Source organism: Mucisphaera sp., from assembly GCF_965279675.1.
In the GTDB taxonomy this organism is placed as follows: Bacteria; Planctomycetota; Phycisphaerae; order Phycisphaerales; family Phycisphaeraceae; genus Mucisphaera.
In genome coordinates, this window is sequence record NZ_CBDIIJ010000002.1 from 514,309 (window position 1) to 571,979 (window position 57,671).

45 protein-coding genes (2 of these 45 only partly in view) are annotated in these 57,671 nt (G+C 63.7%); 27 read left to right on the forward strand and 18 right to left on the reverse strand.

What is annotated here, in order from left to right; genetic code table 11:
• From ACQZAB_RS02300 to ACQZAB_RS02315, 4 genes are all read right to left on the reverse strand, one after another.
• On the reverse strand, positions 1–1,430 hold the 5' portion of the coding sequence (locus tag ACQZAB_RS02300) for a calcineurin-like phosphoesterase C-terminal domain-containing protein (protein WP_428386728.1). It extends 316 nt beyond the left edge of the window; the window shows 1,430 of its 1,746 coding nt (coding positions 1–1,430); the start codon lies at positions 1,428–1,430; its stop codon lies beyond the left edge, outside the window.
• A gap of 85 nt (positions 1,431–1,515) precedes the next feature.
• Positions 1,516–2,127 carry an inorganic diphosphatase gene (locus ACQZAB_RS02305; RefSeq protein WP_428386729.1) on the reverse strand — a complete coding sequence of 204 codons (612 nt, stop codon included), beginning with the start codon at positions 2,125–2,127 and terminating at the stop codon, positions 1,516–1,518.
• A 195-nt stretch (positions 2,128–2,322) separates the two neighbouring features.
• Positions 2,323–6,402 (reverse strand): chromosome segregation protein SMC, encoded by a 4,080-nt coding sequence (gene smc / locus ACQZAB_RS02310; protein WP_428386731.1) that lies wholly within the window; start codon positions 6,400–6,402, stop codon positions 2,323–2,325.
• A 94-nt stretch (positions 6,403–6,496) separates the two neighbouring features.
• The gene (locus tag ACQZAB_RS02315) at positions 6,497–8,293 is read right to left on the reverse strand and encodes a flagellar basal body P-ring protein FlgI (RefSeq protein ID WP_428386733.1); all 1,797 of its coding nucleotides are present in this window, start codon (positions 8,291–8,293) and stop codon (positions 6,497–6,499) included.
• 65 nt (positions 8,294–8,358) lie between these two features.
• Here ACQZAB_RS02315 and ACQZAB_RS02320 point away from each other — a divergent pair, with 65 nt between their 5' ends.
• From ACQZAB_RS02320 to hisD, 4 genes are all read left to right on the forward strand, one after another.
• Positions 8,359–8,949 (forward strand): phosphoribosyltransferase, encoded by a 591-nt coding sequence (locus tag ACQZAB_RS02320; protein ID WP_428386735.1) that lies wholly within the window; start codon positions 8,359–8,361, stop codon positions 8,947–8,949.
• Between the two features lie 27 nt (positions 8,950–8,976).
• Positions 8,977–9,573, forward strand: a complete 597-nt coding sequence (locus tag ACQZAB_RS02325) for a PH domain-containing protein (protein WP_428386737.1) — start codon at positions 8,977–8,979, stop codon at positions 9,571–9,573.
• A 226-nt stretch (positions 9,574–9,799) separates the two neighbouring features.
• Positions 9,800–11,116, forward strand: coding sequence for a DNA-processing protein DprA (gene dprA / locus ACQZAB_RS02330; protein ID WP_428386739.1), 1,317 nt, complete (start codon positions 9,800–9,802; stop codon positions 11,114–11,116).
• 330 nt (positions 11,117–11,446) lie between these two features.
• Entirely contained in the window at positions 11,447–12,772 is a 1,326-nt protein-coding gene (hisD, locus tag ACQZAB_RS02335; RefSeq protein WP_428386741.1) for a histidinol dehydrogenase, read from the forward strand.
• A 78-nt stretch (positions 12,773–12,850) separates the two neighbouring features.
• On the opposite strand, the gene ACQZAB_RS02340 is transcribed toward hisD, so the two are convergent.
• Complete coding sequence (locus ACQZAB_RS02340) at positions 12,851–13,318, reverse strand: hypothetical protein (protein ID WP_428386743.1); 468 nt, start codon at positions 13,316–13,318, stop codon at positions 12,851–12,853.
• 200 nt (positions 13,319–13,518) lie between these two features.
• Here ACQZAB_RS02340 and ACQZAB_RS02345 point away from each other — a divergent pair, with 200 nt between their 5' ends.
• From ACQZAB_RS02345 to ACQZAB_RS02410, 14 genes are all read left to right on the forward strand, one after another.
• The gene (locus ACQZAB_RS02345; RefSeq protein ID WP_428386745.1) at positions 13,519–14,808 is read left to right on the forward strand and encodes a DUF2064 domain-containing protein; all 1,290 of its coding nucleotides are present in this window, start codon (positions 13,519–13,521) and stop codon (positions 14,806–14,808) included.
• A gap of 631 nt (positions 14,809–15,439) precedes the next feature.
• Positions 15,440–16,948 carry a flagellin gene (locus ACQZAB_RS02350; RefSeq protein ID WP_428386747.1) on the forward strand — a complete coding sequence of 503 codons (1,509 nt, stop codon included), beginning with the start codon at positions 15,440–15,442 and terminating at the stop codon, positions 16,946–16,948.
• 625 nt (positions 16,949–17,573) lie between these two features.
• Positions 17,574–19,079: a flagellin gene (locus ACQZAB_RS02355; RefSeq protein ID WP_428386749.1), complete on the forward strand. Its 1,506-nt coding sequence runs from the start codon at positions 17,574–17,576 to the stop codon at positions 19,077–19,079.
• 217 nt (positions 19,080–19,296) lie between these two features.
• Positions 19,297–20,112, forward strand: a complete 816-nt coding sequence (locus ACQZAB_RS02360) for a peptidoglycan recognition protein family protein (protein ID WP_428386750.1) — start codon at positions 19,297–19,299, stop codon at positions 20,110–20,112.
• 38 nt (positions 20,113–20,150) lie between these two features.
• The gene (gene scpB / locus ACQZAB_RS02365; RefSeq protein ID WP_428386752.1) at positions 20,151–20,855 is read left to right on the forward strand and encodes an SMC-Scp complex subunit ScpB; all 705 of its coding nucleotides are present in this window, start codon (positions 20,151–20,153) and stop codon (positions 20,853–20,855) included.
• Positions 20,855–21,319, forward strand: a complete 465-nt coding sequence (locus ACQZAB_RS02370) for a hypothetical protein (protein ID WP_428386754.1) — start codon at positions 20,855–20,857, stop codon at positions 21,317–21,319. Before scpB ends, ACQZAB_RS02370 begins: the two co-directional genes overlap by 1 nt.
• Before the next feature lie 45 nt (positions 21,320–21,364).
• Positions 21,365–22,492: a DUF58 domain-containing protein gene (locus tag ACQZAB_RS02375; protein ID WP_428386755.1), complete on the forward strand. Its 1,128-nt coding sequence runs from the start codon at positions 21,365–21,367 to the stop codon at positions 22,490–22,492.
• Positions 22,482–24,755: a transglutaminase TgpA family protein gene (locus ACQZAB_RS02380; protein ID WP_428386756.1), complete on the forward strand. Its 2,274-nt coding sequence runs from the start codon at positions 22,482–22,484 to the stop codon at positions 24,753–24,755. Before ACQZAB_RS02375 ends, ACQZAB_RS02380 begins: the two co-directional genes overlap by 11 nt.
• 34 nt (positions 24,756–24,789) lie before the next feature.
• Entirely contained in the window at positions 24,790–25,566 is a 777-nt protein-coding gene (locus tag ACQZAB_RS02385) for a glycosyltransferase family 2 protein (protein WP_428386758.1), read from the forward strand.
• The gene (locus ACQZAB_RS02390) at positions 25,563–26,168 is read left to right on the forward strand and encodes a lipid-A-disaccharide synthase N-terminal domain-containing protein (protein ID WP_428386759.1); all 606 of its coding nucleotides are present in this window, start codon (positions 25,563–25,565) and stop codon (positions 26,166–26,168) included. The genes ACQZAB_RS02385 and ACQZAB_RS02390 overlap by 4 nt, the downstream gene beginning before the upstream one ends.
• Entirely contained in the window at positions 26,168–27,214 is a 1,047-nt protein-coding gene (gene thiE / locus ACQZAB_RS02395; protein WP_428386761.1) for a thiamine phosphate synthase, read from the forward strand. Before ACQZAB_RS02390 ends, thiE begins: the two co-directional genes overlap by 1 nt.
• A gap of 48 nt (positions 27,215–27,262) precedes the next feature.
• Complete coding sequence (locus ACQZAB_RS02400; RefSeq protein WP_428386763.1) at positions 27,263–28,195, forward strand: metal ABC transporter solute-binding protein, Zn/Mn family; 933 nt, start codon at positions 27,263–27,265, stop codon at positions 28,193–28,195.
• Between the two features lie 2 nt (positions 28,196–28,197).
• A complete protein-coding gene (locus tag ACQZAB_RS02405) occupies positions 28,198–29,016 on the forward strand; it encodes a metal ABC transporter ATP-binding protein (protein ID WP_428386764.1) in 819 nt (272 codons plus the stop codon).
• Positions 29,013–29,870 (forward strand): metal ABC transporter permease, encoded by an 858-nt coding sequence (locus tag ACQZAB_RS02410; protein ID WP_428386765.1) that lies wholly within the window; start codon positions 29,013–29,015, stop codon positions 29,868–29,870. The genes ACQZAB_RS02405 and ACQZAB_RS02410 overlap by 4 nt, the downstream gene beginning before the upstream one ends.
• 222 nt (positions 29,871–30,092) lie before the next feature.
• Here the strand turns inward: ACQZAB_RS02410 and ACQZAB_RS02415 are convergent, their stop codons facing one another.
• The 3 genes from ACQZAB_RS02415 to ACQZAB_RS02425 all read right to left on the reverse strand — a co-directional run bounded on the left by ACQZAB_RS02415 (position 30,093) and on the right by ACQZAB_RS02425 (position 36,084).
• Complete coding sequence (locus ACQZAB_RS02415; protein ID WP_428386766.1) at positions 30,093–32,183, reverse strand: hypothetical protein; 2,091 nt, start codon at positions 32,181–32,183, stop codon at positions 30,093–30,095.
• Between the two features lie 110 nt (positions 32,184–32,293).
• Positions 32,294–35,299: a hypothetical protein gene (locus ACQZAB_RS02420; protein WP_428386767.1), complete on the reverse strand. Its 3,006-nt coding sequence runs from the start codon at positions 35,297–35,299 to the stop codon at positions 32,294–32,296.
• A gap of 176 nt (positions 35,300–35,475) precedes the next feature.
• The gene (locus ACQZAB_RS02425) at positions 35,476–36,084 is read right to left on the reverse strand and encodes a TlpA family protein disulfide reductase (protein ID WP_428386768.1); all 609 of its coding nucleotides are present in this window, start codon (positions 36,082–36,084) and stop codon (positions 35,476–35,478) included.
• A gap of 83 nt (positions 36,085–36,167) precedes the next feature.
• On the opposite strand from ACQZAB_RS02425, the gene thiS reads away from it, so the two are divergent.
• From thiS to ACQZAB_RS02445, 4 genes are all read left to right on the forward strand, one after another.
• A complete protein-coding gene (thiS, locus tag ACQZAB_RS02430; protein WP_428386769.1) occupies positions 36,168–36,365 on the forward strand; it encodes a sulfur carrier protein ThiS in 198 nt (65 codons plus the stop codon).
• A 62-nt stretch (positions 36,366–36,427) separates the two neighbouring features.
• Entirely contained in the window at positions 36,428–37,285 is an 858-nt protein-coding gene (locus ACQZAB_RS02435; RefSeq protein ID WP_428386770.1) for a thiazole synthase, read from the forward strand.
• A 38-nt stretch (positions 37,286–37,323) separates the two neighbouring features.
• Entirely contained in the window at positions 37,324–38,007 is a 684-nt protein-coding gene (locus ACQZAB_RS02440; protein WP_428386772.1) for a peptidylprolyl isomerase, read from the forward strand.
• Positions 38,008–38,164: 157 nt separating this feature from the next.
• Positions 38,165–39,046: a peptidylprolyl isomerase gene (locus ACQZAB_RS02445; RefSeq protein WP_428386774.1), complete on the forward strand. Its 882-nt coding sequence runs from the start codon at positions 38,165–38,167 to the stop codon at positions 39,044–39,046.
• Here the strand turns inward: ACQZAB_RS02445 and ACQZAB_RS02450 are convergent.
• Positions 39,043–40,197 (reverse strand): hypothetical protein, encoded by a 1,155-nt coding sequence (locus ACQZAB_RS02450; RefSeq protein ID WP_428386776.1) that lies wholly within the window; start codon positions 40,195–40,197, stop codon positions 39,043–39,045. The two genes, ACQZAB_RS02445 and ACQZAB_RS02450, sit on opposite strands and share 4 nt — an antisense overlap.
• A gap of 176 nt (positions 40,198–40,373) precedes the next feature.
• Between ACQZAB_RS02450 and ACQZAB_RS02455 the strand changes: the two genes are divergently transcribed.
• Entirely contained in the window at positions 40,374–41,186 is an 813-nt protein-coding gene (locus ACQZAB_RS02455) for a class I SAM-dependent methyltransferase (protein ID WP_428386778.1), read from the forward strand.
• A gap of 45 nt (positions 41,187–41,231) precedes the next feature.
• On the forward strand, positions 41,232–43,295 hold the full coding sequence (locus ACQZAB_RS02460; RefSeq protein ID WP_428386780.1) for a sialate O-acetylesterase: 2,064 nt from the start codon (positions 41,232–41,234) through the stop codon (positions 43,293–43,295).
• 7 nt (positions 43,296–43,302) lie between these two features.
• Here the strand turns inward: ACQZAB_RS02460 and tmk are convergent, their stop codons facing one another.
• Positions 43,303–43,992 (reverse strand): dTMP kinase, encoded by a 690-nt coding sequence (tmk, locus tag ACQZAB_RS02465; protein WP_428386782.1) that lies wholly within the window; start codon positions 43,990–43,992, stop codon positions 43,303–43,305.
• A 104-nt stretch (positions 43,993–44,096) separates the two neighbouring features.
• Between tmk and ACQZAB_RS02470 the strand changes: the two genes are divergently transcribed.
• Positions 44,097–44,726, forward strand: coding sequence for a class I SAM-dependent methyltransferase (locus tag ACQZAB_RS02470; RefSeq protein WP_428386784.1), 630 nt, complete (start codon positions 44,097–44,099; stop codon positions 44,724–44,726).
• A 24-nt stretch (positions 44,727–44,750) separates the two neighbouring features.
• Here the strand turns inward: ACQZAB_RS02470 and ACQZAB_RS02475 are convergent, their stop codons facing one another.
• The 5 genes from ACQZAB_RS02475 to ACQZAB_RS02495 form a co-directional block, all read right to left on the reverse strand.
• On the reverse strand, positions 44,751–45,701 hold the full coding sequence (locus ACQZAB_RS02475; protein ID WP_428386786.1) for a family 43 glycosylhydrolase: 951 nt from the start codon (positions 45,699–45,701) through the stop codon (positions 44,751–44,753).
• Positions 45,698–48,880 carry a glycoside hydrolase family 2 TIM barrel-domain containing protein gene (locus tag ACQZAB_RS02480; protein WP_428386788.1) on the reverse strand — a complete coding sequence of 1,061 codons (3,183 nt, stop codon included), beginning with the start codon at positions 48,878–48,880 and terminating at the stop codon, positions 45,698–45,700. The genes ACQZAB_RS02475 and ACQZAB_RS02480 overlap by 4 nt, the downstream gene beginning before the upstream one ends.
• Before the next feature lie 133 nt (positions 48,881–49,013).
• Positions 49,014–49,856 (reverse strand): hypothetical protein, encoded by an 843-nt coding sequence (locus ACQZAB_RS02485; RefSeq protein ID WP_428386789.1) that lies wholly within the window; start codon positions 49,854–49,856, stop codon positions 49,014–49,016.
• A 72-nt stretch (positions 49,857–49,928) separates the two neighbouring features.
• Positions 49,929–50,804, reverse strand: a complete 876-nt coding sequence (locus tag ACQZAB_RS02490) for a type II secretion system protein (RefSeq protein ID WP_428386790.1) — start codon at positions 50,802–50,804, stop codon at positions 49,929–49,931.
• A 124-nt stretch (positions 50,805–50,928) separates the two neighbouring features.
• Positions 50,929–52,203 carry a PEP-CTERM sorting domain-containing protein gene (locus tag ACQZAB_RS02495; RefSeq protein ID WP_428386791.1) on the reverse strand — a complete coding sequence of 425 codons (1,275 nt, stop codon included), beginning with the start codon at positions 52,201–52,203 and terminating at the stop codon, positions 50,929–50,931.
• A gap of 382 nt (positions 52,204–52,585) precedes the next feature.
• Between ACQZAB_RS02495 and ACQZAB_RS02500 the strand changes: the two genes are divergently transcribed.
• Both ACQZAB_RS02500 and ACQZAB_RS02505 read left to right on the forward strand, forming a co-directional pair.
• The gene (locus ACQZAB_RS02500; protein ID WP_428386793.1) at positions 52,586–53,341 is read left to right on the forward strand and encodes a helix-turn-helix transcriptional regulator; all 756 of its coding nucleotides are present in this window, start codon (positions 52,586–52,588) and stop codon (positions 53,339–53,341) included.
• Positions 53,338–54,744: a sulfatase-like hydrolase/transferase gene (locus ACQZAB_RS02505; protein ID WP_428386795.1), complete on the forward strand. Its 1,407-nt coding sequence runs from the start codon at positions 53,338–53,340 to the stop codon at positions 54,742–54,744. The genes ACQZAB_RS02500 and ACQZAB_RS02505 overlap by 4 nt, the downstream gene beginning before the upstream one ends.
• Before the next feature lie 147 nt (positions 54,745–54,891).
• Here ACQZAB_RS02505 and ACQZAB_RS02510 read toward each other — a convergent pair whose 3' ends face one another.
• The 3 genes in view from ACQZAB_RS02510 to ACQZAB_RS02520 are tightly spaced (at most 11 nt apart) and all read right to left on the reverse strand, a layout consistent with a single transcriptional unit that may run on beyond the window.
• The gene (locus tag ACQZAB_RS02510) at positions 54,892–56,187 is read right to left on the reverse strand and encodes a glycosyltransferase (protein ID WP_428386797.1); all 1,296 of its coding nucleotides are present in this window, start codon (positions 56,185–56,187) and stop codon (positions 54,892–54,894) included.
• An 11-nt stretch (positions 56,188–56,198) separates the two neighbouring features.
• Complete coding sequence (locus tag ACQZAB_RS02515) at positions 56,199–56,966, reverse strand: HAD family hydrolase (protein ID WP_428386798.1); 768 nt, start codon at positions 56,964–56,966, stop codon at positions 56,199–56,201.
• On the reverse strand, positions 56,938–57,671 hold the 3' portion of the coding sequence (locus tag ACQZAB_RS02520; protein ID WP_428386800.1) for a carbohydrate kinase family protein. The gene runs 187 nt beyond the window's last position; the window shows 734 of its 921 coding nt (coding positions 188–921); its start codon lies beyond the right edge, outside the window — the gene reads right to left on this strand; it ends in the stop codon at positions 56,938–56,940. The genes ACQZAB_RS02515 and ACQZAB_RS02520 overlap by 29 nt, the downstream gene beginning before the upstream one ends.

Consider the following 57,671-nt stretch of genomic DNA (forward strand, 5'->3'; position numbering starts at 1 on the left):
AACACATTCGCAGTCAGCACACGCTCACCACCCTCGCCCGCTCCCACCGCCAGCGTCATCTGATGATGAGCCGCCCGCCGAGCCGCCCGAAACTCCGTCCGATACCGGTTCCCGTCAAAGTGCAGAAGCGTATACCCATTCGGAGCTCCATCCCGCATCGTCGCATGCGGAACCCCCTCCTCATCCGGCTCACCCCGATACCACGACCCCGACACCGTCACCAGATTCCCATGATGGTGAGGCGCCCGCGCAAACCGCTCCGGGTCATGCAGCACATGCTGATTCAGCGCCGACACCTCCTCGCTCGGCCGATACCCCTCCTCCTCACCCATCAGCCAATGCCGCTGAAAATGCGTATGACCCGAGATGCTGAGCGTGTTCGGATGACCCGACAAAATCCGAAGCAACCTTGGCGTCTCCGCAATCCCAGGCTCGCCATCCCGGAAACCAATCGGAATATGAAACGCCAGCACCACCAGATCCTCCCGCGGCACAAACCCCAGATAATTCTCAATAAACCGCAGCTGATCCGACCGGAAATGCCCCTCGTAATTCCCGGTCTTAGGCGTCCGCAACCCCGGCAGCCAGTCCGGGTTCTCACCCTCCTGATACCCCGAAAAACCCTTGTATTTCACGTTATCCAGAATAATGAAATGCACCCGACCCACCTGAAACGCATAGGTCAACGGCCCATACACCCGCTCATACGTCTCATCCGAATACCTGTCCGGATCGCCCGCCGTCGCCTCCGTCCCACCCGACATGAAATTCATGTCGTGATTCCCGAGCACGTTGTACCAGGGCACCCCGAACAAAGCCTGCGCCTCGTTTAGCGGCTCAAACAGATGCAGATTGTCACCCACCAGATCACCCAGACTGATACCCAGTGATGCCCCCACCGTGTTCCCGTGCTCATCCGTCAATGGGTCCACCACCTCCCGGCGAAACAACGCAATCTCCTCCAGGTTGTAGGGCTGAGGATCACCAAAAGCGATCGCCGTAAACGTCTCCGACTCCTCAATCCGAGTCAGCGGAAAATCAATCGACGCCGGCAACAGACCCGTCGGATCCACACCCTCAAACTGAAAACCCTCGTCAGGCGAACCAGCCGGCTTGTGAATGTAATACCCACGCTGCAGATTCAGGTGATCCATCGCTACCTGATACCCCGCCGGCTTCACCACAAAAACAATCGCATCCTCCGCATCAATCCGCAGTTCATACCGACCCGCCGCATCCGTCTGCACCACCCGGTCCCCGTCCGACACCGCCACGCCCCCCACCCCCGGCTCATTGGCCTGACGAACCCCATCCCCATTCACATCCTCAAACACCACCCCCCGAGCCACCGCCGTCTGCGCCATCACCACCGCCGACCACGCCCCCACCACAACCACTGACAACAGCACCAACGGCAGCAACCGCTTCATCACAAGCCTCCAATCAAAACGCAAACCTCGCGACATCCGCCACAAGGTACGCCCCGATCAACAGACTCGCACACCCACCCCTCGATTAGGAATCCGTGAGACCCTCAGCCGCCATCGTCTCCACGTCGTCTTCAGCCTCGTAACTCACTCGCTTCTCAGCAGGCACCGCCTGCTTGTAACGCTCGATGCACGACAGAATCTCCTCCCGTGCCTTGTCCTCACCCTCCCAGCCCAGCGTCTTCACCTCGCCACCCTCAAGCTGCTTGTACGTCGCAAAAAAGTGCTCCACCTCACGCAGATAGTGAGGCGGGACCCGCCACAACCCGTTGTACTCCGCAAAAATCGGGTCCGTGTCCGGAACCGCCAGCACCTTGTAGTCGTTGTCACCCTTGTCCGTCATCTTGAACAACCCCAACGGCCGCGCCTCAATCAGACACCCCGCGAACGTCGGCTCGTTCACCATCACCAGAATATCCAACGGGTCGCCATCCTCAGCCAACGTCTGCGGGATGATCCCATAGTCGCCCGGGTAGTGTGCCGACGAATACAAGTACCGATCCAGCTTGATGATCCCCGTCGTCTTATCGATCTCGAACTTCGAACGACGCCCCTTCGGAATCTCGACGATCGCGTTGATCTTGTCAGGCGGGTTCACCCCCGCCGGCACCTGCATGTAACGATTCGGAAGAGGCTGCATCAATCAACTCCTGAAAAAACATCCATCCCCGACCACCATCAAGCAGCCCGAGACCACCCATCATCCCACAACCAGCCCCACACGCCACCCCACCCTCAACATCGACCACCCCAAGCCACCCCATAACCCGGTCATCAAACCCCATAACCCTGTCGCGACGCGGCCGGGCTCTCAAACACACGCAACCCAGCCCCCCTACTTCTCTGCCCCCTCCTCCTTCAACGCCGCCGCCAGCCGCTCCCGCAACCGCGACCCGCCGGGCATCACCGGACGCACACGCTCCACCGGAGCCGCTTCGCGCTCCACAGGAACCTCCACCACCACCTCATCCGTCTCAACCGCCGCTACCTCAGCCGCCGCGCGCTCCGCGACCTCCGCCTCGGCCACAGCCTTCGACGAAATCTCACCATCCGAACCCACCTGATCAAACGTCACCGCCACCCGCTTACTCACCCCGCGTTCCTGCATCGTGATGCCGTACAACGCATCACACGCACGCATCGTCCGCTTGTGGTGCGTGATCACTATGAAGTGCGACCGATCCAAAAAGCCCTTCACCACATTCGTGAATCGCTCCACGTTCGCCTCGTCGAGCGCCGCATCCACTTCGTCCAGAATCGCGTAAGGCGACGGCCGCGTCTTGAAAATCGCCATCAACAGCGCCACCGCCGTCATTGTCTTCTCACCACCCGAAAGCTGCGTGAGCGCCCTTGGCTCCTTTCCGGGGGGCTTGGCCATAATCTCGATGCCCGAATCCAGCACATCGATCTCACCGTTCTCATCAGGCACCAGGAACAGGTCCGCCTTACCACCGCCAAACAGCTTCCGGAACATCCCATCCTGGCCCGCAAAATGCGCCCGGATCGTGTCGAACGTCTTCTCAAACCGAACCCGCGAATCCACGTTGATCCGCTCAATCAGCGATTCCAGCTGCTGACGAGCCGACTCGATGTCCTTCACCTGATCCGCCAGCTCATCGTGACGGCCTTCAAGCTGCTCCAGCTCGTGAATCGCCTCGAGATTCACATTCCCCAGCCGCATGATCCGCTCTTTCAGCTCATGGATCCGACCCTCCACCACCGGACGGTCCAGCGAGAACGCAGCCTCCACCGTCAACGGCGCCTCGGCCTCAACAGACCCCTCGGAAGCCTCCGCTGCCTCCGCATCCTCCTCCGCTGGCCAGGGCGACGCGCCCGCCATCACCCGACGAACCGCATCCGCGTGCGCCAGCTCCACATCAAGCTCAAGCTGCTCACGCCCCCGCGTCACCAGCGCCTCCAGCTTCACCTCGGCCTCACGCTGCGAAACCTCCTCCGCATGAAGACCCTTGTCCGCCGCCTCCACCGCCGACCGCAGCTCCGCCACGCCCGCCTTCACCTCAGTCACCCGCTGCTCCGCCGCAACAGCCGCCTCCCGCGCCTCAGCCACCGCCGTCTCCATCGACGACGCCGCCTCCGCCTGCTCCTTCGACAACGCCAGCGAACGCTCCGCCTCACGACGCGCCTCCGCCAAACGACCCTCATGACCCCGCAAACGATCACCCGTCAGCGACGCCTCACGCTCAAGCTCCGCCGCCCGCTGCTCCGCACCCCGAAGCGATCGCTCCGTCGACTTGATCCGCTCCTTCACACGCTCCGCTTCCACATGAAGCGACCGCGCCGCCACCTGAGCCTCCTCCACCGCCTTCTCCAACGGCGCCAACGCCGCCGACGCCGTATCCAACGCCCCCTCCGCCGCACGCACCTTCTCCCGAAGCTGCGCCAGATCCTCACGAGCCGCCGCCACCTCCTGCTCAACCCCCGCCACCTGCGACTCCAAACCCTCCCGCTCCGAAACCAGTCGCGGCAGCTCCTGATCCAGCTCCGCCAGACGACGCTCCTCCGCCTCGATCTGACCACCCAGCTTCTCGATCCGAGCATCCAGGCCGTACACCCGCTCCCGCGCCTCACCCGAAGAACGCGCCAGCGCACTCGCCTGCTCCGAAGCCTCCTTCAAAGCCGCCGTGTCCGCCTCGATCTCAGCCTCCAGCGCCTCCGTCTGCTCCACCAACTCCGCCAGCTCCGTCTTCCGCTCAAGCAGACCCAGCCCCGCCTCCCGACCCGCCGGACCCAGCTTCAACGAACCATCCGCCTCAAGCAGCAAACCGTCAGGCGTCACGATACGAACGCCCTCGCCCGCCACCACACGCACCAACTCGCCCCGCTCGAGATCCTCCACCAGCACCGTCCGACCCAGCAGCCGACGAATCGCCGGACGCACCGCCTCCGGCGCCTCCACCAGATCAGCCAGACACAAGCCAGGCGAACCCTCCCCATAACTCGCCCCATCCACCGCACCACTAACCAGCGTCACCGACCCCTCCAGCGCTCCCAGCCACGCCCAATCCGCATGCGTTGACGCCGTCGCCGGCGCACGATCCAGCACCACCGCCTCACCCAACTCACCCAACGCCGCATCCACCGCCTTCGCATACCGGCGATCCGTCGAGATCAGATCAGCCAGAATCCCCACCACCCCCGCATCCAGAACCGTCGCCCCCTCCTTCGCACGACCCAGCACCCCCTGCACCGCCTGACCAATCCCCTCCCGACGATCACGCATCTCCTCCAACACCCCGCGACGCGAAGCCAGCGACGACCGCCGCTCACGCTTCTCCGCCACCGCCTCGGTCAACCCCGCAATATCCCGACCAAACCGCTCCGCGTCCGCCTCCAGACCGGCCAGCAGCTGCCGAACCGACGCCCGCTCACCCTCCGCCTCCGACAGATCCTTCCGCTGACCGCCCAGCCGCTGCTCCAGCTCCGACCGACGACCCCGATGATCCGCCTCCTTCGACCGCAGCTTCTCAATCGACTGACCGAGACTCGCCGCAAACCGCTCATGAGAGCCGATCTCGTTCTCCCGCCGCGACACCCCACGCAAGAGCTCATGAATCTCAGCCTTCGCCCGATCCAGACCCGCCCGATGCGCCTGCAGCTTCTCCCGCGCCTCACCCCGCGCACGGTCCGCCGCCTCCGCCCGACCGGACAACCCTTCGTACTCGTCCCGCGCCGCCGTCAGCGCACCCCGAGACGCCTCAATCTGCTCCAGCACCTCCGCCCGACCCTGCTCAAAACCCTTGAGCCGCTCACGCTCCTCATCGATCCGACCCACCAGCCCCTCCGCCGCACGCTCCGCATAACTCGCCCGCTCCTGCGCCTGCTTCGCCGCCGAAGCCGCCGCCATCCGCTCACGCTCCTTCGCCTCCGCAGCGCTACGCGTCGCATCCCGATCCACCTCCGCATCCGAAACCACCTGCTCCGTCTCAGCCAGCGCAGCCCCCGCCCGACGACGCTCCACCTCCGCCGCCGCCACCCGCTCACGCACCGCCTCAAGCTCCGCCCGAAGCTCATGGAACCGGCACAACACCTCCCGACGCTGCAACCGATCCAGCTCCGCCTTCAGACCCTGATAACTCCGCGCCCGCGCCGCCTGCATCTTCACGCTCCGAAGACGACGCTCCGTTTCCTCCAGACGCGTTCGACACAAAGCCAGATTCTGCTCCGCCCGCTCCAGCCGCCGCGATGCCTCCTTCCGACGAGCCTTGAAACGCGAGATCCCCGCCGCCTCCTCAAAAATCAGCCGACGCTCACTCGCATTCGCATCGAGCATCCGCGCCACCTTGCCCTGCTCGATCACCGAGTACGCATCCGTCCCCACACCCGTATCCATGAACAACTCACGCACATCACGCAGACGCACCCGCTTCTTGTTCACCAGATACTCACTCGTCCCATCCCGATAGAGCTGTCGCGTCACATCCACGACCTCCGTATCAATCCCCAACCACCGCCGCGGACCCACCTCCACCTCTTCTGCGCGATCAGCCCCCACATCGCTGGCAGCACCATCCGCTCCCTCCGCCTCGGCATCCTCGCGACCCTCAACCCCATCCATCGACTCGGCCTCCGCCGAGGCCTCCACCGCCCGCAGCAACGCCAACTCCTCACGCTCCGCCTCCCCCAATTCCCGATACGGATTCTCAAACGTCAGCGTCACACTCGCCATCCCCGATGGCTTCCGACCCGCCGCCCCATTGAAAATCACATCCAGCATCGCCCCGCCACGCAGGCTCTTCGCCGACTGCTCCCCCAGCACCCACTTGATCGCATCAACAATGTTCGACTTCCCGCACCCATTCGGCCCCACAACCCCCACCATCGGCTGATCAAACCGAATCTCCGTCCGATCCGCAAACGACTTGAAACCAGCCAGCGTGACCTTCTGCAGCCTCATCAACAGACCTCCATGTCTCGGCCTGAAAAGGCCCGGCACAAGCCGCATCCGGCCCACGCCCAAAATCGCTGCCGGCTCCGCCGACATAAACACATCATCGTCCCGCCACCCGTCCCTCGTCCAGTATCCCCGATGCCCCCTCCCCACGCGCCGCCGTCCGCGGACGACCCACCGCCTCCTGCTGCGGACGCATCGACTCAATCAACTCGCTAAGCGGGCTCGGCCGCATCCGAAAAGCCGCATCCAACCCCGCCGCCTCGCGAAGCTCGTAAATCGCATCCACCGTCTGACCGTAAGACAGATCAAACCCCTCCTCAGGCTGCTCGTTCGTCGGCCGATGAGCCAGCACATAAGCCAGCTCCGTCAGATTCGGCCGTAACTCCAGCCGCCGCGTGCCCCGCTCACGACTCTGATAGAAAACCGACATCGGCGAACCCGCCACCGTCCGAACCATCAACCGACCATTCCACGCCCGCGCCAGCACGTCCGGCTCCACCCCGATCGGCGCCCCGAAAAACACCAGCCGCGGAACCCTCGCAAACGTCACGTAGATCATCGGCCGCGATGCCGGTATCTGATCGATCACCATCTTCAACCCACGCTCACCAAACACCGGGATCCGATCCAGCACCGGATCACCCGACATCGCCATCGCCTCGTAAGCCGCGATGCGCACCAGCTCGCTCTCGTCATCCAGCAGCCGCCGCAACCCCCGTGCAGCCTCCAGATTGTCAGGCAACAGCGACAACGCACTCGCAATCCGAAGCCGTGTCAGATCATCCGCCTCATCGATCATCGCCGTCAGCAAACGCGCCGCACGCCCATCATCCAGACCCGCACCCGCCTCCAACGCAGCCAGCCGAACCTCCGCCACCTCGTGCTCATACACATCACGAAGCGCCGGCAGAATCCCCCGCCCCAACGCCTGCCACGCCGACACCACCACATCACGGTCCTCAGGCGAACGCACCAACCGCTCCGCCAGACTCAGCGTCATCGACGTGTCAAACCCAGGCGACCGCTGCGTAAACAGCACCATCACCTGATCTAAAAAAACATTCGGCCGCGAACGCCAGTAAGACGGCACCCGCAAACGAACCAGCACATCGGTCAGCGGCCGAGCCGTCTCGAACCGATCACGGGGCGCCTTCGGAAAACGCTCGTTGATACGATCCGCCAGCAACCGACTCCGCTGCCAGCTCGGCTGATTCAAAACCAGTTCCAGCACCCGCTCCTCAGTCACACGCCCACCCGCCACCACCAGCGCCTGACGCCTCGGATCAATCTCCCCCTCCGCCACCTCGCCCGCCGAAGGATCCACAAACACCGCCCCGCCACCCTCCGCCGCCGGCTGAATAAACCGCAAACTCGCGTCCAGCGGGCCAGGCGACAGCTGCGTCGACCACACGTCGCCGCCCTCCAGACTCACCGTCTGACGATCGATCGCCGTCACCATCAGATCAAAACGATCCCCATCCGCCGCGCCAGCCGGAATCAAACCTTCCACCGCCACCACCGCCGTGCTCGTATCAAACAGCACCTGCTCCGGGTTCGGCACCCGACGCTTGCGCATCTCGTTCACCAAGAACCCACGGATGAACGCCGGCACCTCCGAAGAACCGCTCTCGTTCTCCAGGTTCACCGCCAACGCATACCCAGAAACCAACAACGGCTCGCCGTTCCGCAGCGTCGCCATGCTCCCCACCGTCCCCCGCAACCACGTCGGACCCCGAAAAGCCTCCACCGGCACCGCCACCGGCAACACGTTCGGGTTGCTGTCACGATTGCACCCAGGCAGCACCCCCACCAGCACAACCAACCCAGCCAGAAGCGCAAAAACCGCGCCTCTCGCCGGCGCGAACGAAGTTCGCCATGATCTGAGCATCATCATCGCACCATTCTCCCACCCCCCACCGGCCCGTCAAGGCCCCGCCCCCGATCCCGTACACTCTGCCCATGCAGACCGACCTCGAAACCATCCTCATCACCGAAGACCAGATCGCCAAACGGCTCGACGACATCGCCGCCCAGCTGGTCGCCGACCTCCCCAACGAAAACGGCCAGCCCGCCGAACTCACCCTCGTACCCATCATGACCGGGGCCGTGGTCTTCGTCGCCGACCTCATCCGACGCATCCCCACCATGCTCCGACTCCAGACCGTCGCCATCTCCTCCTACCGAGGAGCCACCACCCCCGGCCAGGCCCACCTCGACCGCGGACTCACCTCCCTACCCGACGACCTCTCCGGTCGCCACGTCGTCCTCGTCGATGACATCCTCGATAGCGGGCAAACCCTCACCATGGCCCAGCAGCAGCTACGAGACCTCAACCCCGACTCCCTCAAAACCTGCGTCCTCCTCCGCAAACCCACCCCCGCCGCCAACACCGTCCCCGCCGAGTACGTCGGCTTCGACATCCCCGACCGCTTCGTCGTCGGCTACGGACTCGACCTCGCCGGCTACTACCGCAACCTCCCCATGATCGCCATCCCCCGACCCGAAGTCATCGAACGCCTCACCCAGCCCGCCACCACCAGCAGCCACTGACAACCCCCCTCCCGCACCCGGCCAACGATGCACACCCCAGCCCCCCACAAACCCGCCAAACCCCGACTCAGCCGGCCGCACCACGCCGAAACCGCCAGCTCCGCCGAAGATATCGACCCCCGCTTCGCCGCCATGATCCCCGCCGAACTCCTCCAGGCCGGCGAGATCATCATCCTCTTCCTCAAACCCAGCCTCTGGTTCATCCTCCTCAACCGGCTCAGCACCCTCGCCGCCATCCTCGCCATCACCACCGCCGCCTACCTCACCAACCAGCAGTTCAACAACCCCATCCGACCCCGCGACCTCCTCCTCCTCGCCATCGCCACCATCGGCATGACCCTCTTCTGGGCCTTCTTCGAATGGCTCTCACGTGTCTACATCCTCACCGACCAACGCATCATCACGCTCTCAGGCGTCATCCGCGTCTACGTCTTCCAAACCCGCCTCGAAAAAATCCAGCACACCCGACTCATCTTCTCCCTACGCGAACGACTCTTCGCCCTCGGAACCCTCACCTTCGCCACCTCCGGCTCCGCCTTCGAAGAAACCGCCTGGCCCATGGTCAGCCAACCCCTCGAAGTCCACCAGCAAGTCCTCCATACCCTCAACCGCTACCGACACTAACCCTCCGCCCCACAACCCCATTCACGAGCCTCGACGGAAGTCGGGGGTGCAACCCTCCGACCCGGGCCGCGACGCGGCCCCGGTCACCCATCCTCCCCAACCCGGTGCGACGCGACCGAGCTCTCAAACCCCCGCCACCCCAACACCAACCCAAAACCTCAAAAAGTACACGAACCCAACCCAAACCCCGCATGACAATTTTTAATAAACACTTTACCATATCCCCGTGCTCAACCCCACCCCCCCACCAACCACCGACGACCACGAAACCCGCGCCCTCCTCGCCCTCCAACTCACCCGAGGCCTCGGCGTCCGCCGCATCGCCAAGCTCCTCGAACAACACGGCTCCGCCGCCGCCGCCCTCGACGCTGCCCCGCAAACCCTCGCCCAGATCAACGGCATCTCGCCCACCGGCGCCCAGAAAATCCGCCGAGCCCTCGACAAAGTCCTCGCCGACAACCTCCCCGATCAGGAACGGAACCGCTGCCACGACGCCAACGTCCGCCTGATCCGACACAACACCGACGACTACCCCGCCCTCCTCGGCGACATCCCCGACGCCCCGCCCCTTCTCTGGGTCCAGGGCCACCTCGACCCCGCCGACCGACTCGCGCTCGCCATCGTCGGATCCCGTCAGGCCACCGCCTATGGCCGCGCCCAGGCCCAACGCTTCGCCTCACGATGCGCCACCCTCGGCCTCACCATCGTCTCAGGCGGGGCCCTCGGGATCGATGGCGTCGCCCACCGCGCCGCCCTCCAAACCAACGGCCGCACCCTCGCCGTCATCGGCTCCGGACTCGCCAACCCCTACCCCGACGCCCACCACCAACTCTTCCAACAGATCATCGCCGCCGGCAACTCCGCCATGATCAGCGAACTCCCCCTCCTCACCCCACCCGCCGCCGAAAACTTCCCCCGACGCAACCGCATCATCTCCGGCCTCAGCCTCGCCACCCTCGTCGTCGAAGCCGGCGAGCGAAGCGGAGCACTCATCACCGCACGCCTCTGCGTCGAAGAACACGGCCGCGACCTCATGGCCATCCCCGGACCCATCGACCGCCCCGAATCCGCCGGATGCCACCGAGCCATCCGACAGCAATGGGCCACCCTTGTCACCCAACCCGAAGACGTCCTCGAACAACTCGCCGAAACCAAACACTCCATCCTCAAACCCCAGACCAACCCCACCCCAACCAGCCAGGCCAACCCCAAAAACACAGCCACCAAACCCCAGCACGCCCGACACCCCCTCCTAAACATCCCGACCAACCACCACACCAACCCTGAACACATACTCGCCAGCCGCACCCCAAACACCACCTCAAACCCGGCCACCCCACAACCTCCCATCCAACTCGACCCCCTCGCCACCCTCGAAGGCGAACCCCGACGCATCGCCCAGGCCCTCCAACAACCCAAAACCCTCGACCAACTCGCCGAACACCTCGACCTCCCCATCGGCCAACTCCAAGCCGCCCTCACCCGCCTCGAAATCAAAGGCCTCATCCAAAGAAACCAGGGCCAACTCTCCCTCCGAATCTGACCGCACATCGTCTCACGACCTGCCCTGCTTAGCCATCCTCTCCCCTAACCCGGCCGTGGCACGGCCGGGCTCTCAAACACCCGACACCCAACAAACACAGTGCCTATCGAGCCGCGGTGTGTCACCGCGGCTGTGCTCCATACCACCACTCCGCTAACACCCCCCCATCAACCACCCCACCCCCGCACACGAGCCGAAGGCGCAAGCCTTCGGACAATCACCAAAACCTGCCACGCTAAAACCCACCAAGCCTTGCCTCGAACACCCCACCCCCATCCCGCCTATCGTGGTATCTCGCCCACAAACCCCGGGCACACCACGAGAACCACCATGCTCCCCACCTACAACCTCGCCCAGCAACAGGGCAAAGCCGACTTCGAAGACCGCCTCTCCCGACTCCGCGGCACCGCCTCCTCCACCTCGCAGGCCGCCAAGGCCGTCGCCGACATCCTCAGCCAGGTCCAGGAACGAGGCGACGACGCCGTCGTCGACTACATGCGCCAATGGACCGACCCCGACTTCAACCAGAAGCGCCTCATCGTCACCCCAGAAGAACTCGACGCCGCCACCGCCCAGGTCAACCCCCAACTCCTCGAAGCCATCGACCAGGCCATCGACAACGTCCGCACCTACCAGCAGCACATCCTCCCCCACACCCCCGACCCCATCCGCATCGGCGCCGCCGAACTCGGCCTCCGCTGGACCCCCGTCGATAGCGCCGGCCTCTGCGTGCCGGGCGGCACCGCCGTCCTCTTCTCCACCGTCATCATGCTCGCCGTCCCCGCCCTCGTCGCCGGCGTCCCCGCCAACGCCATCTCCGTGATGAACCCCCCACCCACACGCAAGTCCAACGAGCCCGCCGCCGACATCTCCCCCATCGTCCTCGCCACCTGCAAAAGGCTCGGCCTCTCCAGGGTCTACCGCCTCGGCGGGGCCCAAGGCGTCGCCGCCCTCGCCTACGGCACCGAGACCATCGAACCCATCGACCTCATCGCCGGACCCGGCAACGTCTACGTCCAACTCGCCAAGGCCCAGGTCTCAGGCATCACCGGCACCGACAACGGCTTCTACGGACCCAGCGAAATCGTCACCATCGCCGACGACACCGCCGACCCCAAACGCATCGCCGCCGACCTCATCGCCCAGGCCGAGCACGACCCCGGCAAGTGCTTCCTCGTCTCCTGGTCCTCCCGGATCATCGAGAGCATCACCCGGGAAATCACCAGCCAGCTCAACCAGCGCCAGCGACGCGGGGCCATCACCGCCTCCCTCCGCGACGAGAGTTGCGCCGTCCTCGTCGCCAACCCCGCCGAAGCCGTCGAGATCGCCAACCAGCTCGCCACCGAGCACCTCAACCTCGCCGTCGAAAACCCGCAGCAGATGATGCAGGACATCCGCCACGCCGGCGAGATCTTCCTGGGCGACACCCCCGTCGCCTCAGGCGATTACTACGCCGGCCCCTCCCACTGCCTGCCCACCGGCACCACCGCCCGGTTCACCTCGGGCATCAGCACCTACACCTTCCTCAAACGCACCGGCACCGTCGCCTACCCCAACGGCCTCGACCCCACCACAGCCAACCACATCGCCGACATGGCCGAAGCCGAAGGCCTCGACGGCCACGCCGAGTCCGCCCGCATCCGCGCCAAGCACTGAGCCGAACAAGAGTGATCCAAAAAAAGCGACCGCTGTTTGGCGGTCGCTTTCATTGTTTCTACAAGCTGTCGGCCCGATTTACGCCGAGGCCTCGAGCAGAATCTTCTTTTTGCGCTTGATCAGATCGAGCAGGTGCTCGCCCTCGCTCTTGAGGCTCGGCCGCCACATGGCCCAGTGCAGGTCGACGGCGCACTTCGAACTCCGCAGCACGTCGCGGATGTACCGGTTCAGCCGACGCATCGGCAGCTGCGCGATCACGTCCCGGTGCAGCGGAACGGCGACCATAAAGGCCTCGGGGTTCGGCACCAGGTAACAGAGCCCCTGCTGGATCTCGTCGCCGAGCAGGTCGAACTGAAACGTCCAGAACCACGAGTCGCCATGCCAGACGATCGTGCGCTCGACGGGACCGAGCTCAAGCACGCCATCCATGATGTTGGTCGCGAGCTGGCCGGACAACTCGTTGTAGGGCTGGAGCAGTTGCTCGGCTTCGGGGATGTTCCAGCGGTCCTGCCAGGGCAGCAGGGGTTCAACGGCGGCGGGGCTCATGGGCAGCACTCTCCTCGAGAAGGTCTGGAGCGAGCGAAAATCGGCGGGGCCGAGGGTGGGTCACGGATGGCGAACGGGGCTCAGCGGGCCTTTTCAGGGCACTCGTCTGAGCCCAGTAACCATAGCGACTTCAACGATTTCGGCAAGCTCAGGACACCGAACCGGATGCAATCACTGGCGGGCTCGGGTAGGATGATTCGATGCTTGCGGGCACCCCTGCACCAGACCATGCCGCAGTGATCGTGATGGCCAAACCCCCGGTTCCCGGGCGGGTCAAAACCCGTCTGGCCAGCACCCTGGGCGACGAGGCCGCCGCGGACGTCCACCGCGTCATGCTGACCTGCGTACTGGATCGGCTCAAATCCCACTGCCCCGGCCGGCACATATTGGCTCTGGATGGCTATTCCGAAGCCGCGAATAGCTCGGCGGCGGGTTCGTCAGAGTCGGCGGAGGCCGCGGCGATCCGCGCGACGGCGGAGGAAGCCCGGGAGATCGGCTGGAAGGTGATCGGTCAGGCGGCTGGAGATCTGGGGGATCGGCTGACGGCGGCGTGGGAGGCTTCGGGGTCGGGGCCGGTGGCTTTTTTTGGGGTGGACAGCCCGGATGTGCCGGAAGAGGCCTTAAATCGGCTCTGGGAGCTTCTGGAGGGGGTTGAGGTGGCTGTGGGGCCAGCTGAGGATGGTGGATTTTGGACGCTTTTGGCCCAAAACGCGCCGAAAACGCTCTGGAATGGCATCGATTGGGGTACCGAAGGTGTGTTTTCGCAGCTCTGGGGGAACCTGGAACGGCTGGATCTGGCTCGAAATCAGTACCCGATCTGGCATGACGTGGATGATCTGGCCGGGCTCGAAGGGTTGATGAAGCGGCTCGCAGCGGAGCCGGAGAGCGCCCTGGTGCGGCTTAAGGAACAACTGGAGAGGCTCATGCAGACGCCAAATGGATCAAGTGCTGCTTTGGATCATGAACTGGCCACTGGCCATGGATCGACGGGCGCTGGGCTGGGGCAGGGATTGTCGACAGGTACGCTTGAGCGGGACGAGCCGGACTACTCCAACTGCCGCGTGATGATTGTGGATGACAATCAGCAGAACGTGGAGCTGCTGGAGGCTTATCTGGAGCCGCTTGGCTGCCGGGTGGATGCTGCGTTGGATGGGATTGAGGCGGTGGCCTTGCTGGAGCAGCGGGCGTCTGGGGATCTGCCAGACCTCGTTTTATTGGACGTGATGATGCCGCGGATGTCGGGGTTTGAGGTCTGCCGGAAGATCAAGGATGACCCGCGGACGCGTGCGATCCCGGTGATGATGGTGACGGCGCTGCACGAGGTGGGAGATGTGGAGAAGGCGGTGGAGTGCGGGACGGACGATTTCCTGTCGAAGCCGGTCAATAAGGTTGAGTTGCTGACGCGTGCGAAGAGCCTGCTGAAGGTTCGGCATCTGAAGCGGGAGTTGGAGCAGGCCGAGGCTCGGTTGGGTGGGCCGGGGCGGGGGTGATTGGGACTGATTGGGGTGTAGGGGAACGCGATGTGCGGCGGCGGTGGCACCCGTGGCGGCGGACGGCTCGAACGAATGTTGATTATTGGGGGTCGGCACACCTTGCCCTTCGGGACAAGGTGTGGCACCCGGCGTTTGTTGTAGAGCCCGGTCGCGTCGCGACCGGGTTAGGGGGGTGTGACCTGGGCTGCGGGGTGGGTTTTGGCTGGATAGGGGGTCGTAGGAGGGGTTGGGTGTCGGTTTGTAGGGGCTGGATGGGTTGAATGGCGTTCTGTGGGTGGATGAGGGGTGGATGTGGGTGTGGGCGGTGAATGTGTGGGTGTTGGGGGTCGATTCGACTTAGGCCGCGAGGGATTGCGGCTCTCAACGGAGTCCCCGGCCAGGAGGGTCGGACGCCTGTGTGGGCAGGACTGCGTTGAGAACTCGAGCGGATCGGGCCCGGCCGATCGCTGAGACCGCGGAAGGTCGCGGTAAGGGGCCAGGAGGCAACCGGGCTTGGCCAGCACAGGCTCTGCGGCTCGTCGCCGTGGGTTGAAAGCACGAAGAAGCATCCGCCAACGGGGCGGAGCGGAGAAAGACAAGCTGGCAGGCAGTTGGCCGAGAGGTCCCATTTACCAGCGGGAGACACGCTATGAGTCGAATCAACACCAACGTCAGTTCTTTGATCGCCCAGCGTATTCTGAAGAATCAGAACCAGCAGCTCACGACAACGCTTGAGCGTCTGAGCACGGGTTCGCGGATCAACCGTGGTGGTGATGACCCCGCGGGCCTGATCGTGTCGGAGAACCTTCGTTCGCAGAAGGCGGCCATCAGCGCTGCGATCTCGAACGCTGAGCGTGCCGACCAGGTGGTGAATATTGCTGAGGGTGGTCTTCAAGAAGTGAGCACGATGCTGCTTGAGGTTCAGTCCCTGATCGGTCAGACGGCGAACGACGCCGGGATGAGCCGTGAGGAGAAGGAAGCGAACCAGCTGCAGGTGGACTCGATTCTGCAGACGATTGACCGGATTGCGGAGGCGACGAGCTTCCAGGGTACGAAGCTGCTGAACGGCAGTTTTGACTTCTCGATCAGCGGTCAGGATTCAAACATTGTGGACTTTGAGATCAAGGCGGCGAAGCTGAACGAGGGTGACACCCGTGACGTTCAGATCATCGTGACGCAGTCGGCTCAGAACGCGGCGTTGTTCCTGTCAACCAACGGGACGGCTCTGGACCTGAGTTCGGATACGGCGACTTTCAGCTTTGAGATTGGCGGCAGCAAGGGCACGCGTGAGTTCAGCTTCGGCTCGGGCACGACCACGGCTGATATTGCTGCCCAGATCAACTCGTTCACCGATGTGACCGGCGTTTCGGCGGTGGCCTCGGGTAACGGTACGGCTGAGGGTCTGTTCCTGAACTCGGTTGAGTTCGGCAGCCGTGAGTTTGTTTCGATTGATATTACGGACGACGCAGGCATCACCGGTGGTGTGGCCCGTCTGAGTTCGAACGACCAGAATGAGATCACGGCGACCGGCTTCGTGGCTGCCGCGAGTGTGACCAACGCCCTGCGTGACGAGGGCCAGGACGTGGGTGCGGTCATTAACGGTGTCGCGGCGACCTCTGATGGTCTGCGGGCCCGTATCGCTAATGAGTTCCTCGATGTTGAGCTGGAGCTGAACCAGTCTTCTGGTACGTCGCTGGGCTCGATCAACGCCTTCACGATCACCGGCGGTGGTGCGAAGTTCAACCTGGGTCCGAATGTGGACATTGGCAATCAGGTGAGCATCGGTATCCGTAACATTGCGGCTCGTAACCTGGGTAATGTGTCGGATGGTTATCTGGACTCACTGGGTGCCGGTAAGGCCAACAACCTGGTGGACGGCGACCTGAACCAGGCTCAGGAAGTGGTGAACGCTGCGATCAAGCAGGTCTCGACGACCCGAGGGCGTCTGGGTGCATTCCAGAAGAACGTCATCGGGACGACGATCCGGGCGTTGGGTGTGACCCTTGAGAACACGACGGCGGCGGAATCGATCATCCGTGACACTGACTTTGCTCAGGAGACGGCGAACCTGACGCGGTCGCAGATCCTGGTGCAGGCGACGTCGAACTCGCTGGCGATCGCGAACAACAACCCGCAGAACGTGCTGGCCCTGCTCTAAGGCTGGCGGGTTCGACAAGATGAGTTTTGATGGCCGGGCTGCCCTGAGGGGTGGCCCGGTTTTTTTTTGTGCGCTGATGGTGAGGCAACCGGGCCGACACGGCCCGGCTCGCGGGGTGCTGGGATGTGTGGGGGTGGGGAGGTGACTGGGGGAATCGGGAAAGCTGTGGGTTCTTTGTGGGGGGTGTTGAAGATTCTGTGTGTGTGGTGCTTAAGGGGGGTGTTGGTTGTGACGATTGGGTTGTTGGACGCAGCTTGACGGGTTGCCCGGCCTTGAGGGTTGGGCGGATTGAAGGCCCGATAAACCTGCGTTGACGCCCGGGTGGTGTTGTGCCGTTTGTAGGCCCGACATCATTGGGGCAAGCAAGGATGGGTCGGCCGATTTTAAGGGCCGACCATGCGAGCACCCGCCGACGGAGAGCGCATCGTCGGCGAACCCCCTGACCGGTTGGAGCCGGTTTGGGGCCGCACGGAAGCGGGCCGGTAGGTGCAATACCGGTCGGGTGGCGTGAACGGTTCACGTCACCACGCGACGGTCTCGGATCGGAGACCTGGAAGTTCGCGGCTGGAGGCCGCAGACCGCATCAACGTGACCCACGCATGGCGTTCACGGAGGATCAGCAACGATGAGCCGGATCAACACCAACGTTAACTCGCTGCTGGCGCAACGCGTTTTGACGCAGAACAACACCAACCTCAACAACTCACTTGAGCGGTTGAGCACGGGTCTGCGGATTAACCGTGGTGCCGACGACCCCGCTGGCCTGATTGCCAGTGAGAATCTTCGTTCAGAAAAGGCGGCCATTTCGGCGGCGATCGGCAATGCCGAGCGTGCCGACCAGGTGGTCAACATTGCGGAGGGCGGTCTCCAAGAGATCAACGCTCTGCTGCTAGAGGTTCAGGGCCTTGTGGGCTCTTCGGCGAATGACGCGGGTCTGAGCCGTGAAGAGCGTGAGGCGAACCAGCTTCAGGTGGACTCGATTCTGCAGACGATCGACCGGATCGCCTCTGCGACGAGCTTCCAAGGCACGAAGCTGCTCAACGGTACGTTTGACTTCACGGTGTCCGCCCAGGCCAGCCAGGTGCTGGATCTGCAGGTGAACGCGGCGAAGCTGGCGTTCGAGGAGCAGCGTGACGTTCAGATTCTGGTGACGAACTCGGCTCAGCGGGCTGGTTTGTTCCTGTCGCTGGGCGGCACTGCCTTTGACCTGTCTTCGGACACGGCTCAGTTCCGTTTTGAGGTGGCCGGTTCGCTTGGCTCTCGCGAGTTCACCTTCGCCTCTGGAGCGACCAACTCGAGCGTGGCTGCGAACATCAACACGTTCAAGGCGGTCACGGGTGTTTCTGCGGTGGCTTCGGGTAACGGTATTTACTTCAAGAGCACCGAATTTGGTTCTGACGAGTTTGTGTCGCTGGACATTGCAGACGACGGCGGTCAGGCCGGTGGTGTGGCTCAGTTCAACTCGAACAACGAGTTCCAGATCATTGCAGCGGGCTTTGTGACGCTTGCTTCGGCCGAATCGAGTAATGCGGTTCGTGACGCTGGCGAGGATGTGGGTGCGATCATTAATGGTGTTCAGGCGACCTCGGATGGTCGCGTGGCCCGGATCAATACCGACTTCCTGGATGTTGAGATCGAGCTGAGCATCGACGGCACGCAGAATATTGGTGCGATTGATGCGTTCACCATCACGGGTGGCGGCGCGAAGTTCAACCTGGGTCCGAACGTGGACATCCTGAATCAGGTGTCGGTCGGTATCCAGAATGTGGCGGCCCGTAACCTGGGTACGGTCAGCAACGGGTTCCTGGACGAGCTGGGTTCGTCGCGAGCGGCGAACCTGGTGGATGGTGACCTGGGTCTGGCCCAGAAGATCACGAACGACTCGATCACTCAGATTTCGAGTCTGCGAGGCCGGCTGGGTGCTTTCCAGAAGAACATCATTGGTGCGACGATTCGGTCGCTGGGTGTGGCTCTGGAGAACACGAGTGCGGCAGAGAGTTCGATCCGTGACACCGATTTTGCGGCTGAGACGGCTGAGCTGACGCGGTCGCAGATTCTGGTTCAGGCTTCGACGCAGTCTCTTTCGATTGCTAACAGTCAGCCTCAGAACGTGTTGTCCCTGCTGGGATAAGGCTTTGAGGTTGATTGATCGGTTCTCCGATCATCGGTTTTCCCTCCCCAGGGGTCACCGATCACTGATGCGGGGCGGCGGCCTACTCGGCCGCCGCTCTTTTTTTGTGGGCGGGGTGGACTTGGGCGTTTGACGGGTACGATTTACAGCGGAAGGGTTTGGGGTGACGATGAGGGGGTAGAGGGATGTGCGTCTACTTTGTGGAATCGAGTGAAGCATGCGTGATGAGCCGGCACAGATGAGATCGGGGGATGGGGAGCGGGCGCGTGCGGTTGGGCGCCGGGGTGTGCTGGTGGGTGGGGTAGGGCTACTGCTGGCGGGCTGTGTGGATGCGGGGCGACCGAAGGGGTGGGCGTCGAATGGTTCCGGGATCGTGCAGTCGCGGGAGGGTGGGTATTACATGCCGCGGGCGGCGGGGGATGGGGAGGCGGTGGCGGCGGGGCAGCCCGACTGGCAGCCGGCTCCGGTGCCGGGTGCGGCGAGGCGGGTGGAGGCGCTGCCTCGGGTGGCGAGCGGTGTGCCTGGGGTGGTGGGTCGTTCGAGCTGGACGGATTCGGGGCCGATTCAGGGTCGGGTGCGGGCGATGTCGGGGATTCGTCGGGTGACGGTGCATCACGAGGGGTGGACGCCTGTTTACTTTGAGGATGCGTCATCGACGCGGGATCGGCTGCAGCAGATTCTCAAGGTGCATGTGAAGGATCGGGGGTGGGGGGATATCGGGTATCACTTTGTGGTGGATCGTGCGGGTCGGGTCTGGGAGGCGCGGCCGCTGGTATATCAGGGGGCGCATGCGGGTCCGAATGGGGCGAACGAGCACAATGTGGGGGTCCTGGTTTTGGGGAATTTTGATCGTCAGCGGCCATCGGATCGTCAGTTTGCGGGGCTGGTGCAGACGCTTCGGTGGCTGGGGGCGCGGTATCGGGTGGGCGTAGGCGGGATTTACACGCATCAGGAATTGAACCCGACGGCGTGTCCGGGGAAGGTGCTTCAGGCGCAAATGGATGCGCTGCGGAAGCATCCGGGTCTGCTGTAGGCGTGGGAGCGGCGGGGAAGTGTGGTTAGAATCCGGGGATGGCAGGATCTGAGACAACGGTGGAGACGGGTTCGGCATCCTCTGAAGAGAGCGTGGCGATGGAGGCGCGGGTGGAGGCCGTGCTGATGACGGCGGATCGGTCGGTCTCGACGGGGCGGCTGGTCGAGCTGACGGAGGCGTCGTCGGAGGGGGAGGTGACGGGGGCGATTGAGCGGCTGAATGAGGCTTATGAGCTGAGCGGGCGGGTGTTTCGGATTGAGCGGGTGGCCTCGGGTTGGCAGGTGCTGACGACGGAGGCTTGTGCGGAGGTGGTGGCGCGGGCGGCGAAGAGCAAGGCTCAGGGGAAGCTGAGCGCGACGGCGTTGGAGACGTTGTCGGTGATTGCGTATCGGCAGCCGGTGATGCGTGCGGAGGTGGAGACGATTCGTGGTGTGGGGTGCGGGGAGGTGATTCGTCAGCTGATGGAGCGGCAGTTGGTGAAGGTGGTGGGGCGTGCGGAGGAGGTGGGGCGGCCGATGTTGTACGGGACGACGAAGCGGTTTCTGGAGGTGTTTGGGCTGGCGTCGCTGAAGGATCTGCCGAATCGGGAGGCGTTGGTGCCGAAGCGGCCGGCTGCGAAGAAGCCGGTGGACGATGAGGAAAAGGGAGAGGTTGTTGGGGAGGGTGACCGCCCTGCTGAGGATGGTGGTGCGGAGGTTTCTTCTGATGGGGCGGCGGCTGGTGACGTGAAGGGGGAAGGCTGATGCGTTGGGGTTTTGGGTTGGTGGTTCTTGTTGGGGTGGTGGGGATGGGTTGTGCGGAGCATCGTTTGTCTGGGGTGGTGACGGCGGGGGCTTTTTCGGGGGTGGATGTGGTGGGTTTGGCGGCTCTGCCTAAGGGGGGTGTGTCGGGAGCGCGGGTGGAGGTGGTGCTGGACCCGGGGACGCTGGATCGGGAGGTTTTGGCGGTGATTGTGACGGATGGGCGGGGGCGGTTTGAGGTGGATGAGCGGTGGTTTGCGGAGCGTTCGAACTGGCTGGACATCGAGGCGTCGGTGGGGGTTTCGGCGGCGGGTTTGGTGTCGGAACGTTTTGAGTTTGTGGTCCCGCGTGGGGATCGGGGGGTGGTGTTGACCGTGGTTGATCCGGCGTTGGCGGGTGAGTCGGGTGTGGGGAGTGATCTGTATCAGGAGATGCTCGAGCACCGAGAGCGGTTTGAGCGACGGTAGGGGTTGGTGATTGAATTATGGGGGTGATGGGGGGAGACTGGGCGGATGGCTCGTTCGTCTTATCGTTGGTCGGTGACGGCGGGAGGTTGGACGTTTCTGGCGGCGACGTTGCTGGTGGCTTTGTGCACGGTGCTGAGTCAAGCGAATCTGCTTTTTTTCCTGCTGGGTTTGCTGGTTGGTGCGTGGGTGGTGAACGGGTTGTGGTCGGGGTTGGGTTTGTGGGGGATTGAGATTCGGCGGGTGGCGGCTTCGCGGGCGTTGGCGGGTGAGGCGACGCCTGTGCGTTACATCGTGACGCGGGGCGGTTGGCTGCCGATGGGTGCGGTGGTGATCGATGAGGGCGAGCTGGGCGGTGTTCGTCAGTCGGCGGGGTATCTGCTTTACCTGGGCCGGAAGGGTCGGGGGACGGCGGAGGCGTTGCTGTATCCCGAGCGTCGGGGCGAGATCGGTTTGTCGCGGGTGCGGGTGCGTTCGAGTTTTCCGTTCGGGTTGACGCGGGGCGAGCGGTGGTATGAGCGGCGGGCGGAGATTCTGGTGTATCCGGAGGTTTACCGGGTGACGCGGTCGTTGCAGTCGACGTCGGGGGTGTGGCGTGACAGCGGTCGAGCGGACCGGACCTCGGTGGGTGGTGACGGGGATTTTTCGGGTCTGCGTGAGTACCGGCAGGGTGATGCGTTGCGGACGATTGACTGGAAGCGGACGGCGCGGGCGGGGACGCTGATGGTTCGCGAGCATACGCGGCCGGTCCCGCCTCGGGTGATGATCTGTGTGGACCTGATGTCGGGGGGCCCTGATGAGGATGCGATTGAGCGGGCGGTGACGCTGACGGCGTCGATGGCTTGTGCTGCGCATGGTCATGGGATGCCGGTGGGTCTGGTGGTGGTGGGTTCTTCGTCGACGGTTCATCGGCCGCACCTGAGTGAGCCTCATCGCGATGGGATTCTTGAGACGCTGGCGCGTGCGAAGCCTGGGGACGGCGGGACGGCGGGGCGTGCGGCGGCGTTTCGTCCGTCGATTTGGGTGCTGGCCTCGGATCGGGGGGTGGCTCCACGGGCGCCTGATCTGGTGGTGCTGCACGGGTCGGATGCGGCGGGTCTGCTGGACACGAGTCAGTCGGGGTTGCCGATCGATCCGATGACGCTTCTGGCGAGCGGGGGTCGCGATGCTGCGTAACGGTCGTCGGTTGCTGTTTGCTCAGGTGATGATCGGTGCGATTGCGTTGTGTCTGGCCCTGGAGAATCCGTTTCTGCTGATGGTGGTTGCGGGGGTGGGGGTGCTGGGCTGGTGGTGGTTCGAGCGGGTGATGCAGCAGCGTCTGCCCGGGTGGGTTGTGAGTGCGGGGGGCGTGCTGGCGCTGGCGGGGCTGCTGGTGGAGCACCTGGTGCTTGGCCATCGGATGGTGGTGGCGATGTCGCATTTCACGCTGATGCTTCAGGGGCTGTTGCTGTTTGGGCATAAGCGGCCGCGGGAGATCATCGCGCTGTTGGCGGTGAGTCTGATCCAGATGATCGTGGCGTGTGTGGTGAGCATCTCGATGTTGTTCGGGGTGCTGATGATTCTGTACTGCTTGTTGCTGACGTGGACGCTGAGCCGGCTTCAGCTCGAGACGGCTTATGCGGGTCTGGGTACGTCGCCAAGGGTCCCTCGGCGTTCGGGGGTTCGGTTGCTGGGGGCGCCGTTGGCGCTGCGGCTGGTGCGTGGGGTGATTGTGTCGTTGTGTCTGGTGGTGGGGCTGGTCAGTTTCGTGCTGGTGCCTCGTTCGGATCGGGGAACGGTTTTGCAGGACCTGACGGCTCCTTTGGGCGAGAGCGCGACGGGTTACAGCGAGCGAGTGGACGTGAAGAGCTCGCCTGAGTTTGAGGGGAGTCAGCAGGCGGTGCTGCGGCTGCGGGTGACGGCGCATGGTGCTCCTTTTCGCGGGGCGGGTCAGGTGTTCATGATGCGTGGGATGGTGTTCGATCAGTACGACGAGGGTTCGGGTCAGTGGCTTCGGGGTGTTGATGCGCAGGCTCGGTATCAGACGGTTCGGCTTGAGATGGGTCGCGCACAGCTGGCGGTGTTGGGTGAGCCGATGAGTCTGATCGATGCGGATGTGACGCTTCGCCAGAAAACGGGCGAGGGGTTGTTCACGGTGCTGCCCGTGGTGTCGATTTCGAGTCCGAACATGGATCGAGTGGAGTTCAACCCGCTGGATCAGGTGGTCCGGACGACGACGGCGGGCGGGACGGGCGGGGCGATGCGTTATCGGTTTACCTGGCCGTTTTTCCGTTCGCTGGATATGCCGGGCGCGTATTTCGATCGGTTTGATGAGCGGCGGTCGCCAACGACGACGCTTTTCACGGATCGGGAGGGAGATCGTTACGCGCGGGGCTGGCCGGTGGATACCGCGGCGATACGTAGGTATGCGCAGGAGATTCTTGGGGAGCGTGGTTACTTCCGGGATCCGGAAGCGTTGTTCGATCCTTACGACTGGGACATGGCGACGGCGTTGGCGCAGCGGCTGCGTGATACGTATCGGTATCTGCGCTACAACCCGGTGCCGAAGGATGGGACGGATCCGGTGAGTGCGTTTTTGCTGGATCACCAGACGGGTCATTGTGAGTTGTTTGCGAGCGGTTTGGCTGCGTTGTGCCGGAGTGTGGGGATTCAGGCCCGGCTGGTGGTGGGGTATCGGGTGAGTGAGTTCAATGAAGCGGGTGACTACTTTGTGGCTCGGGAGAAGCATGCGCACGCGTGGGTGGAGGTGGCGACGGAGCAGGGTGGGGGTTGGCGGTCGCTGGATGCGACGCCTCATTCGTCGATCGAGGCGCTTCATCGTGAGGATGAGGGCTGGGTTCACGCGATGCGTAGCTGGTATGAGCGGTTGGAGTTTGCCTGGATCGGCAGCGTGGTGTCTTACGACTATCAGGCGCGCGACCTGCTGGTTTCCTGGGCGCAGAATCTGCCGGTTGCGGCGGGTGATATTGCGGCTTTCTTCGGGCGTTTGTGGGCGCGGGTGTCGGGTTGGTTTTCGATGCTGACGGGCTCGTCGCTGGCTTTGTGGGCGGGTCTGGGTGCTGGGGCGATGGGGCTGGGGACGGCGGGGCTGGCGGTGTGGCTGCTCGCTCGTCGTCGGGAGATGGAGCGGCTGGGGCTGGAGGATTGGGGCTGGGGTGAGGGTCGGCGGTGGCGTCGGGAGCTAGGGTTTTATCTGAGCATGGTTCGGTTGCTTGAGCGGCAGGGTTTTGTGCGTCCGGCGTGGCAGACGCCCCGGGCGTTTGCGGAGGAGCTGTCGGAGGCGAACCCGATGCGGTTTGGGCCGGTGGTGTCGCTGACGGCGGCGTTTTATGAGGTTCGATTTGGCGGGGTGGTGCTGGACGAGGCCCGGCGGGCGCGGGTTCGTGCTCATCTGTCGGCGTTGGCACGGGGGATGGCCTCGGGTGGCTCGCGGCTGTGACCGAGGGTGTTGGGGTTTGCTAGTCTGATGGTTCATGGAAGAGACGAGCGATCCCCACTTTCAGGCTGATGGAGCGGCGGCACCGGAGCTATCGATCGTGGTGCCTGCGCTGGATGAGGCGGGGAACGTCGGTCCGTTGGTGGCGGAGGTGAAGGCATCGATCGTGGATACGGGGATCGGGTGTGAGCTGATTGTGGTGGATGATGGTTCGGGGGATGGGACGCTGGCCGTGCTTCGCGATCTGGCCGGGGCGTATGGGTGGTTGCGTGTGCTTCATCGGCCGGAGCCGATGGGTCAGTCGGCGGCAATGGCGGCGGGGATCGCGGTGGCGCGGGGTGCGTACATCGCGACGCTGGATGCGGATCTGCAGAATGATCCTGCGGACCTGCCGGGGATGCTGGCGAGGGCGAAGGCGGAGGGGTTTGATCTGGTGCAGGGGGATCGGTCGGCGAATCGGCAGGATCATGCGGTACGGCGGTGGGCGAGCGGGGTGGGTCGGTTTGCGCGGCGGGCGATTGTGGGGGATGGAACCAGGGACACGGGTTGTTCGGCTCGGGTGATGCGGGCTGGTTATGCCAAGCGGTTGCCGCTTCAGTACAAAGGGATGCATCGGTTTGTGCCGGCGACGATTCGGTTGCTGGGTGGATCGATCGCGGAGGTGCCGGTGGGTCATCGGGCGCGTCATTCGGGCACCACGAAGTATGGGCTGGGGCTGCTCACGCGTGGGTTGGCGGGTTTTGTGGATTGTCTGGCGGTGCGTTGGATGAGCAAGCGGGTGCGGGATGTGTCGGTGGAAGAGGTGAGCTCGTGATTCGGTCGCGGTCGGGCAGGCGTTACTGGCTGGTGGCGTGGATGGTGATTGTGGCGGGTGGTCTGGGTCTGCTTTTTGGGACGAAGGCCCTGCAGCGACTGAGCGGGCCGGGTTTTGAGCTTTCGGATCGGCTGGCGGATGTGGCGATTGAGGAGACGGATGCGGGACCGATGGTGGTGGTGCGTCGGGAGGGTGCCTACGAGCGGGTTTCGCCTCAGGTTTTTATTGCGGAGGTGAAGGCGGCTCAGCTGAAGAACGCGGATCGTGGCTGGGTGGTGCGGGCGCTGGACATCACGTCGTGGACGGGGCTGATGTGGATCGGGTTTGGTTTCGCGGCGCAGTTTGTGTTTATGTGCCGGATGCTGATTCAGTGGTTTGTGTCGGAGCGGGCGAAGCGTTCGATTGTGCCTGAGGCCTTCTGGTGGCTGAGTCTGATCGGGTCGTCGATGCTGCTGATTTACTTTGCGTGGCGGATCGAGCCGGTGGGTTTTGTGGGGCAGATGCTGGGTTGGATGATTTATGTGCGGAATCTCTGGATGATCAAGCGGGCGGAGGGGGAGTTGGTCGGGGCGGGTGAGCCGGCGTCGGGTGGGGGATCGTGATGAGTGGGTTGCTGCGTGGGATCGATGCGAACGCGAACCGGGCGAGCGAGGCATTTCGGACGCTTGAGGACGTGGCGCGTTTCGTGCTGGATCGGGAGGACTTGTCGGCGCGTGCGAAGGCGGGGAGGCATGGGCTGAGGGAGGCTCTTGGGGCGCTGCCTGAGCTGGCCTGGCATCGTGACACGGCGGGCGATGTGGGGACGGGGATCACGACGGAGGGTGAGGCAAGGCGTGGGGGCGTGGTGGCTGTGGCGGAGGCGGCGGGGCATCGGCTGGCGGAGGCGCTGCGGGTGATTGAAGAGTTTGGGAAGGTGCTGGCGGAGCGGCCTGGGTCTGAGGGGTTGCCTGGGCGGGTCGAGAGGCTGCGTTATGAGGGGTATGACCTGGCGCGGGATGTGGTGAAGGCGCTCGGAGCGGGTGAGCGTGTCGGGTTGCCCTGGCGGCTGTGTCTGCTGCTGACGGAAGCGGCTTGCAGGCTTGATTGGCGGGAGGTGCTTCGGGGAGCGTTAGCGGGCGGGGTGGACTGTGTACAGGTTCGGGAGAAGGGATGGGAGGATGGCCGGCTGCTGGAGCGGGTGCGTGAGGTGGTGGGGATCGTTCATGCGGCTGGGGCGGCGGTGGTGGTGAATGATCGGGTGGATCTGGCGTTGCTAGCGGGAGCGGACGGGGTGCATCTGGGTCAGGGGGATCTGGGCGTGGAAGAGGCGAGGAAGCTGGCGGGTCGGCGGCTGGTGGTGGGGGTGAGTACGAGCAGGATTGAGGAGGCGGAGGCGGCGGAGCGAGCGGGCGCGGATTATGTGGGTTTGGGGCCGATGTTTGTGTCGAGAACGAAGGCGAAGGATCGGATCGCGGGGCCGGGCTATTTGAAGGAATACGTAGCGGGTGGGCGGTTGGCTCATCTGGCGATCGGGGGGATCACGGCGGAGAACGTGGGCGAGCTGCGGGAGGCGGGGTGTCGGGGGATCGCGGTTTGCGCGGCGATTTCGGGGGCGGATGATCCGGAAGCGGCAACCCGGGGTTTGCTGGCAGGCTTATCTGGTGATTGATGCGAAGGTTGGGATGGCAGCGGGGAGGCTTGAGAATAGAATCACAACATGCACCGAATATTGCTCGTGCTGCTCTTGGGGCTAGGGGTGGGTCTGTTGGGTGGTTGTGCGCCTGCGGCGGAGGAGTCGTCGGAGGCGTCGGTGCGGGTGGCGACGAGTCTGATCCCGCATGGCTGGTTGATCGAGCGGATCGGAGGGGAGCGGGTGGAGATGGTGGTGACGCTGCCTGCGGGTGCGAGCCATGCGACGTTTGCGCCGAGTGATCGTCAGGTGAGTCGGGTGCTGGGGAGTGCGGTGTACTTTCGGGCGGGGGTACCGTTTGAGCGCGGGGGCTGGTTTACGGCGATGGAGACGCTTGGGTCGCCTGAGGTGGTGGATCTGAGGGAGGGGGTGGCACTTCGGACGATGGAGGCGCACACGCATCACGAGGAAGATGGGCATGACCACGCGCACGATCACGGTCATCATCACGGGCATGCGCACGGGGCGGATGATCCGCATACGTGGTTGTCGCCTGTGAACCTGATCACGCAGGCGGGGACGGTGCTGAGGAAGCTCGAAGCACTCGATCCTGCGGGGGCGGAAGCCTACCGAGCGAACCATGCGACGCTGGTGGCGGAGCTGAGTGCGTTGGATCGGGAGTTGGTGGTTGGGTTGGCGGGGCTTCGGGGGACGGCGTTTTTTGTGTTTCATCCGTCTTGGGGGTATTTCGCGGATCGGTATGGGTTGGAACAGGTGGCGATCGAGGTGGCGGGGCAGGATCCGTCGGATCGGGAGTTGACGGAGCTTCAGGAGCGGGCGCGGGCGGAAGGGATTTCGGTGGTGTTTGTGCAGCCGCAGATTGCGGGAGCGGGTGCGGAGGCGGTCGCCGAGGCGATCGGGGGGCGGGTGGAGGTGATCGATCCGATGGCGGCGGATGTGGTGGCGAATCTGCGGGCGGTGGCGGCGGCGTTGGTGGCTGCGGCTGAGGGGGGTGGCTGAGCATGGTGGGACCTGCGAAGGATGCGGTGATTTCGCTGGCGGGGGTGACGTTTCGTTATGAGGGAGCGGGGCGGGCTGCGTTGGAGGACGTGAGTCTGGAGGTTTTTCGGGGTGATTTTCTGGGGATCATCGGGCCGAATGGCGGGGGCAAGACGACGCTTTTGAAGCTGGTGCTGGGGCTGCTGGAGCCGGAGGTGGGGGTGGTGCGGGTGTTTGGGGAGGCGGCGGTGAAGGGTCGGGCGCGGATCGGTTATGTCCCGCAGCACGCGACGATTGATGCGGCGGCGCCGGCGTCGGTGCTGGACCTGGTGTTGATGGGTCGGTTGGCGGTGTCGCGATGGGGGATGTGGTTTGGCCGGGGTGATCGGGAGCGGGCGATGGGTTGTCTGGAGATGGTGGGGTGTGCGGATCTGGCGGGTCGGGCTTATCAGTCGCTTTCGGGTGGTCAGAAGCAGCGGGTGCTGATTGCGCGGGCGTTGGTGGCGGACGCGGAGGTGCTGCTGCTTGACGAGCCGACGACGGGTGTGGACCCGCGGGCGCAGCGGGGGCTGACGGAGCTGCTGCATCGGTTGCATGAGCGGATGCCGATCGTGATGGTCAGCCATGACATCTCGTTTGTCACGAGTCAGCTGAATCGGGTGGCGTGTCTGAATGGTCGGCTGAGTGTGCATGCCATCGATGAGCTGTCGCATGACCAGATCGAGCGGACATATGCGGGGCCGGTGACGGTGCTGCATCACCACGAGGAGGATTGTCCGATCCACCCGCAAGGGCACGAGGCGGGCGGTGATTCGTTGGGTGAGGGTGAGGCGAAGATTTGATCGCGTTCTTCGAAGACATCGCGATCAATCCGTTTCTGCTGACGGGCTTGCTGGCCGGGGTGCTGGCGAGTGTGGCGTGCGGGGTGATCGGTCCGTTTGTGATTACGCGACGGATTGTGTTTCTGAGCGGGGCGATTGCCCACATCGCTTTGGCGGGGATAGGTGCGGGGATTTTTCTCCGTTACTTCTATCCCGAGTGGTTCGGGTGGATGAGCCCGCTTCACGGTGCGGTGGTGGTGTCGCTGGTGTCGGCGGTGGTGCTCGGACTGGTGCACGAGAAGGTGGCGGAGCGGATGGACACGCTGATCGGGGCGATGTGGGCGGTGGGTATGGCGGTAGGTCTGATGCTGATCAAGTTCACGCCAGGGTATCACGTGGAGCTGATGAGCTATCTGTTCGGGAACATCACTTATGTGAGCTGGGACAGCCTGTGGCTGCTGGTGGGTGTGGACGCGGTGATCCTGCTGGTGACGGCGGTGTACTACAAGCAGTTGCTGGCGGTGTGTGTGGATGCTCAGCAGGCGGCGCTTCGGGGGGTGCCGGTGCTTCGGGTGCAGATTGTGCTTTTGTGTCTGGTGGCGTTGACGGTGATCACGCTGATTCAGGTGGTGGGGCTGATCCTGGTGCTGGCGTTGTTGACGTTGCCGGCGGCGACGGCGTCGCACCGGTTGACGCGCTTGTCGGCGGTGATTCCGGTGTCGGTGCTGATCGGATTGTTGGTGACGACGGTGCCGCGAGTGGTGGTGTATGACCTGCAGGTCGCGGGGGCGTCGATTGCGCCGGAGCCGGCGATTGTGCTGGCGGCGGCTGGGGTGTACTTGGTGTCGATGGGGTTGAAGCGGGTGGTGGGCTGAGTTTCGTGGGGGTTTCGGGTTTTGTGTGGCTGGTTGGGTGGTGCAAGGGATAGAGCCCGGCTGCGTCGCGACCGGGTTGTGGAGCCGTGATCGATTGGTTCTGTGGGCACGCAACGTGCCCACAGCCACCCATGGTTGTTGGTCGCACCTATGGTGGATGCCCGGGCCGACACGGCCCGGCTCACCGGGTACGAGGTTTGGACCAGCCGGTTGTAGGTTGGTTCAGGATTCGGTGTCTTCGGGGGATTCGGTGGTGGTGCTGGTGGTCTGGGTGGGTTCGGAAGCGAAGGGGTCTTCGTCGTCGGCGGGGGTGAACCCGACGGCGAGTTGGAGGGTTTCGAGGTTGAGGGGTCTGGGTTCGTTGCCGTCGAGCATGGCGTCGTTGACCAGGAGTTCGAGGGTGGGGTCCTGGAGCATGGCTTCGAAGCGGCTGCGGTTGATGGGGCTGTAGCTGTCGATGCGGACGACGGCGAGGGCGAGCTCGTTGGGGAGGGGTTGGACGATGGTGCGCTCGCCTGGGTTGAGTTCTTCGATGGCGTTCTGTTCGCGGAGGGTGCGTGCGGTGTCGAAGATGGCATCGACGAGCTGCGGTTCCTGGCCGATGCCCGGGAGGATGGGGACGGCGAAGAGGCCGGTGCGGTCGCGGGTTCGCCTGGAGAAGGGGCCGGTGTCGATGACGGCGGCGGCGGCGGTCTGGGCGAGGTCGTCGAGGGTCTGGTCGGTTGCTCGCTGCTGCCAGGTTTCGATGCGGCTGGCGAGTTCGCGGTAGTTGGCGAGCTGGCGGGCGTCGGCGACGACCTGGTCGCGGACTTCATCGAGGCTGTCGGGGATGCGTGCAGGGGAGGCGTCGACGACGCGCAGGATCATCATGGACCCGTTGGGCAGGGAGAGGAGGGCTGTGGGGACGTTGGTCTGGAGGTACATCGCGAGGAGCGGGTTATCGATGGGTGGATTCAGCTCGCGGATGCTGGCGATGTAGTCGGTGGCGGGGATTCGCTGGGGCCGGTCGGCGATGAAGGCAGGCCCGATGACGGGGTCGAAGGCGAGGTCGCGGACGGCGCTCCAGTTATTGGGTGCGGCGCGGACGGTGGGCCGGATGCCGTGATCCAGTTCGATCTGCTGAGCGACTTCGCGGAGGCTGGTGGGTTCGAAGGTGTTGGGGAAGTCGTAGTAGCCTTCGCGTTGCGGGACAGCGCGGAGTTCGGTGGTGAGGATGGCGGAGGCGGCGCGGGCGATGGCTCGGACCCGATCAAGAGCGGCCTGCTGGCGGAGGTAGCCGATGATTTCCTGGCGGACCTCGCGGTAGTCGCGAGGCGGGGCGGGTTCGTCGCCGAGTTCCTGGGCGGGATTCACGACTCTGAAGAAGTCAGGGTTGTCGCGATAGAAGGCGACGGCGTCGGCTTCTTCGACGGAGGTTTGTGCGAAGACGGCGTCGAAGGGGATGGTCAGGGATTCGACGCGGACGCGGTCGAGGAACTTGTAGCCGAAGCCGTAGGGTTCGCCGTCGCCTGGGTCATCGTCTTTGTACGTCTCGAAGAGTTCCTGGATGAGGTCTTCGGAGGGTTCGGCTTCGATGCCGAGCCGGTCGGGTTGGAGGAGGACCATGGAGGCATTGATCTCGGACTGCTGGTCGCTGAGCACCTGTTCGATCAGTGGGCGCGAGATGCGTTGAGCGCCGTTGGCGATGCCCAGGAAGATGGATGCTTCTCGGAGTCGTGCGTCGGCTGTGCCCATGTCGCCATTGGCCATGGCCTGTTGTCCGGCCTGCTGGGCCATGAGTCCCTGGATCTGTGCGCTGATGCGGCGGAGTCCGGGTGAGGGGTCGAGTTCGATGTCGAGGTGGGAGCGGCCGAGGAGCAAGGCGATCGCGCGTTCGCGTGCGAGCCATCTTGCGAAGGTGACCTGGACCTCACTGCGTTTCATGTTCATTCGCTGGGCGAGTTGGGCGACGGTGGCTTCGTCGAGTCCGAAGGCGGCCATGGCGTTGAAGGTTTCGGCCTGGCTGACTTCGATGCCGAGTTGGTTGGCGGCGATGCCGAGGAGGAGCCATCGTCGGGCGTTCTCGCGGTCGTTGGCGGGGCCCGTGAGTGTCTGGAAGACGGGGCTGACGGCGGAGAGGATCTGCATCTCGCGGAGGGCGATGTTCTCGTCGCCGGCGGTGAGTTCGCGGCCGTCGACGGTGCCGATGACGATGGCGCTGGGCGTCGTGGCGGTGAACATGGAGAGGGTGTCCTGCAGGAGGAAGGCGATCATGAGCAGGACGATGCCGACGACGACGATGTAGGTCTGATACTTGCGGAAGAACTTGAACACGTGGCGTGCGCTCCGGGTGGGTGTTTTGCTGATTGGGAGGGACGAGTATACCGCGAGCGGGGGTCGAGACGGTCATCCGTCCGCTGGCGGGGGAGAGCTGCGAGACGTGGTCAGTCGATGTTGTCGTAGGGGAGGAGGCCGTCGCCTGCGCGTCGTTGGCGTGGTTCGGGGCGGAGAGAGACGCTGAGGGAGGTTTCGCCTTCGATTTCGTCGTAGCCGGCGGTGAGTCGGACGAGCCAGCTGGGGAGTTGGCGGTTGATGGCGAGGGCGATGTCGCGGGAGCCGCCTTCGTCGAGGTCGAGTCGGTGCTCGAAGTCGAGTCGGTACTTGGCGGTCATCTGGTATTCGGCACCGTAGCCGAGGAGCCGGCTCTGGAGGAGGTGGAGGGCCTGGTAGTTGACGAAGGAGGTGAGGCGGGTGCTGTGTTCGAGGGTGGTGCCGACCTTCCACTGTGCGGTCTGATCGCGCTCGAGGTCCTGGGTGGCTTCAGCGGCGACGCCGAGGGCTTCGGTGACCATCCAGCGGAGGTCGCCGTGGAGGTGGTCGCCGCCTCGAGCGTACTCGGGTCGGTGGCTCCAGAAGCGGGGGATGACATCGCCGGTGACGCTCTCACCGGATCTGATGACGGCGTCGGTGCGGAGGGTGATCCAGTCGACGGTACGTGAGCGGCCGAGGGCTTCGCGTCGGGTCTGCCAGGTCTGGAGGAGGCCGAAGCGGACGCCGGCGCCTTCGGCGAGTCGGTCGGTGTCGTCGTCGATGATCCAGACTTCGCCGGTGTCGTAGGAGGTCTCCATGACGAAGAGGTCGACGCCGGGTTCGATGATGTGGCGGATGCCGTTGAGGTCGAGGATGTCGCTGGTGATGGCGTTGTTGGTGCCGGTGAAGGAGGTCTGAATGCGGGTGCCGACGGCTCCCCAGTAGCGTTCGGTGGGTTCCTGGTCGCCGAAGAGATTGAACTCCGCGGCGTCGTCGTAGAGGACGATGCGGCCGGCGACGTAGGGGGTGACGTCGAAGATGCCGTAGGTGCGGGAGATGCTGAGTTCCTGGCGGGTGCTGAGTTTGTGGCGGAAGCCTTCCGGGAGGGTGAAGGAATCCTGGATCACGTCGAAGCTATCGGTATCGAGGATGCCGAAGGTATCGATTGACTGGTTGAAGCTGAAGCCCCGGTCGGCAGGTGTGTCGGTTCCGTAGCGGATTTTCTGGAGGCTGTAACTGTTTTCGGAGGCCCAGACGATGCCGGTTCGGCCGAGGGGTGTGGCCTGGCGGAAGTAGGAGATGGTGGGGAGTTCGTCGAGGCGGAAGCCGGGCGACTGGAGTTCGGGGAGGGTTTCGACGAATTCGTTGATGTCGCGGCGGAGGTAGAAGGAGAAGGTGGCGTCGTGGTCGGTATTGGCGAGGTAGAGAGAGGTTTCGAAGGGGAGGTCGGCGTAGGCCTGATCGGGGAAGAACTCTTCGAGGAAGGTTTCATCGGAGACGACGGCGGCCTGGGCAGCGAGGGTCCAGCCGCCTGCGATCTGCTGGAGGTGCTGACCGTGGAAAAAGCCGCGGAAGTCGCCGTTCTGATCGATGTCTTCGCGCCCGGCGATCTCGTCGGTGCCGTTGTCGGAGGGGAGGAGGTAGGTTTGGGCGCGGCCGAGTGCGTTGGGTCGGTCGTATTCGATCTCGGCACCGAGTGCGAGGCCGTGCTGGCCCTGGATGTCGAGTCGTCCGGTGAGGTCGACGCCATCGGGGGTGTCTCGGCCGGCGAGGGCGAAGAGGTCCCACTCGGTTTCGAGTTCGAGGCCGTTCTGGCTGGAGAAGCCGGCGTCGGCGGAGCGGAGGGGGATGTTCTGTCCGCGGCCGGAGAGCGTGGGGCTGTAGAAGATGGGGACGTCGTTGACGCGTAGGGTGGCGTCGTCAGCGGCGAAGCGAGTGGTGGCGGAGCCGTCGGGCTGGCGAGAGACTTCGATGGCGAGTTCATCGGCGCCGATGGCGAAGTGGGGCTCGGCAAAGCTGCTGGTGGTGAGCCGGACGTTTTTGGCAATGGCGGCGGCATCGGCGACCTGGCGGATCTCATCGGCTCGGATGTAGAGGGGCACGCCACGGTCCTGGTCGTAGGTGTAGGCGACGGCCTGGAAGAGGAGGGCTCGTTGGGTGCGGGCGTCGACGTAGACGCGAGGGGCGCGGACGGTGTAGACGCCGTCGGAGACGATGGCGTTGTCTTCGAGGTAGACGCCTGTGATCTGCTCGGAGCTGATGGAGCCGGAGAGCGGGAGTCTGCCTTCGGCGAAGACAACGGCTCGTTCGGCGGTGAGTCGGAGGGTGAGGTTGCCGGTGGGATCGACGTAGACGACGGTGACGCCACCGACGAGCGTGAGGGTGGATTCGTCGTCGCCGACGCGTCCGACGGCGCGGCCGGAGGCGAAGGTGACCCGGCCTGTCGAGGGCAGGTCGATCAGCGATCCGAGGCTCGGGCCCTCGGCGAGTTGCGGGGTGGCCTGCTGGATCTCGGCTTTGCGTTGTTCGATGTCGGCACGGCGTCGGTCGCGGGCGGCGAGCAGTTCTGTGGTGACGGCGGGTGTGGGGTTGATATCGATGGTGCTGGTGGTTCGGCGGATGTCGTGTCGTTCGATGGCGGCGAGGGCTTCGGTGACGAAGGGGTCTTCGGGTGGGCCATCGGGGCGGAGCATGCGGTCGGTTTCGACGGCGAGTCCGGCGGTGGTGGCAGCGGTGACGGTGAGCCGTGGCGAGCTGCCGGAGATGGGGGGCTGGTCGGCGTTGGGGCTGGTGTGGGGTGTGGCGTTGAGGAGGTAGGCGGTGAGGCGGCGGACGCGTTGGTGGTCGAGGGTGAGGGTTTCGATGCGGACGAGAGCTCGTTCGGCGGAGAAGCGGTAGAGGCCGACGGCGAAGCCGGCTTGCTCGTCGAGGAGGATGTAGCGGGTGGTTCCGCGGGTCCAGGTGGTCGCGCTCTGGGCGGTGAGTGTGGCGTCGGCGTGAATCACAGGATCGTTAAGCCCTGAGTTTCGGACACGTTCGCCGACGACACTCAGCGGGCTGGTGTTGGCGGTGGCGAGGGATGCTGGGCCTGCGAGGCAGGCGGTCAGGAGGCAGATTGAGACAATGGAGGGCCAACGCATCAAGCTGGGCACGATACGGGGACCGGGTGAAGGTGGCAATTAAAGGGGCGGGCCGGGTCTGAACCCGGTCGCTGCGAGCCTGTAAAACGAAACTCCCGGCAACTAAGGCCAGGAGTTCCGAGGGGGGGGTTGGGTATGGGAAAGATAGACCGTGACGGATTGACAGGCAATAGCGTCTAATTATTGTCGCTGATTAATAGGTTTTCTCTAACTGACTGAAGGATGGGCTGGGCCTGGCCGCCGCCGACGAACTCGGCGATGAGGGTGCCTGAGGCGTCGTAGACGAAGACGGCGGGGACGACGAGGTCCTGCCAGGTGTCGCCAATGCGGGCGACGACCTCGGATTGTTTGTCGGTGTCGGGGGCGAGGAGGTAGGCGTCTTTGAGGGCGTGGTGGGCGGCGAGGAAGTCGATAGCGGCCTGCTCGTATTTGCCGGGGGCGTCGAGGGTGATGGAGACGGGGCGAACCTTGTCGCCGAGAGCCACGAGGCCTTCGTGGAGCTTGGGGAACATGGCGACGCAGGGGGCGCACCAAGTGGCCCAGAAGTCGATCACGGTGATCTGGCCGTTGGCGGCGGATTCGGCGACGAGGGCGTCGATGCCGTCGGCATCGAGCTGGGGGAGTTCGGTGGGGAGGCTGGGATCGGCCGTGGCGGCTGGCGTGGGTGGCAGGTCGGGCTCTACCTGGGGCTGGGTTGGGGGGGTGGGGGCTTCGCCGCAGGCGGTGAGAGCCAGAGTGGCGGCGAAGGTGGCGGCGAGGCAGAGGGTGGCGAGGGTGGTTTTCATGGGTTGTCCTGCGTCACGGGTGGGTGCGGCATTTCGTCATCGTAGGCGTTCGCAATCGTTTTTCAGGCTGCTAGCATGACGGGATGCGATTGATTCTCAACGGTGATGATCGGGAGGTGTCGGCGTCGACCGTGGCTGAGTTGCTGGAGGCGTTGGGGCTCGGCCATCAGCCGGCGGCGGTGGAGGTGAATGGCCGGGTGGTGCCCAAGCGGGATCATGGGGAGGCGTCGCTGGCAGAGGGTGATCGGGTGGAGGTGGTGACGCTGGTGGGTGGGGGTTGAGGTTGGCGTTGGGGGGTTGTGTTTGCTTTTCAATGGATAACCGCCCTGCTCGGAGATGTGACGTGGCTGCGAATGGTGTGATTGAGAATGAGTCGGCGTTGGATGGACCTCTGGTGGTGGGCGGCCGGTCGCTGACGAGTCGGCTGATCGTGGGGACCGGGAAATATGAGAGCTATCCGGCGATGGAGGCGTGTCTGGATGCGTCGGGTGCCGAGGTCATCACGGTGGCGGTGCGTCGCGAGCGGCTGATCGATGCGGAGGGCAAGTCGCTGCTGGATTTCGTGGATACGGATCGGTACACGATTCTGCCGAACACGGCGGGGTGTTTTACCGCTGAGGACGCGGTGCGGGTGGCCCGGCTGGGTCGGGAGATCCTGGATCAGCTCGACAACCCCGGTAAAGACTGGGTGAAGCTGGAGGTGCTGGGCGACAAGAAGACGTTGCTGCCCGATCCGGTGGGGACGCTTGAGGCGACGAGGGAGCTGGTGGCAGACGGTTTCAAGGTGCTGTGTTATTCGAGTGATGATCCGATCATGGCGATGCGTATCAAGGAGGCGGGTGCGGCGAGCGTGATGCCGGCGGGGTCGCCTATCGGTTCGGGTCAGGGGGTGTTGAATCCGAGTGCGATCGCTCTGATTCTGGAGCTGCTCAAGGATGGCGATCCGGATTATCCGGTGATCGTGGATGCGGGCGTGGGGACGGCTTCGGATGTCTCGGAGGCGTTCGAGCTGGGTGCGGATGGCGTGCTGTTGAACACCGGGATCGCGCACGCGAAGGATGCGCTGCGGATGGCGCACGCGATGCGTCATGCGACGGTGGCGGGTCGGTTGGCCTACCTGGCCGGCCGGATTCCGCGGAAGCTGTACGCGAATGCGTCGAGCCCGTGGGAGGGTGTGATCACTTACATCCCGGGTGAGTGAGTTGTTGAGTTCATTGATCGACATGATTGGAGTTTGTGATGATGCGTTGGTGTCTAGGTGTGGTGGTGGCTGGGTTGGTGGCGGTTCCTGTGATGGCTCAGGAGGCCGATCCGGAGGTGGGAACGGTGGTGCGGTTCGAGACGTCGGCGGGTCAGATCGATGTGGAACTGTTTGACGAGCGGACGCCCGGCACGGTGAAGAACTTTTTGCGGCTCGTGGATGAGAAGGCCTATGACGGATCATTCTTCCATCGTCTGGTGCCCGGGTTTGTGATTCAGGGCGGGGGGTTCAAAGCGGTTGAGGATGACGAGGGGCAGCTCACCGTCGATGAGGTGAAGGATCACGGGCCGGTGAAGAACGAGCCGGGGCTGGAGAATGTGAAGGGGACGATCGCAATGGCGAAGCTGGGCGGCGATCCCGACTCGGCGACGAACCAGTTCTTTTTCAGCCTGGGCGACAACCGGGAGAACCTGGACAACCAGAACGGTGGGTTCACGGTGTTCGGGCGGGTGATCGCGGAGGATTTCGAGGTGCTGGATCGGATGAATGGGCTGCAGCCTGTGAATGCCGGCGGGCCTTTTTCGTCGCTGCCTTTGATGGAACTTCCGGAGGAGCCGGTGCTGGGCCCGGAGGTGATGGTGATGATCGACTCGATCCGTGTGGTTGATCCCGACGCCGAGGAAGCGGCCGAGGGTGAGGCGGATGCGGGTTCGGACGGCTAGAGGGGCTGTCCGGGCGGCGGTGGGGGCTGCTTATCTGAGAAAAGGTTGGCCATACGGGCTGAGGGGTTAAAATTAAGTAGCCAGCGGGTGTTCTGTGCTATCCCGCGTCCCGAGGTGACGCCTGGTGTGTCTGGGCGGTATAGAGGAAGTAGGACTTATGAACCGGGCCCTGATCTGTGCGGCGTTGGCGGGTGTGTTTGTGGGCGGGGATGCGGTGATGGCGACGGTCAATCCGGGTCATTCGGTGGCTCGGTTTGAAACGGTGCTGGGCCCGATCCACATCGAGGTCTATGACGACGACACCCCGCTGACCGCGGCGAACTTCAAGACGCTGATCGAGCAGGGTGCCTACGACAACATGTTTTTTCATCGCTCGGCCCGACTTTTGGACGGGACGCCTTTTGTGGTTCAGGGCGGCGGGTTCAATCTGGCGGACCCCGAGTTGGGTCCGATCGGGAACGTGCCGAATAACGGCCCGGTGCTGAACGAGCCGTTTTTCTCGAACACGCGTGGCACGGTGGCGATGGCCAAACTCGGCGGCGATCCGAACAGCGCGACGAATCAGTTTTTCTTCAACGTCGGTAACAACGGCGAGAACCTGGATTTCCAGAATGGCGGGTTCACGGTGTTCGGGAACGTGCTCGGCGATGACATGGATATCGTCGACGACATCGCCGATCTGCTGCGGGTGAATGCGGGGAGTCCGTTCAACGAGTTGCCGGTGCTGAACCCGCCCGTGAACGGCACGATTCTGTTTACGGATCTGGTGCTGGTGACGCGAGCGATCGTGGTGGTGCCGGGTGATGCGAACTTTGACGGGGTGGTGGACCTGATTGATCTGTCGACGCTGGCCACGAACTTCGGGGCGACGGATGTGGTGGGTGCCGAGTTTGGCGATTTCAATTTCGACCGCGTGGTGGACCTGATCGATCTGTCGACGCTGGCCACGAATTTCGGCGCAGGCAGCAGCGTGCCTGAGCCGGGTGCGGCGGCGGGGCTGCTGGGCCTGGCGGTGATGCTCCGTCGGCGGGCGGGTTAGGCGGCTGGGCGTCTGCGGGTCACGAGCGCGAGTCCGGCCAGGCTCAGAATGGCGGCGGGTTCGGGGATGAGGACGAGTTCGGCTTCGCCGCCGATCTGGCCGATGACGCGGGTGAAGGTTTCGGAGGTGCCGACGGCGACTTCAAGATTCAGTGTTGCGAGGTCACCATCTTCGAGGACAACCTGCAGGAAATTGCCGCCATAGTAGTACGGCTGCGGATGATGAAAGTAAGCGAGGTAAGACAGGTGAGTTGTGCTTTCTGAAGAGGCCCCTACCCCTAACGAGGTGTATTGCTGATTTGAGATCAGCACCTGCGTGTCGGTAGCCGGATCGATGTTGTTAGCCAAAAGGAGTGCATTGGCGTCGCTGGTCACCACGGAGGTGTTATCGACGGTGGCCTGTTGTAGGGAAGCCCCTTCGAGTTCGATTTCTAAGGCCTTGATGCCCTTGTCGGCGACATCGATTCGGAGGGTGTAGGTCGAGAAACCGGGCATGCCGGGCGTGGGCTGGACGGAGTCAAGAGCGAGCCCAAGTTCGCCGGCCCGCGAATAGATGATGGGTTTGGGGGGCTGCGTGACGTCGAATGGAGGTACCGAGAGAAGGGGATCGCCGATACGACCTTTGAAGACAATCTCCTGCGGCGTGGCAGGGTTCTGGCCTGCAAGCCTCAAGCGGTAGTCAACAGCACCGTCGCTTGGTGTGATCAGTCGTGCTACATCGGCTGCTCCATAAATACCTACACCGTATCCAAGTGTGAGAAAGCTGGCCGCCAGACCCTGGTTGGTCTCATGGGATTCGACCACCCAGAGCGGATCGGTTTCCCGGCTGAAAAGGATCTGGGAGTCGTGGCTGGGATTGCGGCCGATGAGGTTGATGAAGGCGTTGGTTTCTTCGAAGACGGTCTTGATGCCATAGGGCTGGATCTGGAAGAGCTCGGTGGCGGCAAAATTGAAACTAAAGGCATTGAGCCAGCCCCTGTCGTTTCTGCCCAGATTAAAGGTGTACTCGGTGTAACCGGGCAGTTCGGGGATGAGGCGCTCGCGAATTTCGAGATCGATGGGGCCGATGGACTCGGTGAAGGCTTCGGCGTGGAGGGTCAAGAGACTGGAAATTAGCAGGGTGGCGATGGCAAGGGGGACGCGGCTGTTCATGGTTCTGTTCCCGGTTGGTGGAAGCCGATCGGCAGAGATTTGAAGGAGGTTTTCCTTCCCAGCTTATCGCAAGTTTCTGGTTTTCCGACCCATAAATGGTGCAAATAGCCGCAAACGATTATCGGGCTGGCTTGGATTGGTCGGTCGCTGTCTGGGCTTGGGTCGATAGCTAACCTATGGCTTTAGCGACAACGGAGCATGGCGTTGGTGGGTTGTCTCTGCGGGCAAGAATGCTGCTTGGCCTGGAGCGATGGTTTGCGGTGGCGGACTCGGGCCCGCGAGATGAGGGGGATCAGGCTGAGCACGAGTATGGCAAGGCTGCGGGGAGTTATCAGCGGTTTGTGGATGAGTTGGGGTCGGTCGCGGGTCGGGACGTGCTGGACTTCGGCTGCGGCTGGGGCGGGGAGAGTGTCTGGCTGGCGGAGCGTGGGGCTCGGGTGGTGGGGTGTGATATCAGTGGATCGGCGATCGAGCACGCGCGGGCGTTCGCCAGTCAGAAGCGGGAAGCGAACGTGCGGTTCGAGGTCTGCTCCCCGATCCGGCTGCCGTTCGCGGATGATTCGTTCGATGCGGTGTTCTCGACAGACGTGTTCGAGCACGTGATGGATCTGCCGGCGGTGCTGGGCGAGCTTCGGCGCGTGTTGCGGCCGGGTGGGGTGTTGCTGACGCGGTTTGGGCCGCTTTTCTACAGCCCGCTGGGGTATCACGTGCCCTGGGCGACGCAGGTGCCCTGGGCGCACCTGGTGTTCGGGCTGGGACCGATCATGGAGGTCCGAAATCGCAAGCGATCGCCCATCGAGGTGCGTTCGTGGGAAGAGACGGGGCTGAATCGGGCGACCTACGGGCGGTTTGCACGAGCCGTTGAGAGCAGCGGCTGGGGCGTGGAGCGGCTGGAGCGCATCCCTGTGCGTGGGCTTGGCTGGGCGGCGGCGCTGCCCGGACTGGGCGATCTGATGACCTTCGGGGTGGATGCGCGGCTGGTGGCTTAGGCCACTGCTTTTGCGAGCAAGCCTGTCTGGGGGGACACTGCCGGGATGAACAAGCGATCCTCCCTTCTGTCGTTCTTTGTGGTGATGTTTCTGAGTGGTGTGGCGGTGGCGGAATTGTCGCTGCCAGCGGTGTTCGGTCATCACATGGTGCTGCAGCGCGATCAGCCGATGCCTGTGTGGGGTCAGGCCGCTGCGGGTCAGGCGGTGACGGTGCAGTTGCTCAGGGGCGATGACCCGCTGCCGTTGGTGCAGGCGTTCACGGAGGCGGATGAGGCGGGAGCCTGGCGGGTGGACCTCGAGGCCCAGCCGGCCGGTGGTCCGTACCGGCTGGTTGTTCGAGGCGGGACGCTGATTGAGTTCATGGATGTGTACGTGGGCGAGGTATGGCTGTGCGGCGGGCAATCGAACATGGAATGGCCGGTGCGATTGTCGGACAACGCCGAGGCGGAGATGGCTGCGGCCAATGACCCTTTGATTCGGCACTTCAATGTGCCGCGGACGGTGGCGGCGGTGGCTTTGACCGACACGGACGCGAGTTGGACGGTGGCATCGCCTGAGACCGTGGGTGGTTATACCGCGGTGGGCTATTACTTCGCGCGGGAGTTGCGGAATCGGTTGGGGGTGCCTGTGGGCCTAGTCAACAGCACGTGGGGCGGGACGCGCATCGAGCCGTGGATCTCGCCAGCAGGGCTTGAGGCTTTTCCCGGATTAGCGGAGCAGGCGGCTGACGTCACCGAGAAGGCCATGGCTTTTACGGGAACCGAGGAGGAAGCGCGGGCTCAGGTCGAGCGCGAGCAGGCCGCCTATTCGCAGGCGGTGGCGAAGCGTCGTCGGATGGTGATCGAGGGCGGGCGTGGCCTGGCTGAGGGCTGGGCAGAGCCGGGCCACGATGTGAGCGACTGGCTCATTTTGGAAGTACCCGGGCATTGGGAGGATGCGGGCATCGAGGCTTTGCACGGATTCGATGGGGTGGTCTGGTATCGACGGACGTTCGATGTGCCTGCGTCGTGGGTCGGTCGTGACCTGGTGCTTGAACTGGGCGGGATCGACGATATCGATGACACGTACATCAATGGCGTTGAAGTCGGCTCGACGGGTTTCGATGTTGGGGATCACTGGCGAACGCCACGCGTCTATCGGGTGCCGGGCGCACTGATCGATGGGCGAGAGGTGACGCTGGCGATCCGTGTGGGGGACTGGTACTACGCGGGCGGGTTCAACGGGTCGGCGGCGTTGATCAGGGCTCGACTGGCCGACTCGGAGGACGTGTCTGTTCCGTTGGCAGGCAGCTGGCGGGTCAGGATCGATGAGGCGGCTGAGGTGGGACCGATGCCTCAGGCACCGGCCTCGCCTGCGCTCGGTGGGGCAACCCATCGAACGCCTGCGGCTTTGTACAGGGGCATGATCCATCCGGTGGTGCCGTATGGCCTGCGTGGCGCGATCTGGTATCAGGGCGAGTCGAATGCGGCCGAGGCCGAGGCTTACCGGGACCTGCTGCCTGCGATGATCGATGACTGGCGGGCCGTCTTTGAGCGGGAGGCCTTGCCCTTCGGTGTGGTCCAGCTCGCGAATTTCAGGGAAGCCAGCCAAGTGCCGGTCGAGAGCGGCTGGGCCGAGCTCCGCGATGCCCAGCTGGCGACGGCAAAGGCGGTGGATGGGGTGGGACTGGCGGTGACGATCGATATCGGCGACGCGGATGATATTCACCCCCGCAACAAGCAGGACGTGGGGAGTCGGCTGGCCCGTTGGGCGATGGCCGAGGCCTATGGACAGCCGGGGACCGGATACAGCGGACCGATGTTTGACCGGGCTTTCTTTCTGGAAGATCGGGTCGTGGTGACGTTCTCACTCTTTGGGTCGCGGCCAGCCGTGCGGGGTGGCGGGGACCTGGGCGGGTTCGCGTTGGCGGGACCTGATGGCGTCTGGCACTGGGCGCAAGCCCGGATCGAGGGCGATCGGGTGGAGGTGTGGTCGGACGCGGTGGAAGAACCGGTGGCGGTTCGGTACGGCTGGGCGGACAACCCGGTGCGGGCGAATCTGGTGAACACGGAGTGGCTGCCTGCTTCACCCTTCATGACCCAGAAGCCTGCTGCGGATGAGGGCGGGTAAAGGGCCTTTAGCCGGACCAGTCGACCGAGCGTTCGGCCAGGGTCTCGAGCATGGACGCGCTGACGGTCTGCGGGTCGGGGGTGGCGTCGATGACAGCGTAGTGATCGGGGTCGCGGTCGGCCTGGTCGAGGTAGCCCTGGCGGACGCGGCGGTGGAAGGCGGCTCCTCGGAGTTCGATGCGGTCTTTGGCGGCGTCGAATTCCTGCTGTCGGACGAGGGGGTTCATGCGCTTGGCAGCGGTTTGCTCGTCCACATCGAAGACGAGCACGAGGTCGGGCCAGGTCTGACCGACGGCGACGCGGCCGACGGCGAGGATGTCTTCGGGCTCCAACCCCCCTGCCGTGCCCTGATAGGCAAGGGTGGATGAGATGAAGCGGTCGGCGATGACGAGGGCCCCGCGGTCGATGGCGGGCCGGACTTCTTCGGCGAGGAGTTGGGCGCGGCTGGCCATGAACAGGAGCATCTCGGCGGTGAGGTCGATGGCGTCGTGGTTGGCGGGGTCGAGCAGGACGGCGCGGACCTGCTCGCCGACGTAGGTGCCGCCCGGCTCGCGGACAGTGACGACCTCGAGGCCGGCGTTCTCGGCGTCGGTCACGAGGCGCTTGATCTGGGTGGACTTGCCGGAGCCGTCGGGTCCGTCGAAGACAAGGAACCGGCTGCGGAGACGCTGCATCCATGCGTGGTCGTGGGCGGGCATGGGGCGAAGATAGCGAAGGTTCGGGGGTTTCGCAGGCGGTAGGTGGACGGGTGTTTTTTTGGGGCGTGTCCGTGTCGTGGCGGGGTTCGGCTAGGATCGTGGTTATGCCGACGAAATGGACGGACGACCCGCTGGAACCGTACCGCCAGGCTCAGGCCGAGCAGGGCGCGGCTTTTGGAGTGACCCTCTGGAACAGCGAGGCCTCGCAGCGAAAGCGCTTCCGGGTCTTCCGGGAGATGGTTTTTCTGGAGGGCAAGCGGGTGCTGGATGCGGGTTGTTCGCGGGGAGACCTGGCAGCCTATCTGCTGGAGCACGAGGTGCGGTACGGGCACTACGTGGGGGTGGACGGGATCGCCGAGGTCATCGGGTTTGCGGAGAAGCGGGGTCTGCCCGATACGACGTTCGTCGCGGCGGATCTCCTGGCAGAACCGGAGGTCCTGCTGGCGCAGCGTCCGCAGGTCGTCCTGCTGTCGGGGACATTGAACACGATGGACGAACCGACGGCGCAGCGCTTGCTGGCGTCGTGCTGGGAGGCCTGTTCGGAGACGCTGGCATTCAACTTCCTGTCAGACCTGGCGGGCCCGGATGCCCCGCCTCAGGACTATCCTGCGACCCGGCTGCCGACCGTCCGTCTCCTCGAATGGGCGGCCAGGGAGGCCCGGGGCAACGTCATCCTGCGGCAGGATTATTTCCGCTACGGGCACGACGCCACGATCGTGATGCGTCGAGACTGATACGGGCTGTTGGCGGCATTCGGCTCAGCGGCGGGCTTCGACACTGTCGGGCAGCTCGATCGACCACTTCGAAGCATTGGTGAGCGAGCGGGGGAGGCCGGTGTCGTCGAGGATCAGCGGCTCCCAGTGCTGGATGTCGTGGCCTTTGATGCCATCGGGTCGGGAGCCCCAGAGGTCGGCCATCCAGATGTGCTGCGGGCCGTCGGGTGTCTGGATGGTGGCGATATCGGTCTGCTGGCCGGGCACGATGATCCGGCCGTCGACGGCACGGTTGATCTCGCCGACACGCTGCCAGGGGCCCATGGGTGTCTCGGCCCGGTAGACCTCGGCGTTCGCCCCGGCGGGGCAGAAGCAGCAGGTCTTGCCGAAGATGGTGTAGACGTAGCCGTTGTGGCGGTACATAGCGGGCGCTTCGACGTAGGCGGCGAAGGTGCCTGAGTTCTCTTTGGTCGAGGCGGTCAGTGACTCGTCGAGTCGATCGACGGACATGTGGTGGTGACCGTCTGGCGTTTCCATGATGGAGGTGTAGATGAGGTAACCGGTGCCGTCTTCATCGACGAAGACGTTGTGGTCGCCGGGCTGGGGCATCGCGACCTCGGCGCCGGTCTGGACCATCTCGAAGGGGCCTTCGGGGTTGTCGGCGATGGCGACGCCGAAGTGCCCTTCCCAGAGCACGGGATACCAGTTGAACCAGAGGACGTACTTCTCGGTGGCGGGGTTGTAGACGACGTAGGGCCGGTAGCCGACGCCTTCGAGCGTCTTGGTCAGGAGGTCGCCGTGGGGCGTCCAGTTTTCCAGATCGGGCGAGCTGTAGACGACGTAGCGATTGGCCGGGGTGAAGCCGTCGGTGTCTTCGTACCCGGTACCGTAGAGGTAGAAGCGTCCCTCGAACTGCCGGAGGCAGCCGTCGTGCGCGTCGATGATGTCGCCATGGATATCGACGCGGGGCTCAGTGTTATGGATGTTGGCGATCATGGGTGTACTTTCTGATCGGTCTTCAGTTCGAGGGTGGCTTCGCCGGTGAAGCGGGTTCCGGGCTTGACGATGATCTCCTCGAACTTGATCGACTTCATCAGGTGAGGCTCGGTGCCGCCATTGTGGAAGTCGTAGACGTTGAGATGGAAACCATCGGTTCTTGGACCGTGCTTCTCGGCGGTAAAGATGGTGTCGTCGAGGTCGTCGTTGGCGGGGATGGCCTGGAGGTGCTGTCGACCCTTGGCGAGGATGATGGCGGCGGTTCCGCTGTCGTGCACCAGCCCGCCATGGTGGAAGTCGAACCGGGTCGCGCGGAAGTCGCGGGTGACGCCTGAGATCTTGTCCTGCGACCAGGGCCAGGGGCGGTGACCATCGACGACCTGCTCGATGTGCCGCTGGTCGGCGTAGGCCGGGTCGCCGGTGGCCGGCGCGGTGCCCGTAGCCCGACCGATGTGGCTATCCGGGTAAACGGACCAGAAGGCATCACGCTGCCAGGTGAAGTGGTCGAAGCCTTCGGCGACCGGGATCTGCAGGCCGGAGGCAAAGAGATTGAACTCCTGATCGCGGGTCCAGGTGAAGTCGTAGGCGACCGTGGCCTTGCCGTCGCTGTGGATGGTGGTGGTCATGGTGCCGATGGCATCGTCGGCGTAGCCGCCGTAGGCGGTGATGCGGAGAAGGTTGTCGGTGCTGTGGACCATGACGGACTCGGCTTGCCAGTCGGTCACCTGGTTGACGAGCGTCAGTTGCCCCTGCCTGCGGAAGAAGCGGAGCTGAGCAGGGAGGACGTTGAGGGTTGGTGATCCGTTGATAACGGTCCGGTTGTCGACGGAAGCACTGGTGATGAGCCCGGTGCTCTGGTCGATCCGATAGGTCGTGTCGCCTACCGTGGCGATCCAGTGGTTGCCTCGCTCGGTGACATCGATGTCGAACGTTTCAGGCTCTTCGGCCTCGGTCGGGAGGTCTTCTTTACGCACGGTCAGGTGGTAGCGGTCGACCTCGTGGCCGTTGGGATCGATCACACGGAGTTCGACGGGCTGCTCGGCTTCGGGATCGATCGGCAGCAGCAGGGTCGAACGGCTGTGGGGCTTGCCTTCAATCTTGGCCTCACCTGACGTCTCGCCGTGTTTCCAGGCGAAGGTGACCTCGGAGAGATCGGTGAAGTCGTAGCGGTTCTCGACGGTGTAGGCGACAGCCGTGAGTTCGTCGCGATAGGTGCCGGCGGTTTCGTGGATACGAACGGGGGAGTGCGACTTCTGGACGTGCCAGTAGAGATCGTTGATGCGCCGCTGTGCATCGAAGACACCTCGCCAGATGCCGGGAGCACCGATGTTGCGGTAGGGAGCGCCTTTGAAGTGGAAACCACCCATGAAGTGAGGGACGTTGTAGAGATGGTTCAGGTGGATCTCGGCGTAGGCGGCCCAGTACTCATCGACGCCTGGATCGAACGCGATCTCCTTCACATTATTCGTGTGAACGTGCAGCCATTCGGTGAAGAAGATCGGCCGGTCTTCGGGGTAGTCCCACGCCGGGTCATGGACCCGTGAGAGATCGGAGAGATCGGCCACGGCGGCGGTTTTATCGCGCGGGTAGTGGTCGTCATTGATGTCCATGTACGGGATGGACACACCGAGTCGGGCATCCGAACCGAAGAACAGCGGCCGGCTGGGGTCGCGCTTCTTCATGCCGAGGGCGGCGACCTTGAAGTAATCGTAATAAGCGCATTCGTTGCCAAGACCCCAGGTCAGGACGGAGGGGTTGGAGTAGTAGCTCTCGATCATCGTGGCGACGTGGTGGCGGTAGGGTCCGGCGATGGACGGATCGGCTCCGAAATCGCCGAGCGGGCCGCGGTCGTACATCATGATGGAGACCATGGCCTCGACCGTCGTGTAAATACCGAGTTCGTCACAGAGTTCGGCGTAGTCGTAAACCGGCGTGGGTCGTGAACGCAGGGCGTTGAAGTTGGCACCCTGGAACAGCTTGATATCGCGCTCGATCATCTCACGCGGGACGGACTCGCCGTAGTCGGGATGGGTGATGTGGTAGTTGGTGCCGCGTAGCTTGACGGGTGAACCGTTGACCAGGAGCTGGTGGCCTTCGACGTAGACCTCGCGGAAACCAAAACGCTGACGAGCCGACATGACGGTCCCGTCGCCATCTTTCAGCTCGGCGTGGATGTGGTAGAGGTGAGGCGTCTCAGCGGTCCAGGTCTTGAAGCCCAACACCTTCATCGGGACCGTGAGTTCGAGGGTCTGCCCCGCGGCAATCGCGGGCAGCAGCGTGGTCGACTCGGCCGGGTTGAGTTCCACGGTCTGGCCGTCGGCGGTGGTGAGGGAGAAGGCGAGCGACGCGGTGGAGATCGACTGATCGCTGTGGTTGGCCACGCGCACGTGGGCGTTCATCGTGGCGGCGGTGTTGTTCTGGTCGAGGTCGGTGTCGACGTGCAGACGACCCAGGTTGAGCTTGGGCAGAGCCTGGAGGTAGACATCCCGGGTGATCCCGCCAAGCTCTCGGCGTGACCAGTGGGTGACCAGTGATTTCTCGATGGTGAGGACGAGTTCGTTGGCCTGGCCGGGTTTGGCAAACTCGGTGATGTCGTACTCGCTGGGGAGGGTCGCGATGTCATTGCCACCGACCTGCTGGCCGTTGATCCAGAGCTTGCCGTAGCCATCAACACCCTCGAAGCGAAGGATGATGGTTCGACCCGCCCAGTTGGCCGGGATATCGAGGGTGCGTGTGTAAGCAACAGGCACGCCAAACTCCCGGTGCATCCGGGGGAAGCCCTGGAGCGCAAAGTGACGCGGGATCTCGAGCTCCGCCCAGTCACTGATGCTGGCGGCGGTGCCGTCGAAGGTGTCGGGCACGGCGTGCACAAACTGCCAGGTGCCGTTGACCGAGATGCGGTGGTTGTCGAGGTCCGGGACGTCAAGGTCGCGGGGGGTCAACCGGACGAAGGGGAGGATCTCGGCGTTCACGCCCGAGCTGGCATAGCCGAGCGACGCGGGGTTGTCGTCGACCGGGTCCTCATCGGTGCGTGCGTCTGCGGGATCGCCCTGGATGTCGGACTGGGCCAGGGCCGTCTGGCCGAAAGCAGTCACGAGCAGCAGGATCGCTGCGAGCAGAAACCTCCAGGCTGAGGCGGATCGGGAGGCAGGATGAGCGGACGCCGACGTTGATGGCATAGCGTGTTGGTTCCTTTGGGAGGAGGTTTGCGTTGGGCCCAGTGACACAGCGGCCTGGGTGAAAGCCCTTGACGGCGGTTTGGCCGCCAAAGACTAGGAGGATCTGCATTCAGCCCGTATGGGCCAAGTGAGATCAGGCGTGACGACGCCTGAGCATCGCAGCACTCAGTGCGAGCAGCGCGACCGAGGCCGGCTCTGGGATCGCGCTGACGACGAGGTTGTCGATGAAGCGTGCATCAAAGTTGTTGGAACTGATGGTGAGAGAACCGAAGTTCGAGCCACCAGTGGTCACGAAATCCTGAGAGATCGTGCCGTCAACAAGGACGTTGATGTCGATGTTGTCGGTGTCGCCATAGGCACCGGGCACCTGTGGCGTCACAGTCAGCAGCAGCGTGTGCGGCGCCACGGGATCGAGGTAGTCAAAGTTGGAGTCTGAGACGTTGTCGATGAAGGCCTCGGCGTTGGCGGCATTGCCGGCGTTGGCCTGCTGGAACAGGATCGACCAGTCGGCTGCGCCGATCGCGGTGAAGTCGCTCAGAGGGGCACTGGCATCAACACCAAGGCCCATCGCGATATAACCACCGCCACCGGGACCGCTGGCGGGCGGGGTCACGAAGCGGCCAAAGTCCATTGCCACGGTGAAGCCATTAGGGGCCACGGTGGTGACATCGAAGTCGTAAAGGCTGGATGTGCCGAACGGGATACCGAGGCTGCCGTTGGTCACGGCGTTACGGCCGCCGCCGCCACGGCTGGGTCCTGCGATCCAGGCCTGCACGTTGGTGCCGCCGAAGGCGTTATCGTTGGTACCCCAGTCCGAGAAGTTGGGGTCAGCACCGTTGGGATCACCGTTGGCGTCGCCGCTGCCGGTGACGCGGTCGAACGAGTCCGAGTAGATCACGCCGGCATCGGCGGTACCGACAAACAGCGTGGTGGCGAGGGCTGCGATTCCTAGTTTCATTCCGTCATGCATCTTCATTTCTCTTTCCTCTCTTAGGGTGAAGCGAATCAGACAGGGTTGTGTGCCATACGGGCACGAGGGGTGAGTGAGTCAGTCCAGTTGTGGGGGCTTGGCAGGAGCGGGATCAAGACTGGCGTAGTCCTGATGCCATTCGAGGTCCCAGAGCCCGTTAATCGGTACAGCGCGGGCACTGCCGTCAGCAAAGGCAATGTTAACGATGTCACGGTGGCGATCCATGTACATCTCGTGGTAGCCATAGATACGCATCGGGACGGTGTTGACGAAGGGAGCCGACTTGTCGTGCACGGCGAGTTGCCCGGGAGCACCAACAGTGGTTGCTCGCACGCCATCCGGAGCGATCGCAATCCAGCAACCATCGCCGGCAAATGGCACGTTGCTGGTATTGCGAACCGAATCAAAACCCTGGAAGCGTATGTCGTTGCGGTGTTGAAGCCCCTGGGCATTGGCAACAAAACCGGGCGTGTTGTTGGCAAACTGTTCGGTGGCAAACCATCCGTTGTAGGTGTAGCTACTTCGGGTCTCGAAGCCGCCAAAGCCTCCACGCTGATAAGCGGTTTTCGCGGTGCCACCCCAGTCATTGTTGCTGATGCGTACCGCACCCTGCGCCACGGCATCATCCACATTCTCGATCGAATCTGTTTCGGGACAGATGTTGACCGTGTCAGTGTCCTCAAGATCAAGATAGCCACCATCGGTCAGCAGGTTCATCGGATAATTGTTGTAGCCGGCGAAATCGTTATCGGTGAGCCATGTGAAGTAGGCAACGCCGATCTGTCGGACGTTGCTGCCACAGGCAAGCGTGCGAGCCGTGCTTCGAGCAGCTCCCAGGGCCGGCAGGAGAATACCGATCAGCAGCGCGATGATGGAGATCACGACCAGCAGCTCGATGAGGGTGAAGCCGCGTCGGGTTTGCGAGAGGTTGTTGCGGAGCGTGCGAGTTGACATTGATCCGTCCTTAGTCAAGGAAGGTGGCCGTTGCTTGAGCCACAGAGGCGATTCGCCAGAGCCTGGCGGTTTGAAAGGCCCGGTGCCCGCCGTTGAGCGGGGCCGGGCTTCAGCGTGACAACGATTAACGGCGACGAACCGCGGCGAGGGCACCTAGGCCGAGCAGCGCGAGGCTGGCCGGCTCGGGTACGGCAGACGTGCCGAAGTTGGTGGCAAGCAACGAGAGGTCGATCAGATCAACGACGGCATCGGTGTTGAAGTTGCCGCCCGCCCAGCCAGCGGTGCTGTTGAAGCTGGTGGCCAGGGCCGAGAGGTCGATCAGATCGACATTGCTATCAAGGTTGGCGTCGCCGGGAACTGTGCCGAGGATGTTGCTGATGAGGTTGTCGAGGTCACCGGCATCAACCGCGCTGCTGCCATCGAGATCGAACTGGCTGTCACTGGAGCCGGCACGGATCGCGGCGGTCAGCAGGTCGATGTCAGCGGCATCGACGATGGTGTCGCCATTGAAGTCACCCGCGACGCCATCGGGCGCGGTGTCGAGTGAGGAGATGATGAGGTTGTCGATCTGAGCGTCACCCGAGTTGGTCGTCCAGCCGATGTAGCCGAAGTGCTCGCCGTCTGAGCCAACCGTGTGGGTCGCAGCGGACACAGGATTGAAGACCGGCGTCAAACCGGGAGTCAGCGTGGCGATTGAGATGGAAGCCGTCACCTGATCGCCCACATCGAAGCCATCGGGCGCTTCCACCTTGATCGATGCACGATGCAGCTCGGTGGAGAAGCCGAAGGCTCCATTGATGTCGCCGGGAGGGTCGAGCTTCACGGTGCTTTCGAACACCTGCATGCGGCCGGTGCCCAGACCATCATCCTGGAAGATCCAGAGGTGTTCAGCAGCGTGATCCGCATTAAAGATGGGACGGAACGCAGCACCATCGCTGGTGTTGGCCGCTTCAAACGGATCGTAGCCGTAGAAGAAGCTGAGGAAACCGCCCGAGCGACGGAAGTCGAACTCAACGGTGTAACCGCCACCGAAGAGGACATCGGGATCGGAGGCGAGATCGTAATTGACCATCGCAGCACCGAAACGAATGATGCCCTCGTTATCGTTGGGGTCGCCATCAAACTGGGCGCCATCGCCCTCCTGAACAGTCTGATCGACGCCACCATCTGTCGGTGGCCGGCTTGGGGTCGTGATGTAGGTCTGGACGATGCTGCCGCCATCGGCGTTGTCGTTGGCACCCCAGTCGGAGAAGGTGTCGCCGTTGTCGGGCAACGTGTTGCCGCTGACACGCTCGAACTGATCGGAGATCAGGACCTTCGGCGTTTGAGCCTGAGCGGCAGCGGCGAAACCGGTGGCCGTGAGAGCGGCGATAAGTGTGCTGGTGCAGGCGTTCTTCATGGTTTTCTCGACCCTTTCTGGTGCACGGCTGTGCGTGATGCCTTGGAAACGCGATGGCTGACTGGACTGGCTGTAACCGGTGCTTGTTTGATCTTGACACGTGACCAAATGAGACTATGACTATGTGAGAGTTTAAACCGAAGATTCAGGCTTGCAACGCTCATTTTGTGACAAAACTTGATCGATTGTGATCGAAGGCGCTATGAAGGTCCCAATTTCTCCATCTCCCCAGCGAAGTAAAGCTGCGTCGTCTTACACCATGCGGTATTTCACGCGTTTTACGGTGATGGCGCCTGTGCGGGGTGTGCCCTGCCCGTTTTATCTGGGCCAGGGGACCGCAACGAGTTCCCTTTACGATTCGCGACTGGTTCCCCAGGAACCGATGTCCGAACACGTGGTGTTCAAGCTGGCGCTTTCGGAGGGTGGGGTCGCCTGGGACAACGATGAGAGACGGCCGCTCCGCCCGGGCGAAGGCGTTTTCCGGCTGGTCGAGGACCAGCGCATCCACGAGGGCTACGACCCCGACCACCGCGGGCCCTATGAGTTCATGGGGTTTATCTTCAGCGGGCAGATCGCCGTCGACATGATCCTCCAGCTCCGAGAGAAGTACGGCAGCGTCTACAGCCTGCCGAAAGACTCCCCGATGATGCGTCGGCTGCAGGCCCTCGTCGAGGAACCCAGCCACACGATCCGGATGACCTCCACCGAGGGCTATCGGCTCTTCAGCGATCTGATGGTCGCGCTGATGGAAGGCGTTGAGGGCGTCGAGACCAATCGCTACTCGATCCGGCTGGCCGAGCAGGTCGAGCACACGATCCGCGACGACCTGGCTCATCCCTGGACCGTGCTGGAACTGGCCGAGCAATACGGCGTGACCCGCGAGCACCTCACCCGAGCGTTTACCCGGGCCTACGGCCAGGCCCCGCACCGCTACGCCCTGGAGTTGCGCATCCAGGAAGCCGCCAGACGGCTGCGGCACACCGATGACCCCGTCAAACGCATCGCGATGGAGCTTGGCTTCGGCTCCCAGGCCGCGTTCAGCCGTGCCTTCCGTCGTGTCCAGCAGATGACGCCTTCGGATTACAGAGCGGTCAAGCTGCGTGAATCCTGGCAGACACGCGCAGGAGGGTCCTCATGAGTACCGCGGACCGAAAGCCTGTCAACATCCTGATGATCCACAGCGATCAGCACCGCTACGACTGCCTGGGGTATCACGGACACCGCCAGCTGCAGACACCCCGGCTCGATCGCCTGGCTGCTGAAGGCGTAGATTTTTCCCACGCCTTCACGCCAACACCGATCTGCAGCCCGGCCCGGGCCTCGCTGGTGACGGGGCAATGGCCGAGCCAGCATCGCTGCATCAACATCCCCCCCTTCGAGGGATACACGCCGCTCCGTGCCGAAGGACCGCTGCTCTGGGAACTGCTGCATCAGGCGGGCTACAAGCAGGCCCACATCGGCAAGTTCCACAAAGAAACCGCGGAAGAGCCCCCTGCCTATGGCGTCGATATCTACGTGCCCGAAGAAGAGGGCTACGACGCCTGGCGGCAGGAACAGGGCCTGCCCGAGCGTGTGCGCACCAACGGATGGTTCGGCGAGATCGACCCCGGGATCACGGCAGAGCAGTCGCGCGTGGCCTGGGGAGCTCGGGAAACGATCTCGGCGATGGAACGCTTCGCCGCGTCCGGGCAGCCCTTTATGGTGCGCTGGGACCCCTCCGAACCCCACCTGCCGAACATGATCGCCCCCGAGCTGGCCGATCTCTACCCGCCCGAGACGATCGAGCCGTGGCCGAGCTTCCCGGATCCGCTTGAGGACAAGCCCGCGATCCAGGCACAGCAGCGGCGAACCTGGGGCACCGCGGATTGGTCGTGGAAGCAGTGGTCCCCGGTCGTCAGCCGCTACCTCGCAGAGATCACCCATCTCGATGAACACATCGGCCGGGTTCTGGATCGGCTGGAAGCGCTCGGTCTGGCTGAGAACACCCTCGTGATCTACTCGACCGACCATGGCGACCTCTGTGGCGCTCACGGCATGATGGATAAGCACTTCATGATGTATGACGATGTGCTGCGTGTGCCGTTAACCCTGCGCTGGCCCGGTGTCCTGCCCGCGGGTGAGGTCTGCGATGCCTTCGTCACCCATGAGCTCGATCTGGCCGCCACGATCTGCGAGGCCGCCGGCATCGAACAGCCCGCCTGGTTCGAGGGCAGGAGCCTGATCGACGTGGTGACCGGCAACGACCCGCAGCCCCGGGATTCGAGCTTCTCGATGTACCACGGCTGTCAACTCGGGCTTTTCACCTCGCGATCGGTGAGGGATCGCCGCTGGAAATATGTCTGGAACCTGACCACCGAAGACGAGCTCTATGACCTCGACACCGACCCCGCGGAACTGGTCAACCGGATCGGTGATCCCGCCTGCAGCGATGAGCGGAACCGGCTCCGCCTCCGGATGATCGGGTGGTGCGAATCGATCGGCGATCTAATTCTCAACGAGTTCACCCGGCCGCAGCTGGAGACACCCGGCGTCAAGCCATGACGCGAGGCGTTTGCAGGCATCCGGCCGGAGCCGGATCACAGGGTGTCTCTCAAAACCATCGACATGACCGATCGCTCACGCCGTTTGCGTGCTTCCTCGGCCGATTTGCCTGTCAGGCAGTAGGTCGGCTTACAGCGAGTTGGTTCCCTAGCTGTCGATATCCGCTTCAGCTCGGTCGTAACGACCCAGCAGACTGTTGAAGATTGAGAGTGTCCGTCGCGCAATACCGGTCCACCCGAACTGACGCCTGGCAAAACGCGCCCCCTCGATCGAGAGGCGCTCGCCTAGCTGCGGGTAGAGCATCGGCGCGGCGAGTGCCGAGGCGTACATGTAAGGCTGCTTGGGATCGGCGTAAAGGGCGTGCGTCCCGTAGTTGATGACCTCGTGCAAACCACCGTGCACAGTGACAACGGTTGGCGTTCCGCAGGCCATCGCTTCGATTGCGGTCATCCCGAACGGCTCGTAACGCGAGCACATCGCAAAGACAGAAGCCGCCCGGTAATGATCGGCGAGCTCTTCATCGGCGACATAACCGCGCCATTTGATATGACGCGCGACGCCTTCTTCCTTCGCGATCTCTTTGAGCTGCGCAACCTTCTTCTTGTCGCGTTCGGAGTTGGCTCCCGCTGCGATCACCACCCGGGCTTTGGGAAGCGCCTGCCGCAGATATGGCAGTGAGCGGATCAGGAGGTCGTAACCTTTGTTGGTTGCAACACGGCCCACGGCGTAGACATCGTGTTGGTTGAAGCCCAGCTTCTTCCGGATCGCATCCCGACGAGCTGGCTGCACCGGCATGAACCGACCTTCGTCGATGCCAGGCGGGATCATGGTCATGTGACTACTCGGAACGCCGTAGTCCTCGGCAAGGATGTCTACCTGCTGATCCGTCGTCGCGATGACGTGATCGCAGTTCCGGTAGACCAGAAACTCCTTGTCGACTCGCTCGTCGAACCGGTAGCCGGCATCGACCTTCTGCCCGGCATCTTTCATGCCCTTGCGCTTCCAGGTGCCGAGCGAGTGGGGCGTATGAACGTGGGCGATCTCGAGTTCTTCAGCGATGCGCTGGCCGGACCACCCCGCGTCCCAGTAGTGACTATTGACGACGTCGTACTGGAGTTTGTGCTCACGGACGTAGGCGAGCGTGTTCGTCACAAAGTCGGCGATGTGGTCGTGCATGTCCTCCTTGCGGATGAACTTCGGCCCACCAAACGGGATCCGGACCACGCGCAGGCCGTCGCTGATCTTGTCGACAGCGGGCTGTCGCTCAAAACGACGGGTGACGAGATCAACCTTGTACCCGAGACGACGAAAACGCTTGGCCAGTTCGAGCACAAAGACGACCTGCCCGCCCGTATCCGGCTTCCCGAGTTGAGGCTGCCCAGCGACGTAGCCGTGGACGGAGATCATGAGGATGGAGCCGGCATATTTCTGTTGTTTAACCATGATTGACTTCTTCAGGAGTTTTGCAGGCCTACAGCACCATAGGCGATGAGGCCCTCGAGGATGCCTGCTGCGTAGTGTGACACGGCCTCATGAAAGTTTTTTTCGGCTAGCGCCTCGCGCAATTCGGCACGGGCATTACCGACGATAACACCCCGGCTGGCGACCGCGAACAGCCCCACGTCATTCGCCGAATCCCCGGCAACCACAAGCCGATCCGTCGGAATCCGGAATCGATCGCACAGGTACAGCGTGGCGGGGCCCTTGCCCGAATCAGGCGGGAGAATATCCAGGTCCGAGGTGCCCGAGATCACCACATCGCAAGCCGACAAATCGGCAAGTTGCCGCCGGACGAGTCCACGATCACTCTCTGGCGGAATCGCAAAGCTGGCTTTATGAGGGGTCTGCATCACCGGCTCGTGAGCCCGCCAGCCCTGCTCACCCGCGAAGCGATCGAATGGCTCGCGGGACCACTGGCCAAACCGCTGCGACCAACCGGGATCCTCTTCACCATCGATCCGCACCTGCGTGCCCATCGCAGTGATGGTCGCTTGGGGTTGCCAACCTTCGAGTTGTGAAGCCAGCGTCTCACGCACACTCGCCCACGGCCGGCTGGAGTTCAGAACGATGGCCACGCCGTGCGCCGCACATTGGTCAATCAGTTGCCGGGTGGCTTCGTCGTCCCCGAGGAAGGTGTCATCGATATCACTGACCAGCAGCCAGTCCGGTGGGTGGTTGGAAATAGGCATGGTGTTAGGCAGCTGGTAAGTCCAGAAGATCATCCGCGAGAACCGGCGTGGCCCCGCTACGGGTGGCGACGTAGGCCCCAAGCCGATTCATCTGGTTCACGATGGCTTCGGGCTCCTGTCCGAGGACCAGCCCAACGATCAGGGCCGCATTGGTCGCGTCGCCCGCGCCAACCGTGTCGCTGTCGGCCTCGGGCTCGAACGACACAGGTCTTCCGGTGTAGCTCCGATCTGCCGTGTACAGCACGCAGCCATCAGCACCACGGGTCAGCGACAACATCTCCAGCGAGAAACGCTCAAGAAGATGCCGGGCGCGATCCTCATCGGTCTGGTGGGGTTGCGAGGCAAAAAGCCCGTCAAGCTCTTCGAGTTCCTCCCGATTCACCTTGGCATGCGTCGCGATCCGAAGACTCTGCTCCAGCAACTCGGGCGTGTAAAAATCCTGCCGCAGGTTCACATCGAAGAGCCGGTGACCGGTGCTGGCTTTCAGGATCGCCTGGATGGTGCCCCGGCTGACCGATGACCGCTGAGCCAGCGAGCCGAAGAGGATCACGTCTGCCCGGCTGGCAGCGTCGAGAGCCAGCGGGGTGGGTTCGATAAAGTCCCACGCCGCATCGGGCTCGATGGTGAACTTCGCATCACCCTGCTGGTCGAGACGCACCGTCGCCTGGCCGGTTGGGCGGGTCGGATCGGTTTGCAGGAGGTCGAGCCGGAGGTTTCGGGCCAGCAGTTCCTCGGCCA

What these genes read in the sequence shown, in the direction of transcription:
- ACQZAB_RS02305 (WP_428386729.1), bottom strand. Translation starts at nt 2,127, where the DNA reads ATGCAGCCTCTTCCGAATCGTTACATGCAGGTGCCGGCGGGGGTGAAC.
- smc (WP_428386731.1), bottom strand. Translation starts at nt 6,402, where the DNA reads ATGAGGCTGCAGAAGGTCACGCTGGCTGGTTTCAAGTCGTTTGCGGAT.
- ACQZAB_RS02315 (WP_428386733.1), bottom strand. Translation starts at nt 8,293, where the DNA reads ATGATGATGCTCAGATCATGGCGAACTTCGTTCGCGCCGGCGAGAGGC.
- ACQZAB_RS02320 (WP_428386735.1), top strand. Translation starts at nt 8,359, where the DNA reads ATGCAGACCGACCTCGAAACCATCCTCATCACCGAAGACCAGATCGCC.
- ACQZAB_RS02325 (WP_428386737.1), top strand. Translation starts at nt 8,977, where the DNA reads ATGCACACCCCAGCCCCCCACAAACCCGCCAAACCCCGACTCAGCCGG.
- hisD (WP_428386741.1), top strand. Translation starts at nt 11,447, where the DNA reads ATGCTCCCCACCTACAACCTCGCCCAGCAACAGGGCAAAGCCGACTTC.
- ACQZAB_RS02340 (WP_428386743.1), bottom strand. Translation starts at nt 13,318, where the DNA reads ATGAGCCCCGCCGCCGTTGAACCCCTGCTGCCCTGGCAGGACCGCTGG.
- ACQZAB_RS02345 (WP_428386745.1), top strand. Translation starts at nt 13,519, where the DNA reads ATGCTTGCGGGCACCCCTGCACCAGACCATGCCGCAGTGATCGTGATG.
- ACQZAB_RS02350 (WP_428386747.1), top strand. Translation starts at nt 15,440, where the DNA reads ATGAGTCGAATCAACACCAACGTCAGTTCTTTGATCGCCCAGCGTATT.
- ACQZAB_RS02355 (WP_428386749.1), top strand. Translation starts at nt 17,574, where the DNA reads ATGAGCCGGATCAACACCAACGTTAACTCGCTGCTGGCGCAACGCGTT.
- ACQZAB_RS02360 (WP_428386750.1), top strand. Translation starts at nt 19,297, where the DNA reads ATGCGTGATGAGCCGGCACAGATGAGATCGGGGGATGGGGAGCGGGCG.
- scpB (WP_428386752.1), top strand. Translation starts at nt 20,151, where the DNA reads ATGGCAGGATCTGAGACAACGGTGGAGACGGGTTCGGCATCCTCTGAA.
- ACQZAB_RS02370 (WP_428386754.1), top strand. Translation starts at nt 20,855, where the DNA reads ATGCGTTGGGGTTTTGGGTTGGTGGTTCTTGTTGGGGTGGTGGGGATG.
- ACQZAB_RS02375 (WP_428386755.1), top strand. Translation starts at nt 21,365, where the DNA reads ATGGCTCGTTCGTCTTATCGTTGGTCGGTGACGGCGGGAGGTTGGACG.
- ACQZAB_RS02380 (WP_428386756.1), top strand. Translation starts at nt 22,482, where the DNA reads ATGCTGCGTAACGGTCGTCGGTTGCTGTTTGCTCAGGTGATGATCGGT.
- ACQZAB_RS02385 (WP_428386758.1), top strand. Translation starts at nt 24,790, where the DNA reads ATGGAAGAGACGAGCGATCCCCACTTTCAGGCTGATGGAGCGGCGGCA.
- thiE (WP_428386761.1), top strand. Translation starts at nt 26,168, where the DNA reads ATGAGTGGGTTGCTGCGTGGGATCGATGCGAACGCGAACCGGGCGAGC.
- ACQZAB_RS02400 (WP_428386763.1), top strand. Translation starts at nt 27,263, where the DNA reads ATGCACCGAATATTGCTCGTGCTGCTCTTGGGGCTAGGGGTGGGTCTG.
- ACQZAB_RS02405 (WP_428386764.1), top strand. Translation starts at nt 28,198, where the DNA reads ATGGTGGGACCTGCGAAGGATGCGGTGATTTCGCTGGCGGGGGTGACG.
- ACQZAB_RS02420 (WP_428386767.1), bottom strand. Translation starts at nt 35,299, where the DNA reads ATGCGTTGGCCCTCCATTGTCTCAATCTGCCTCCTGACCGCCTGCCTC.
- ACQZAB_RS02425 (WP_428386768.1), bottom strand. Translation starts at nt 36,084, where the DNA reads ATGAAAACCACCCTCGCCACCCTCTGCCTCGCCGCCACCTTCGCCGCC.
- thiS (WP_428386769.1), top strand. Translation starts at nt 36,168, where the DNA reads ATGCGATTGATTCTCAACGGTGATGATCGGGAGGTGTCGGCGTCGACC.
- ACQZAB_RS02440 (WP_428386772.1), top strand. Translation starts at nt 37,324, where the DNA reads ATGATGCGTTGGTGTCTAGGTGTGGTGGTGGCTGGGTTGGTGGCGGTT.
- ACQZAB_RS02445 (WP_428386774.1), top strand. Translation starts at nt 38,165, where the DNA reads ATGAACCGGGCCCTGATCTGTGCGGCGTTGGCGGGTGTGTTTGTGGGC.
- ACQZAB_RS02450 (WP_428386776.1), bottom strand. Translation starts at nt 40,197, where the DNA reads ATGAACAGCCGCGTCCCCCTTGCCATCGCCACCCTGCTAATTTCCAGT.
- ACQZAB_RS02455 (WP_428386778.1), top strand. Translation starts at nt 40,374, where the DNA reads ATGGCTTTAGCGACAACGGAGCATGGCGTTGGTGGGTTGTCTCTGCGG.
- ACQZAB_RS02460 (WP_428386780.1), top strand. Translation starts at nt 41,232, where the DNA reads ATGAACAAGCGATCCTCCCTTCTGTCGTTCTTTGTGGTGATGTTTCTG.
- tmk (WP_428386782.1), bottom strand. Translation starts at nt 43,992, where the DNA reads ATGCCCGCCCACGACCACGCATGGATGCAGCGTCTCCGCAGCCGGTTC.
- ACQZAB_RS02470 (WP_428386784.1), top strand. Translation starts at nt 44,097, where the DNA reads ATGCCGACGAAATGGACGGACGACCCGCTGGAACCGTACCGCCAGGCT.
- ACQZAB_RS02475 (WP_428386786.1), bottom strand. Translation starts at nt 45,701, where the DNA reads ATGATCGCCAACATCCATAACACTGAGCCCCGCGTCGATATCCATGGC.
- ACQZAB_RS02480 (WP_428386788.1), bottom strand. Translation starts at nt 48,880, where the DNA reads ATGCCATCAACGTCGGCGTCCGCTCATCCTGCCTCCCGATCCGCCTCA.
- ACQZAB_RS02485 (WP_428386789.1), bottom strand. Translation starts at nt 49,856, where the DNA reads ATGAAGATGCATGACGGAATGAAACTAGGAATCGCAGCCCTCGCCACC.
- ACQZAB_RS02490 (WP_428386790.1), bottom strand. Translation starts at nt 50,804, where the DNA reads ATGTCAACTCGCACGCTCCGCAACAACCTCTCGCAAACCCGACGCGGC.
- ACQZAB_RS02495 (WP_428386791.1), bottom strand. Translation starts at nt 52,203, where the DNA reads ATGAAGAACGCCTGCACCAGCACACTTATCGCCGCTCTCACGGCCACC.
- ACQZAB_RS02500 (WP_428386793.1), top strand. Translation starts at nt 52,586, where the DNA reads ATGTCCGAACACGTGGTGTTCAAGCTGGCGCTTTCGGAGGGTGGGGTC.
- ACQZAB_RS02505 (WP_428386795.1), top strand. Translation starts at nt 53,338, where the DNA reads ATGAGTACCGCGGACCGAAAGCCTGTCAACATCCTGATGATCCACAGC.
- ACQZAB_RS02510 (WP_428386797.1), bottom strand. Translation starts at nt 56,187, where the DNA reads ATGGTTAAACAACAGAAATATGCCGGCTCCATCCTCATGATCTCCGTC.
- ACQZAB_RS02515 (WP_428386798.1), bottom strand. Translation starts at nt 56,966, where the DNA reads ATGATCTTCTGGACTTACCAGCTGCCTAACACCATGCCTATTTCCAAC.